Here is a 55,133-nt window from a genome sequence, read left to right as displayed (position 1 = left end):
CGCGTGGGCCTGGGCGACCTGCCGGCGCTCGCGCACGACGGGCATCGGGCCGACACCACGCGCCGCGCGGTGCAGTGGATCGCCTTCAGCGAATGGCTGTGCGGCCACACCGACGGCCAGGGCCGCTCGGCATGGAACGCGATCTACCTGATGCGCATCGCGCGCGGCCACTGCAAACCAGAGACGCAACCCACGCTCGCGCAGTTCCGCGCACAGAAGCCGCTCGACCCGGCCGCCATGTCGAAGCTCGCGGGCCCGCTCGCCGACGCCTTCGACACCGCGAACTGGCCCGCGCGCTGGGTCGACGTGGCGCAGGCGCGGCTGGCCGACCACCAGGCCGGGCGACGCCGCTACCCCGGGTTGCAGCAGGGCAGCCTGCTGTTCGAACACGCGTGGTACGCGGCGCACGCGGGCGACCTGAAGGCGGCCGAGCACTCGCTGGGCCTGTTGCGCGAGGTGCTGCCGCAGCTCGTGCCGAGCGACCGCGCGTACTTCACCGAGTCGTGGAACGATGCGCTGCCGGCCGAGCTGGTGCTGGAGGCGAAGCCGCCGAGGCGGCCGTCGGCCCCTCGGAAAAAGGCGCGCTGAGCGCCTGCTGCACGCGCTCGCGCAGCACCGGCAGCACGTCGCGCTCGAACCACGGGTGGTGCTGGAACCACGCGGTGTTGCGCGGCGACGGATGCGGCAGCGGGACGAAGCGCGGCGCGTAGTCCGCAAAGGCCTCGACGGTTTCCGTCACGCCGCCGCGCGCGGCCTTGCCAAGGAAGTGGCGCTGCGCGTACTGGCCGATGAGCAAGGTCAGCGCGATGTGCGGCATCTGCGCCAGCAGGCGGTCGTGCCACAGCGGCGCGCATTCCTTGCGCGGCGGCAGGTCGCCGCTCTTGCCGCGCCCTGGGTAGCAATAGCCCATGGGCACGATCGCGATGCGCGACGCGTCGTAGAACAGCTCGCGGTCGATGCCGAGCCAGCGGCGCAGCTGATCGCCGCTCTTGTCGTTCCACGGCACGCCGGTCTGGTGCACCGTGAGGCTGGGCGCCTGGCCGACGATCAGCAGCCGTGCGCTCGCGCTGGCCTGCACGATCGGGCGCGGCCCGAGCGGCAGGTGCGCCTCGCACGCGCGGCAGGCGCGGATGTCGGCGAGCAGCGCATCCACGGTGCTGGAAACTAGTCGGCGAACGGACGGAAGAAGGCGTTCAGCTCGGTGCCCGGCGTGGCATCGGCAAAGCCGTCGAAGCGGCCCTGCTCGGCCAGCGTGCGCGCGGCGCGGATGAAGCCGCCCCAGGCCGCGCGCGCCATGCCGCCGCCCACGCTCACGCGGCGCACGCCGAGCGCGGCGATGTCCGCCATCGTGAGCTCGCTGGTCGCGCCGACCAGCAGGTTGACCGGCTTGGGCGCGACGGCGGCCACCACGGCGGCGATCTGCTCGCGCGTCTTGATGCCGGGCGCGTAGAGGCAGTCGGCGCCGGCTTCGGCGTACGCACGCAGGCGCGCGATGGTGTCGTCCAGGTCGGGGCGGTTGGCAAAGAAGTTCTCGGCGCGGCCCACGAGCAGCGTGTCGCCGCCCGCGGCGTCGATGGCCCGGCGCGCGGCGCGCAGGCGCTCGACCGCGACGTCGATGGGGAACAGCGGGTCGTCGGGGTTGCCCGTCGAGTCCTCGATCGACAGGCCCGCCACGCCGGTCTCGACCGCGAGGCGCACGCTCTCGGCCACGCCCTGCGCGTCGGCGGCGAAGCCGTTCTCGAAGTCGGCGTTCACCGGCAGGTCGGTGGCGGCCACGAGTTCACGCAGGTGCGCGAGGATCTGGTCGCGCGACAGGGCGCCGTCGGCATGGCCCTGCGACCACGCGAAGCCCGAGCTGGTGGTGGCCAGCGCCTGGTAGCCCAGGCCTTCGAGGTAGCGCGCGCTGCCCGTATCCCAGGGGTTCGGAATGACGAAGCAGCCTTGTTCGTGGAGGGCGCGGAAGGCGGCGCGCTTGTCGGCGACGGTGCGGGTCATGGGGCCTCGGCTTTCTGTGTTCAGGACAGGGAGCCGGCCATTCTGACGCAGCGGGCTCAGCACTCCACGACGTTCACCGCAAGCCCCCCCAGCGAGGTCTCCTTGTACGTGGACTTCATGTCCTCGCCGGTCTGCTTCATGGTGCGGATCACGGCGTCGAGCGAGACGTAGTGGCTGCCGTCGCCGCGCAGCGCCATGCGCGAGGCGTTGATGGCCTTCACGGCGCCCATCGCGTTGCGCTCCACGCAGGGAATCTGCACCATGCCGCCGACCGGGTCGCAGGTCAGGCCCAGGTTGTGTTCCATGCCGATCTCGGCCGCGTTCTCGACCTGCGCGGGCGTGGCGCCGAGCACCGCGGCGAGCGCGCCGGCCGCCATCGAACAGGCCACGCCGACCTCGCCCTGGCAGCCGACCTCGGCGCCCGAGATGGAGGCGTTGGTCTTGTAGAGCATGCCGATGGCCGCGGCGGTGAGCAGGAAGTCGACGATGCCCTCGTCGCTGGCCTGCGGCACGAAGCGCTGGTAGTAGTGCATCACGGCGGGCACCACGCCGGCCGCACCGTTGGTGGGCGCGGTGACGACACGGCCGCCGGCCGCGTTCTCCTCGTTCACCGCCATCGCGAAGGCGTTGACCCAGTCCATGGCCGCGAGCGGATCGGCGGCGCCGGCCTGCGCCAGCAGCTCGCGGTGCAGCTCGGGCGCGCGGCGGCGCATGCGCAGCGGGCCGGGCAGCGCCTGCGCGGCCAGCAGGTTGTCGATGCCGAAGCCGCGCTGCACGCACTGCTGCATCACGCCCCAGATGCGCAGCAGGCCCGCGCGCACCTCGGCCTCGGGCCGCCACACGCATTCGTTGCGCAGCACCAGCGTGGCCACGGAGATGCCGTGCGCGCGGCACTGCGCCATGAGTTCGTCGCCGGTCGTGAAGGGATGCGGCACGGCCGCTGCGGCGGCTGCCGTTTGCGCCAGGGCCTGCCCGCCCTCGACGACGAAGCCGCCGCCGACCGAGAAGTAGGTGCCTTCGGCGAGCACGCCGCCGTCGGCCGCGAAGGCGGTGAAGCGCATCGCGTTGGGGTGCTCGGGCAGCGACTCTTCGCCGCGAAAGGCGATGTCGCGCACGCGGTCGAAGGCAATGGGCGTGGTGCCCAGCAGGCTCAGCTGGCCGGTGCGGCGCAGCGCGTCGAGGCGCGGCTGCACGGTCTCGGGCCGCACGGTGTCGGGCGCGTCGCCGAAGAGGCCCAGGATCACGCCCTGGTCGGTCGCGTGGCCGTGGCCGGTGGCGCCGAGCGAGCCGAACAGGTCGACGTGCAGCCGTGCCACCTGCGCGAGCAGGCCGCGCCGTTCGAGCGATTGCGCGAACAGCAGCGCGGCACGCATCGGCCCGACGGTGTGCGAGCTGGACGGCCCGATGCCGATCTTGAAGATGTCGAAGGCGGAGAGCATCAGCGCATCATGCGACCGGAAGCTGCTGTTTGACCAGCGCCACCCAGTAGGCCGCACCGAGCGGCAGGATGTTGTCGTTGAAGTCGTAGTACGGGTTGTGCACGTTCGGGTCGTTCGGGCCCTCGCCCGCGCCGATGCCGATGTAGGCGCCGGGGCGCTTCTGCAGCATGAAGGCGAAGTCTTCCGAGCCCATGGCGGGCGGGATGTCGGTGTGCACCTGCTCGAGGTCGACCAGGCTGGCCGCCGCCGCGATGGCCGCGTCGGTCTCGGCCGGCGTGTTGACCACGCCGGGGTAGCCGCGGCGGTACTCCAGCGCCACCTTGGCGCCGTGCGTGGCGGCCACGCCGTCGCAGATCTGCTGCATCGCCGCCTGGGTCTTGTCCTGGATGGCGGCGTCGAGCGTGCGCACGGTGCCGCGCAGCACCACGGTTTCAGGAATGACGTTCCAGGTGTCGCCGCCGTGGATCTGCGTGACGCTGACCACGGCCGCGTCGGTGGCGCCGGTGCGGCGGCTCACGATGGTCTGCAGCGCGTTGATGAGCTGGGCCGAGATCACCACCGAGTCGATGCCGGTTTCGGGCATGGCGCCATGGGCGCCCTTGCCGGTGATGACGATCTCGAAGGTGTCGAGAAAGGCCGTCATGGTGCCCTTGCGGATCGCGAAGCGCCCGCGCGGCAGGCTCGGGAAGTTGTGCATGCCGTAGACGGCGTCGGCCGGGAACTGCTCGAACAGGCCCTCTTCCACCATCACGCGGCCACCGCCTTCGTTTTCTTCGGCGGGCTGGAACACGAAGTGCACCGTGCCCTGGAAGGGCTTGTGGCGCGACAGGTGCTCGGCCGCACCCAGCAGCATCGCCGTGTGGCCGTCGTGGCCGCAGGCGTGCATCTTGCCGACGCATTTGGAGGCATGCGCCTGCGTGCCGAGCTCCTGCATGTTGAGCGCATCGAGGTCGGCGCGCAGCGCGATGCTGGGACCGTCGCCGTTCTTCAGCGTGCCGACCACGCCGGTGCCGGCCAGGCCGCGGTGCACGGGCAGGCCCATGAGCATCAGCGCATTGGCCACCACGTTGGCGGTGCGGTGCTCTTCGAAGGCGGTCTCGGGGTTGGCGTGGATGTCGCGGCGCCAGCTGAGCATGCGGGCACGGGTGTCTTCGGCAATCTCGGGGTCGCGGTACATGGCGTGAATCTCTCGTGGGATGAAATCAGTGGAAGAACTCGGCGATGAAGGTCGCGCCGAGGAAGGTGCCAGCCGTCGCGGTGAGCGACACCACCACGATGCGCCAGCCGAGGCGGCGGAACACGGGCAGGTCCTTCGCGACCGAGAAGCCGGCCAGCGCCAGCACCGGTGTGGTGAAGGCCAGGAAGTTGAGCTTGGCGGTGATCGCGATCAGCGCGTCGGAGAACGGGAACAGGCCCGGGATGCCGACCACGGTGGCCACCACCGAGAGCACCAGCACCATCGGCAGGCGCGGCACGAAGCGCTTGATGGCTTCGACGGCGCCGGCGATCGCCACCACGGCGAGCACGCCTTCAAGCGACACCAGCACCGGCACCTTGTAGGTCACGGCATTGCCGATGAGCACGCCGCCGCCCACCACCAGCCAGGCCAGCAGCGTGTCGCGCAACGAGGTCGGCGCGGCGTGGGCCACGTCGGCGCTCGAGACGTTCGCGCCCGCGTCCACGGCGGCGCCCTGTTGGGCGCCATGCTTCGAGAAGCGGCCCAGCACCGGCTCCAGCTTGCCGTAGAGCCACGAGCACAGCGGCAGCGACAGGAACAGCGTGAAGTAGAAGCCGGCCACGGTGGTCAGCAGGTTCGACGCGGCGGCAATCGCCGTGAGCTGCGGCAGCATCTCGGCCGGACTCTGCGCGGCGATGGCGCCCAGCGCCGCCGCCATCAGGCTGCCCGAGCCCACGCCGGCGCCCATGGCCAGCGAGCGCGGGTCGAAGATGTGCAGGCTGGCGATGAAGCCCGCCAGCACCGCGATGAAGAGCGCGCCCAGCACGGTGCCGGTGATGTACTCGGCCAGCACGCCACGGCCTTCGGGCGAGGCCATGCCGTACTTCTCGCCGATGATCACGAGATTGCCCTCGCGGCCCACCGAGAAGGTGGCGCCCACGGCCTCGCGCTTGATGCCCAGCAGCAGCGCCAGCGGCAGGCCCAGTGCCAGGGTGCCCAGCGCATGGCCGAACTCCTGGAACAGCAGCGCCCAGCCAGCCTGCTTCACCTGCGGCAGCGCGGCGCCGACCGTGAGGCCCAGCTTCACCACGAACAGCAGCAGGCCCGCGTTGAGCAGGCCGCCGGCCAGTGACTGCTGCGCCGTGGCCACGCGCACCACGCCCGGCACGCGCCGGTGCGCGATGCCCCAGGCGGCGGCCATGAGCAGCGCCCACAGCATCGGCAGCAGCACCACCTTGCCGGGGCCGACGCTGAACTGCGTCGGGCCGATGAGTTCGGCCACGGCCACGAGGACCAGGGTGACGACGAGAAGCTTGAATTTGCCGGCGGCGGTGGACGGCGCGACGGCTGCAATCGTGGAGGCGGCGGAGGTCATGGGTGGGGCGGGATGGGGCGTTTTCGAGGGGTGCCGGCGAGTTTCGGGCTGCGAGCCTCTTGCATCAATGACCGCAAATAAGGATATTCGTTGCATTGAATGCAACACTCGGAGACGACCGCCATGGACGACAAGCTCGACACCCGCCGGGTGCGCTACTTCATGCAGGTGCTCGACAGCGGCTCGGTGCGCGGTGCGGCCGACGTGCTCGACATGGACCCGTCGGCCGTGAGCCGCGCCATCGGCATCCTGGAGACCGAGTGCGGCCTGCCGCTGCTGGAGCGCCACGGACGCGGCGTGGTGCCCACCGACGCGGGCCAGCTGCTGGCCGGCTACGTGCGCCGGCAGCAGGGACAAAGGCAGCACCTGCTGGCGCAGATGGACAGCATCCGCAAGATCGAGAGCGGCCACATCGACATCGTGGCCGGCGAAGGCTATGTCGACTGGCTCATGCGGCACAGCCTGCGCATCTTCATGGCCAGCCACCCGAAGATCACGGTGAACCTGGACGTGGCCAGCACCGACGAGATCGTGCGCCGCGTGATCGAGGAACGTGCCCACATCGGCATGCTGTTCCAGCCGCCGAAGGACGAGCGGCTCACCTCGCACCAGTCGCACGCGCAGCCGATCCAGGCCATGGTGCTGGCCTCGCACCCGCTCGCGCAGCTCGGGCGCCCGCTGAAGCTGGCCGACCTGCTGCCCTACCCCGGCGCCACGCTGCACCGCAATTTCGGCGTGCGCCAGCACATCGAGGCGGCCGAGATCAGCGAGGGCGTGCGGCTGCCCGCGCTGCTGACCACCACCTCGTTCAGCGCGCTGGGCCACTTCGTGTCGGCCGGCTTGGGCTACACGCTGGGCACGCGCATCTCGCTCACGCCCAACGCCGACCACCCGGCGTTGGTCGAGCTGCCGATGAAGAACCCGCTGCTGTCGCAGGGGCGCTCGCACATCGTGTCGCGGCACGGCCGCCTGCTGCCGCCGGCCGCGGCGACGCTGCTGCGGCAGGTGGTGGCGGACATGAAGCGCTATGCCGATTCGATCGCGGGCACGGGCATCGGCAAGCCCCGCGCGGTCACGCGCGGGCGCGGCGCGACGGGTTGAAGGCCATGGGGGCTTGCGTTGCGTGCGCGCACGGTTCGGTGTTCTGATCGGACCCCATGTCCTACCTCGCTCCCCTTTTCATTCACCTGCTGTGCGCCGCCTTCTGGGTCGGCGGCATGGCCGTCATGCACTTCGCGGTGCGCCCCGCCGCCGTCGCCACGCTGGAGCCGCCGCTGCGCCTGCGCATGATGGCCGCGACGCTGCGGCGCTTCTTCATCGGGGTGGACGCGTCGGTCACGCTGCTGTTCGTGACCGGCATCGGTTTGATCCACGCGACCGGCGGCTTTCGCGCCGTGCACTGGCGCGTCGAGGCCATGATGGGCATTGCGCTCGTGATGGCGGCGGTCTACGTCTACATCCGCGCCTCGGTGTTCCGCGCCCTGCGCCGCGCGGTGGACGACAGCGCCTGGCCCGTGGCGGCCGCGCGGCTGAACACCGTGCGCCAACTGGTGACGCTGAACCTCGCGCTGGGCGTGGTGGTGTTCGCGGTGGCGGTGATGGGGCGCGGCGGCTGAGCGCCACGCACCCGACGCGTCTTCAGCGTTCGCCCAGCACCGCGCCGTCGACCGGCTTCTGCAGCCACTGCGCGATGTCCTCGCCCAGCTTGTAGGTGACGACGCCGACCATGCTGCAGGTGCTGCGCGGCATGCCGAAGTAGATGAACATCTGACGCTGCGCCGTGAACCTGGCGGGCGCCGCGCCGTCGCGCTCCAGCGTGCCGCGCAGCTGGACGATCTTGGGGCCGCCGTAGAGGCCGCCCGCGTTCGCGAGCAGGTCGGTGATCTCCAGCTTCAGCACGGGCGCGCCCTGCGCGTTGGCGGGCAGCGGCGGTGCGAGCAGGAACTCGTAGGGCGCGAGCAGCTGGTCCTGCACGGCCTGGCGCAGCGAGGCGGGCACGTCGCACGAGTCGTCCGCCTTCGACAACGCGACGCCCTTGGCGGTGGTGCCGTAGGCCACGGGCGCCATGAGCACGCTGTTGCGCGCCGTGGCCTCGGGCGGCGGGGGTTCGGGGGCCGCAGGCTGGCGCGTGCCGCAGGCGGCCAGCAGCGAGGCGGCGCCCGCGAGTGCAAGAAGCCGCGCGACAACGCGCGCGGCGAACGGATGTTCGGTCATGTGGAATCCCCCTGAGTGATTTGTTCCGCGCCGGGTGGCGCGCGCCGATTCTGCGTCAGCCGCGGCGTGCGCAAGGCGCCGCAGAGTCTAGGCCGCGGGGCCCTTCAGCTCGACGCCGTTGCCATCGGGATCCTCGATGTAGAGCGAAGGACCACTGCCCTCGGCGCCGAAGTTGTTCTGCACCTCGCCCTGCACCGGCACGCCATGCCGCGCCACGCGCGCGCGGATCGCAGCCTCGTCGAAAGGCTCGATGCGCAGGCACAGGTGATCGACGTTGCGGCCCTCGCGCCCGGCCAGCGCGCCGCCCTGGCGGCCCAGCTTGCCGTCGTGCGTGACAAGGTCGATGAGGCTGCTGCCGGCGCGCAGGTGCACGAGGCCGAGGTCGTCGCGGCGCTTCTCGAGCGTGCAGCCGAGCACGTCGCAATAGAAGGCCATGGACCGCGCGGCGTCGCGCACGCGCAGCACGACGTGGTCGATGCGCAGCACCGCGAATGGCGGCGCATCGGCCACGGAAGAGGCAGGAGACGGAGCAGGCGGGCGCGTCATGCCCGCCAGTGTGTCAGACCACCCCGGCCGCGCGCAATGCCTCGAAGCGCGTGGCGTCGACGCCCATCTCGGCCAGCACCTCTTGCGTGTGCTGCCCGAGCGCGGGCGGTGCGCGGCGCAGCACGGGCGGCGTGGCCGTGAGGCGCAACGGGCTCGCCACGCCGGTGATGCTGGCGATGCCGTCGCCCGCATCGCGCGGCAGCGTGACGGCCAGGCCGCGCGCCTTGACCTGCGCGTCGTCGAAGGCCTGCGCGATGTCGTTGATGGGGCCGCAGGGCACGGCCTTGTCTTCGAGCAGCGCGACCCAGTCGGCGGTGGTGCGGGTGCGCGTGAGTTCTTCCATCATCGGGATCAGCACGCCGCGGTGTTTCACGCGCAGCGTGTTGGTCGCAAAGCGCTCGTCGGCGGCCCATTCGGCATGGCCGGCGGCTTCGCAGAAGCGCGCGAACTGGCCGTTGTTGCCGATGGCCAGCAGCATCGAACCGTCTTGCGTCGGAAAGTCTTGATAAGGCGCGAGGCTCGGGTGCGTGTTGCCCTGGCGGCCCGGCGCCTTGCCGGTGTTGAGAAAAGCGCTCGCCTGGTTGGCAAGGATGGCCATGCCCACGTCGAGCAGCGCCATGTCGATGTGCTGGCCTTCGCCGGTGCGGTCACGCACCTGCAGCGCCGCGAGGATGGCGGTGCTGGCGTACACGCCGGTGAAGAGGTCGGTGAGCGCCACGCCCACGCGCAGCGGACCGCCGCCGGGCTCGCCGTCGGGGCGGCCGGTGATGCTCATCATGCCGGTCATGGCCTGGATCATCAGGTCGTAGCCCGCGCGCTCGGCGTACGGGCCGTCGTGGCCGAAGCCGGTCACGCTGCAGTAGATGAGGCGCGGGTTGGCCGCGCGCAGGCTTTCCTGGTCGAGGCCGTACTGCTTGAGGCCGCCGGTCTTGAAGTTCTCGACCACGATGTCGGCCTGCGCCGCCATCTGCTGCAGCAGCGCCTGCCCCTCGGGCGTGGCCATGTCGATGGTGACCGAACGCTTGTTGCGGTTGCAGGACGTGAAGTAGCTGGCCTGGTCGGTGTCGTGGCCGTTCGCGTCCTTCACGAAGGGCGGCCCCCAGGTGCGCGTGTCGTCACCGACACCGGGGCGTTCGATCTTGACGACGTCGGCGCCCAGGTCCGCGAGGATCTGCGTGCACCACGGGCCCGCGAGCACGCGGGACAGATCGAGGACCTTGATGCCGTCGAGTGCTGCGGGCTTGGTGCTCATGCGTTCGTTCAGTTGGCGAAAGCTGCGATGCCGGTGATGGCGCGACCCAGGATGAGCGCGTGAATGTCGTGCGTGCCTTCGTAGGTGTTCACCACTTCCAGGTTCACCAGGTGGCGGGCCACGCCGAACTCGTCGCTGATGCCGTTGCCGCCCATCATGTCGCGCGCCATGCGGGCGATGTCCAGCGACTTGCCGCAGTTGTTGCGCTTCATGATCGAGGTGATCTCGACCGCGGCGATGCCTTCGTCCTTCATGCGGCCCAGGCGCAGGCTGCCTTGCAGGCCCAGCGTGATCTCGGTCTGCATGTCGGCCAGCTTCTTTTGAATGAGCTGGTTGGCGGCGAGCGGGCGGCCGAACTGCTTGCGGTCCAGCGTGTACTGGCGGGCGCGGTGCCAGCAGTCTTCGGCGGCACCGATGGCGCCCCACGAGATGCCGTAGCGGGCGCTGTTCAGGCAGGTGAACGGGCCCTTGAGGCCTTGCACTTCGGGGAACGCGTTCTCTTCGGGGCAGAACACGCCGTCCATCACGATTTCGCCGGTGATGCTGGCGCGCAGGCCGACCTTGCCGTGGATGGCGGGAGCGGTCAGGCCCTTCATGCCCTTCTCGAGCACGAAGCCGCGGATCGGGCCGACGGTGCCGCTTTCGCTGACTTCCTTGGCCCACACGACGAACACGTCGGCGATGGGCGAGTTGCTGATCCACATCTTCGAGCCGCTCAGCGAGTAGCCGCCCGGCACCTTCTTGGCGCGCGTGGCCATGCTGCCGGGGTCGGAGCCGTGGTCGGGCTCGGTCAGGCCGAAGCAGCCGATCCATTCGCCGGTGGCGAGCTTGGGCAGGAACTTCTGCTTTTGCGCTTCGGTGCCGAATTCGAAGATCGGCACCATCACCAGCGAGCTCTGCACGCTGGCCATCGAGCGGTAGCCCGAATCGACGCGCTCGACTTCGCGGGCGATCAGGCCGTAGGCCACGTAGTTCAGGCCGGGGCCGCCGTACTGCTCGGGGATCGTCGGGCCGAGCAGGCCGAGCGCGCCCATTTCGCGAAAGATGGCGGGGTCGGTTTCGCCGGTGCGGAAGCCCTCGATGACGCGGGGCGCCAGGCGCTCCTGGCAGTACGCGTTGGCCGCGTCGCGGATCATGCGTTCTTCGTCGGTCAGCTGCTGGTCGAGAAGAAGGGGGTCGTCCCAGTGGAATTGCGCTTTGGCGGCCATGTGGATGTCTCCGGAAAAGGAAGAAGAAACAAAAGAAGGGGGAATGCGGTCGATCGTAGCCACGCAGGAGGCCCGGCGCAAACGATGAATCCTCACCCAGATATGCGTCTGACGCACATCTCGAGAGATACATCCTGTTGATTTACTGGTGGAACCAATCCGCCAGTCATACACTCCCGGCATACATGCGCCGCAAGATCCCGCCCCTGCAGACCCTCGTGTGCTTCGACGCCGCCGCGCGCCACGAGAGCTACACGCGCGCCGCGCAGGAACTGGCGCTCACGCAGAGCGCGGTGTCGCGCCAGGTCGGCGCGCTCGAGGCCTTCCTGGGCGTGGCGCTGTTTCGCCGCACGCGGCATGGCGTGGCGCTCACGGCCAGCGGCGCCGCCTACGCACGCCAGATCGCCCGCCGCCTGGAGGCCATGGAGCGCGACACGCTCGACGCCATGGCACACCAGGGCGAAGGCGGGTCGCTGTCGCTGGCCGCGGTGCCCACCTTCGCCACGCGCTGGCTGGTGCCGCGCCTGCGCGGCTTTGCGGCGCTGCAGCCCGACGTGGTGGTGCACATCGAGACGCGCACCCGCCCCTTCCTCTTTGCCGACGCGGAGTTCGACGCCGCGCTGTACGCCGGCACGCCCGCGCAGGTCGAGAACTGGGCCGGCACGCGCGCGCTGCTGCTCATGCATGAAGACGTGGTGCCCGTGTGCAGCCCTTCATTGCTGCCCCACGGCCAAGCCGTGTCGCCCGCGGCCATCGCGCGGATGCCGTTGCTGCAGCAGAGCACGCGCCCCGACGGCTGGCGCCAGTGGTTCGACGCGCAGCAGGTCGACGCGCCCACCGCCCGCGGCGGCCCGCGCTACGAGCTGTTCTCGATCCTCGCCGCCGCCGCCTCGCACGGCCTGGGCGTGGCGCTGATGCCGACCATGCTGGTGGCGGACGAGCTGGTGCGCGGCGAGCTGGTGGTGGCCTGCCCGCGGGCGCTGTCGGCTGAGCGCAGCTATTACCTGGTGACGCCGGAGCGGGCGGACCAGCGGCCGTTGCTGAAGTTGTTCAGTGACTGGCTGCTGGGGCAGGCGCGCGAAGGTTGAAGTGGCCACAGATGTACCTCATGTTGGACATTTTTTTGAAATTGCCTAATATGAGATACACATATGCCATCCACCGCCCCGCCGACCTTGGACAGAGCCAGCCGACGCCTTGAAGCGTTCGGCCGGCATATCCATGCCCGTCGGAAGTCGCTCAGGATCAGCGCCACCACGGCCGCCGAGGCAGCGGGCATGTCGCGCATGACGCTGCATCGCATCGAACGCGGCGAGCCCTCCGTCACGATGGGGGCCTACATGAACGCCCTGGCGGCATTGGGTCTGGATGTCGAAGTGACGGCGCCGATCGCAGGTACCGCCAAGGAGATGGCGACGCCGGCGTCTTCGCGCACGCCGATGAAGACCATCCGGGTGGGCGACTTCGCGCAGCTGCGCCGCCTCGCATGGCAATTGCCCGCGGACGCGGAACTCACACCCGAAGAGGCCTGGGGCACCTACGAACGCAACTGGCGCCACGCCGATCCGTCCGCGCTCGAGGACAACGAACGCCAGCTGCTGGCCGAACTGGCCCGCCTGCTGGGCCGCAGGCCGCTCGATGTTTGAGCGCGCCCACCATCGCCAGGTGGCCGAGGTGCTCGCGGCGCTGGACGCGGCCCGCAACCCCGGCTCCTGAGCCGAGACGGGAATCGAGGCAGGTCCGCTCAGGCCTTCGCAGCCGGCCGTGCGCCCTCTTGCGCGTACGCCTGAATCATCGCTGGGAAGGCGTCCATCGCAGGCAAGGTGCCGAAGCTGTGCTTCGCAGGCGTCGTGGCCCACGGCAGCTTCTCGTCGGTCCAGGTTTCCGCGAAAGGCACGACCCATTCGTGCCGGTCGAGCATGGTGGCGCGCAGGTTGACGAAATAGTCCATGCCCTCGGTGCGCGTGAACATCCAGCTCATGCAATGCGGGCAGAAGAAGTGGTGCGACTCGTCGCCGTGCAGCCCGCCGATGACGGGCTCGCCCGACACCACTTCGAAGCCCGGCGTGGGGATGGCCAACGACAGCGAGAACGCACTGGCGCTCATGCGCTGGCAGCCGGTGCAGTGGCAGGCCATGGCCAGCAGCGGCGGTGCGGTGATCCGCAAGCGCACCTGGCCGCAGCGGCAGCCGCCGGTCCAGGGGAGTTGCCAGTCGCTGGCGGTGTCTTGGGGGGTGGGGTTCTGGGTGCTCATGGAATGCTTTCGGGCTGGGTCTTCAGGATGATCGCTCAAGCCGGCACTGCCCCACCGAAACCCGCGTCCGAAAACGGCGAGCCCCCATCCCGCCGCCGCGCGACACTGCCCGCATGAGTTCTTCCGCCGCCGCCCGCATCCACGCCCTCGACTGGCCCCGCATCGATGCCGACCTCGCCGCGCGCGGCTGTGCCGTCATCGGGGCGTTGTTCACGCCCGCGGAATGCGCCGCGCTCACGGCCATGTACGACGAGGGCGCGCGCTTTCGCAGCCGCGTGGTCATGCAGCGCCACGGCTTCGGCCAGGGCGAGTACCAGTACTTCGCGAACCCGCTGCCCTCCAAACTCGTGGCGTTTCGCAGCGCGCTGTACGAACGCCTCGCGCCGCTGGCCAATGCCTGGGCCACTGCGATGGGCCAGCCGGCCGACTACCCGGCGGACCATGCGGCCTACCTCGCGCGCTGCCACGCGGCGGGCCAGCTGCGCCCCACCCCGCTGCTGCTGCGCTACGGCGAGGGCGACTACAACTGCCTTCACCAGGACCTGTACGGCGACCTGCAATTTCCGCTGCAGCTCACGGTGCTGCTGAGCCGGCCCGGCGAAGACTTCACGGGCGGCGAGTTCGTGCTGACCGAGCAACGCCCGCGCATGCAGTCGCGCGCCGAGGTGGTGTCGCTCGCGCAGGGCGAGGCGGTGGTCTTCGCGGTCAACCAGCGGCCCGTGGCGGGCACGCGCGGCAGCTACCGCGTGACGATGCGCCACGGCGTGAGCCGCGTGCGCAGCGGACAGCGCCACACGCTGGGCCTGATCTTTCACGACGCGCGCTGAATAGAACGAACGTCCGTTCGCAATCAAGCCCTCGGGCGCAGCAACATCGCACCAAGCGTGCAAAGTTGCACATATGTATCAAATACAGGCGAAAATCCCGCGCGCATCCGGGGGATTGCCAGGATGGCCGGCGCACACGATCGGCCCCGCAACACCCTCCGGACGCCGGACCACGACCTCGTGAGGAGGAGCCGGGGTCCGTTCCGAGTTGTCGTCAGGGAGCTGTATGTACAAGGAATCGTCCGGGCCTCCGGATGCGGCGGGTCGCCCGTCTTTCGCGCACGTCACCACGCCGGTGCCACCATCCCCGTCCCCTTCCACCGCCGAGAGTCCGCCGCCCCGACGCCCGCGTCGCTTCCGGGTCGATGTCGGCTCCATCGTCAGTGCCGTGGCGCTCGCGCAGTCGCTGCTGCTGGTCACGCTGGGCTACTGGGGTTCGCAGCGGCTGGTGACGACGATCGGCACCTCGGCGCACAAGTCGAACCACGACCGCATCGAAGACAAGGTGCTGGCCTTCCTGGCCAAGGCCGAGTCGGCGGTCGGCGCGATCGGCAGCTCGCCCAGCCTCACGCCCGCAGGCGAGAACGTCGAGCGCACGGCCGAGCTCCTGTGGACGCTGCTGCAGCAATCGCCCGAACTCGACAGCGTCTACGTGGCGAACGTCGAGGGCAAGATGCTGATGGCCCTGCGTTACCCGGTGCCGGCCATCCGCCACATCGCGCGCAGCGCCGACTTCACCACCGAGACCTGGCAGTACAAGCTGCCGCTGGGTTCCGAGGCCGACGTGCAGCAGCGCTTTGCCACGCAGCGCGTGGAGGCCTACCGCAGCAACTACAACCCGACGCAACGCAGCTGGTTCATGCAGGCGCGCAAGACGCAAGGGCCGGTGTGGACCAGCCCCTATGTGTTCGCCGCCGCACAGGAACTGGGCGTGACCTACGCCCTGCCGAGCCAGCGCCGCCAGTCCGAGGGCAGCCCGCAGGCGATGGTGGTGGCGGGCGACGTGTCGCTGGGCCGGCTGTCGGAGTTCGTGCGCCTGTTCAGCCGCAACGGCAATGGCAACAGCGCGCTGCTGAGTGCCGACCACAAGGTGCTCGCGCGCAGCGACATGCCCGGCGTGCTGCACACGCTGGAAGCGCCCACGGGCGCACTCGGCGCGCTGGACGCACAGATGACGGCCGACGGCATCGCCGGCAGCGGCAGCGACAAGGCCTTCGCCTTCAGCCACGAGGGGCGGCGCTACCTGGTGCAGGCCTCGCGCATCCCCGCCACCGGTTGGCAGCTCGTCAGCTGGGTGCCCGAAGACGTGCTGCTGGGTGGCCTGCGCCGCGCGGTGGCGTGGTCGCTGCTGCTGGCGCTGGTGTTCCTGGGGCTGGCGCTGTACATGTCGCTCAAGCTGTCGAAGCTGGTGACGGCGCCGGTCGAGAATCTCTCGCGCATCGCGCACCGCATCGGTCGCCTCGAGCTCGACAACCTGCCGCGCGAGCCCAGCCGCGTGCTCGAGATCCAGCACCTGGACCAGGCGCTCGACGACTCGGCGCGCAGCCTCAAGGCCTTCAGCAAGTTCGTGCCGGTGGACGTGATCAATCAGCTGGTGGCGCAGGGCCACGCGCTCGCGCCCAACGGCTCACCACGCCAGGTGACGGTGATGTTCACCGACGTGGAAGGTTTCACGTCGATCTCCGAATCGATCGCGGCCGACGTGCTGGTGCGCCAGCTGACCGAGTACTTCAACCTCGCAGCCGACGTGTTCGCGCGCCACGGCGGTGTGATCGACAAGTTCATCGGCGACGGCATCATGGTGCTGTGGGGCGCGCCGGCCGACCTGGAAGACGCCGAGTACAAGGCCTGCCGCGCCGCGCTCGAGTTGCACGCCGAGATGCACCAGCTCAACCGGCAGTGGGCCGAACAGGGCCTGCCCGAGTTCCGCACGCACATCGGCATTCACACGGGCGTGGTGGTGGCGGGGGTGCTGGGCTCGAACGACCGGCTGTCGTACACGGCGTTCGGCGACGTGGTGAACGTGGCGAGCCGCATCGAAGGCGCGAACCGCCAGCTGGGCACGCGCATGCTGATTTCGGAAGTCACCTTCGCCGCCCTGAAGGGGCGGCTGGCCACGCGGCGCATCGAAGAGCTGGTGGAGCTGCGCGGCCGGCAGACGCGCATGGTGCTGCACGAACTGCTGACCTGATCCGCGCGAGCCTGTCGCGCGGGTTGGGGTCGATCAGCGCGAGGGGCGCGGCGGCGGCGGTGGCGTGGCCACGCGCACCAGCATCAGGTTGGCGGTCGTGCCGTTGCCCTGCGTGAGCACCGAATACTGCGTGTCGTTGATGAACAGCAGCTGCTCGCCACGCGTGATGCGCGCCGCCACGGCGTAGCGCATGCGCGGGTCGATGCGCGCGGCATCGACGCTGAGTTCGAAGGCAAAGGGCGGCTGCTTGCCGTTGGCGGGAATGCGCTGCTCGGCGAGCACGACCGAGGGCGCGTCCATGCGCGACACGTCGAGCAGTTGCACGCGCACTTCGGCTGCGGGGTCGAGTGCGATGCGCTCGCGGTAGGCCACGGTGCCCGTCACGCGCAGCGGCGCGGCGGCGGGTTGGGCAGGCGTGCCCGGCGAGCCGCCCGCGCAAGCGCTCAGGACGGAAGCGCCGGCAACGGCGGAGAGCATGAGGAGGCTGGTGCGTCTTTTCATCGCCCCATTATGCGGAGGCCCGCTGCGCGGCGAAAGCCACATACCAATCCAGGCTGCCGGGGTTTGCCATCGCCTCGCGGTTCACGACCTTCTCGATGGGCTGGCCCAGCAGCAACTTCTTGATCGGCAGCTCCTGCTTCTTGCCCGAGAGCGTGCGCGGAATCTCGGCCACCTGGAAGATGTCGTTGGGCACGAAGCGCGGCGACAGCGAGGTCTTGATCGCATTGTGGATGCGCGCGCGCATGGCCTCGTCGAGCGCCACGCCGGGGCGCAGCACCACGAACAGCGGCATGTAGCTGTCGCGGCCCAGGTACTCGAGGTCGACCACCATCGAGTCGAGCACCTCGGGCAGGCCTTCGACCGCGCTGTAGATTTCGCTGGTGCCCATGCGCAGGCCCTGGCGGTTTATCGTGGCGTCGCTGCGGCCGTAGATGATGCAGCCGCCGTCGCTGCCGATCTTGATCCAGTCGCCGTGGCGCCACACGCCGGGGTAGGTGTCGAAGTAGCTCGACACATAACGTGCGTTGCCTTCGTCGCCCCAGAAGTACAGCGGCATCGACGGAATGGGCTGCGTGCACACCAGCTCGCCGACCTCGCCGATGACCGGCTGGCCCTGCTCGTTCCAGGCCTCGACCGCGTGGCCGAGTTCGCGGCACTGCATCTGGCCTGGCACTTCGGGCAGCTCGCGGTTGCCGCCGACGAAGGCGCCGCAGAAGTCGGTGCCGCCCGAGATGTTGCACCACCACACCTCTTTCGAGCCCGCGTCGAGGATCTGCTGCGAGCCCCAGCGCTGCACCTCGTCGGGCAACGGCGAGCCGGTGCTGCCGAGCGCCCGCACGCGCGACAGGTCGCCGCAGTCTTTCGCGACGAGCCCCGCCTTCATGCAGTTGGTGAAGTAGGCCGCGCCCGCGCCGAAGAAGGTGACGCGGTGCTTCGCCACGAAGCGCCACAGCACGCCCCAGTCGGGCTTGTCCTTGCTGCCCGCCGGGTTGCCGTCGTAGATGCAGATGGTGGCGCCGAAGGCCAGGCCCGAGAGCTGCGAGTTCCACATCACCCAGCCCGTGGAGCTGTACCAGTGGTAGCGCTCGCCGAAGTTGTTGGTGCCGTAGCTCGCGCCCACGTCGTTGTGCAGGCCGCAGGCGTGCATGGTCAGCAGGATGCCGCCCTGCCCGTGCACGATGGGCTTGGGCAGGCCGGTGGTTCCGCTCGAATAGACGATCCAGATCGGGTGGTCGAAGGGCAGCCACTCGGGTTCGAACGCTGCGACTTCGGCATCGTCGCGCGCGATGGCCTGCTGCCATTCGACGTCGTGCGCCACCGCGTTCGCGGCGAAGGGCGACTGCACGAGCAACAGCTTCTGCACGCTCGGCAGCTGGCCGCGCAGCTCCTGCAGCACGGTGCTGCGGTCCAGCGGCTTGCCGCCGTAGTGCACGCCGTCGACCGCGATCAGCAGCGTGGGTTCGATCTGGCGGAAGCGGTCGGCCACGGCGGCCGTGCCCATGTCGGGCGCGCACACGCTCCACACCGCGCCGATGCTGGAGCACGCGAGAAACGCCACCATGGTCTCGGGCACGTTCGGCATGTAGGCGGCCACGCGGTCGCCGCGGCGCACGCCGAGCGACTTCAGCGTGAGCGCCACCGCGGCCACCTGCCGGCGCAGCTCGGGCCACGACAGCTCGCGCACCTCGCCGCGCTCGTTGTCGCTCACGATGGCGGGCAGGCCGGCCGCATGGGCCGCGTCGGCATGGCGCAGCACCTCGCGCGTGTAGTTGACTTGCGCACCGGGAAACCAGCGCGCGCCGGGCATGCGGCGTTCGGCGAGCACCGCGGTGTGCGGCGTGGGCGAGCGCAGGCCGGCGTAGTCCCAGATGCTCTGCCAGAAGGCATCGAGGTCGGTGACGGACCAGCGCCACAGCGCGTCGTAGCTGTCGAAGGCCAGGCCGCGCGTGTCGCGCAGCCAGTTCTGATAAAGGCGGATCTGGGGGATGTTGGGAGCGGGCATGCCACGAGCGTAGCGCCGCGAACGGCCGTGCTCAATGAGGGTTGACCTCAGGGTTTGTACGTGTGTTCAACATTTTTGTACAGCCGTTCAATACGCCCCCATGAACGCTCGCACACCGACGGCCCGCAAACGCAGCGCCTCTCGAGGCCCAGGCCCCTCAGGCGCCCCGACCGTCGCGCCCGAGCCCGCGCGGCCCGACCGCCGCCAGGCGATCCTGCTGGCGGCCGAGAAGCTCTTCGCGCAGCACGGCTACCACGCCGTGACGATCCGCCAGATCGCCGAGGAAGCCGGCGTGCCGCTCGCGCTCGTGGGCTACTACTTCGGCCCGAAGCACGAGCTGTTCCACGCGATCTTCGAACACTGGAGCCACACCATCGAGGAGCGGCTCGCGCGCCTGGCGGCCGTGACCATCGACCCCGACGACGCGCGCACGCTGCCGCGCATCATCGAAGCCTTCACTGCGCCCGTGCTGGCGCTGCGCGCGAGCACCGAGGGCGAGTACTACGCACTGCTGGTGGCGCGCGAGCTGTACCACGCCACCGAGGAAGCCGACCGCGTGCTGCGCGGCTACTTCGATCCGCTGGCCGAGGCCTACATCGACGCGCTGCACGTGGCGCTGCCGCACGTTTCGCGCAGCCAGGTCGCGTGGGGCTACCAGTTCGCGCTGGGCGCGCTGCTGCACCACCTGAACGACAGCCGCATCGAACGGCTCTCGCGCGGCGAGAACACGCGCGCCGACCCGGCCGTGGCGCCGATGCTCGTGAACTTCATCGTCGGCGGGCTGCGCGCCGCGCTGCCGAAACCGAAAGCGGCCGCCAAGGCCCCCGCCGCCAAGTCCTCACGCACGAAAAAGACCATCCCCAGGAGACCCCAGCCATGATGAAAAGACGCACCCTGCTGTCGGCGCTCGCGGCCGCATCGGCCACCGCCTCGTTGCCTTCGCGCGCACAACAGGCGCACCCGAAGATCGTGTTCGGCTACACGGCGGTGACCGACTTCGCCTCGGTCTTCGTGGCGGCCGAAGAGGGCTACTTCAAGAAGCGCAGCCTCGACGTGGAGCTGAAGTTCATTCCGCTGAACTCCACCATCCCGGCCGCGCTGCAGTCCGACTCGCTGCAGATCGGCGGGCCCACGCCCTCGGTGTTCCTGCAGGCGGTGGACGGCGGGCTCGACCTCGTGCTGGTGGCCGGCGGCGGCCTCACCTCGAAGACGATCACGGGCTTCGGCCTCGTGGCGCGCGCGGGCTCGGGCATCAAGAGCGCGCAAGACTGCGTGGGCAAGAAGATCGGCGTGCCGGGGCTCGGTGCCTTCCTGCACGTGACCTTTCGCGCGTGGCTGAAGGACAGCGGCGTCGACTACCGCAAGGTCAACTTCATCGAGGCCGCGTTCCCGCAGCATGCCGACCTGCTGCGCGGCGGCTCGGTCGACGCGGTGGTGTCCGCCGACCCGTTCATGAGCCGCATCACCGAGAGCGGCGCGGGCTACGTGGCCTCGTACTACTCGACCTTCCTGCCCGAGAACAACCAGACCATCGTGCACGCGGCCAAGCGCGAGTGGGTGGCGAAGAACCCCGCCACCGCGCGCGCCTTCCGCGAGGCGCTGGTCGAGGCCGGCGCCTTCATCCAGCAGCCGAAGAACGACGCCAAGGTGCGCACGGCCATCGGCAAGTACATCAAGCTGCCGCCCGAGGTGCTGGCCAAGGTGCAGGTCTCGCCGCCCGGCCCCGTGGTCACCGACAAGCAGCTGGGCTACTGGACCGGGCTCATGAAGGAGCAGGACATGCTCAAGACGAACATCGACGTTGCGAAGCTGATCGCCAAGTGAGCGCGGCCGCCGATTCCTTTTTGCGCTTCGACAGTGTCACCATCCGCCTCGGCGGGCGCGAGATCCTGTCGCCCACGTCCTTCGACGTGGCGCGCGGCGAGTTCGTGTGCATCGTCGGCCCGAGCGGCTGCGGCAAGACCACGCTGCTGCGCGCGGCCAGCGGCCTTGTCACGGCCAGTGCCGGCGAGGTGCGGCGCAAGGGCGTGCCGATGACGGCGCCCTCGCGCGAAGTGGCCTTCGTGTTCCAGGACTACGGCCGCGCGCTGCTGCCGTGGCGCACGGTCGAGGGCAATGTGAGCCTGGCGCTCGAAGCGGCCGGCGTGCCCGCCGCCGAGCGCGCGCCGCGCATTGCCGACGTGCTCGGCAAGGTCGGGCTTGCGAAGCACGCGCACAAGTTTCCGGTGCAGTTGTCGGGCGGCATGCAGCAGCGCGCGCAGATTGCGCGCTGCCTCGCGCAGAAGCCCGAGCTGATGATGATGGACGAGCCCTTCGGCGCGCTCGACGCGCTCACGCGCCAGAGCCTGCAGGACGAGCTCGCGCGGCTGGTGCGCGACGACGGGCTCACGGTGCTGTTCGTCACGCACGACCTGGAAGAAGCCATCTACCTCGGCGACCGCGTGATCGCGCTGCAGGCCAACCCCGGACCGGGGCGGCCGAGCCTGGCGCGGATGATCGACGTGAAGATTCCGCGCCCGCGCGACCAGCTCACAACGAAGGAGCATCCGGACTACCTGCAGTTGCGGCGTGAGCTGTTCGCTTTCATCGAGCAGGGCCATGACTGAAGGCCGCCTCTTTCGCTGGTTGCGGCCGTGGGTGTTTCCCGCGGTGCTGGTCGGCGCCTTCGAGTGGTACGCGCGACGTGCGGCGGCGTTGGGCAGCGATGCGCTCGCACCGCCGAGCGCGGCGGCCAAGGCCTTCGTCGGCGCGGCCATGGACGGCTCGCTCTGGCAGGCCACGGGCTTCACGCTCGGCACGGCCGCGCTCGGCCTGCTGCTGGGTGCGGTGCTCGGCATTGCATTCGGGCTGGTGCTCGGGCTCTCGCGCCGCGCGGCGCAGCTGGGCGCCGTGTCCATCGAGGTGCTGCGCCCCGTGCCTTCGGTCGCGCTGATCCCGCTCGCGATGCTGGGCTTCGGTTTCGGCGTGCGCATGGAAGTGGCCATCGTCGCCTTCGCCACCTTCTGGCCGCTGCTGGTGCTGGTGCAGTCGGCGGTGCAGCAGATCGAGCCCCGGCTGCTCGAGGTGAGCCGCGTGCTCGGGCTGTCGGCGCGCGAACGCGCCTTCAAGATCGTGCTGCCGGCCATCGTGCCTCGCCTGTTCGTCGCGCTGCGCCTCGGTGTGGCAGTGGCGCTGGTGGTGGCCGTGACGGTCGAGATCGCCGCCAATCCGCACGGCATGGGCTACGCGATGATGATCGCGCAGCAGAGCTTCGACCCCGCGCTGATGCTCGCGTGGCTGGGCTGGATCGGCGTGGTGGGCTTCGCGGTCAACGCGGGCATGGTGCGCCTGCAGGCCTGGGTCGCACGCCGCATGGGGGTGCAGCCATGAACCACCGCAACGGCCGACTGGGTCTGGGGTGGCTCGGCTCGGTGGGCGTGCTGCTCGCACTGGTCGCGCTGTGGTGGGTGGCGAGCAACGCGGGCTGGGTCAGCCGCGTGTTCCTGCCAACGCCGCAAGCCACCTTCGCGAGCCTGCTCGAAGGGCTCAATCTCTCTGCGGGTAACGATGGCAACGGCGAACTGCTCGCCTTCACGCAAGCCACGGTCGGCCGCATGGTCGAAGGCTGGCTGCTCGCATCGCTGTTCGGCGTGCTGCTGGGCGCGGCCATCGGCGTGTCGCCCGCCGTGCGCGCATGGGTGCAGCCGACGCTGGAGTTCATCCGCCCGCTGCCCGCCTCGGCGCTGCTGCCGCTGGCCATTTCGATCTTCGGGCTGAACCCCGGGATGGTGCTGTTCGTGGTCGCCTTCGGCGCGATGTGGCCGGTGCTGCTGGCCACGGTGCACGGCTTCGCGGCGGTGGAGCCGCGCCTGTCGGAGGTGGCACGCTGCCTGCAGATGTCGCGCGCGGCGTACATCTGGAAGATGGGCCTGCCCAATGCCATGCCCGACATCCTGGCCGGCATGCGGCTGGCGCTGACCATCGCGCTGATCGTCGCGGTGGTGGGCGAAATGATCGCCTCGCAAAGCGGCCTGGGCCAGGCCATCCTGCTGGCGGCGCGCGCCTTCCGCGCCAGCGATCTGTTCGCCGGCATCGTGCTGCTCGGGCTCATCGGCTTCGTGAGCAACGCGCTGCTGGCCTTTGCCGAAAAGCGCCTGCTGCTTTGGCAGCAGCCCTGACCGATTCGATCGATTCCTTCAAAACCTACACCCCACAAGGAGCCTCGCCATGCCACGCAAGTTCGTCGACCTGTCGATCTTTCTCGAAAACGACGTGCTGTCCGATCCGCCGGCCTTCGCGCCGAAGATCCAGTACTTCACGCACGACAACACCTTCGAGCAGATCGAGCCCTTCTTTCCCGGCCTGAAGAAGGAAGACCTGCCCGACGGCGAAGGCTGGGCCGTGGAGTTGGTGCAGCTGTCCACGCACAACGGCACGCACCTCGACGCGCCCTATCACTTCCACTCGACCATGGACAAGGCGCTGGGCGAGAAGAAGCCCGCCATCGCCATCCACGACGTGCCGCTCGAGTGGTGCTTCCAGCCTGGCGTGAAGCTCGACTTTCGCCACTTCGCCGACGGCTACGTGGTCACAGCCGCCGACGTCGAGGCCGAGCTCAAACGCATCAACCACACGCTGAGCCCGCTGGAGATCGTGGTGGTCAACACGCGCGCCGGCTCGCGCTACGGCAACCCCGACTACGTGTCGGCCGGCGCGGGCATGGGCTACGAAGCCACCATGTATCTGCTGGAGCGCGGCGTGCGTCTCACGGGCACCGACGCGTGGAGCTGGGACGCGCCCTTCGTGCACACCGCCAAGAAGTACGGCGAGACACACGACGCTTCGCTGATCTGGGAAGGCCACAAGGCCGGGCGCGACATCGGCTACTGCCACATCGAAAAGCTGCACAACCTCGAGGTGCTGCCGCCCACGGGCTTCTTCATCAGCTGCTTCCCGCACAAGATCCGCGGCGCCTCGGCGGGCTGGACGCGCGCGGTGGCGATCTTCGACGACGCGCTGATGGCGTCGGTGTGAACATGATCGAACTCAACCACACACACGACGTTGGCGCCCGCAGCTGGGTCGCATCCGCCAACGTCGCGGGCAGCGACTTTCCGATCCAGAACCTGCCGTATGCGATGTTCCGCCGCACCGGCAGCCCCGAGCCGTTTCGCGGCGGCGTGGCCATCGGCGACCAGGTGCTCGACCTCGCGGCGCTGGCCGCGGGCTCGCACGTCGACGGCCTGGCGCTCGATGCGGCGCGCGCGGCCGCCCTGCCCGCGCTGAACGATTTCTTCGCGCTCGGCCCGCCCGCTTGGCAGGCGCTGCGCCATGCGGTCTTCGCGCTGCTGCACAGCGATGCGCCCGCCGCGACAGTGAACGACCTGCGCGGCTGCCTCGTGCCGCAGGCCGAGGTCGAATACACCGTGCCCGCGCGCATCGGCGACTACACCGACTTCTACACCTCGATCGACCACGCGCTGAACATCAGCCGCCTGATGAACCCCGACGGCGACGTCACGCCCAACTTCCGCTGGGTGCCGACCGCGTACCACGGGCGCGTGTCGACCATCGGCGCGAGCGGCCAGCGCTTTCACCGGCCGATGGGCCAGGCCATGGCGCCCGGCGCGAAGGCGCCGACCTACCAGGCCTGCGCGCGGCTCGACTACGAGCTGGAGCTGGGCGTGTGGATCGGCCAGGGCAATGCGCAGGGCGAGGCGATTCCGCTCGCGCGCGCGGAAGACCACATCTTCGGACTCTGCCTGCTCAACGACTGGTCGGCGCGCGACATCCAGTTCTGGGAAATGGCGCCGCTCGGGCCCTTCCTCGCGAAGAACTTCGCCACCACGATCTCGCCGTGGATCGTGACGATGGAAGCACTCGCGCCCTACCGCCAGGCGTGGACGCGGCCCGCGAACGAGCCCCAACCGCTGGCCTACCTGGAGAGCAGCGCGAACCGCGAAGGCGGCGCGCTCGACATCCGGCTCGAGGTGTGGCTCGAAAGCGAAAAGGCGCGCGCGCAGAAGACCGGGCCATCGCGCCTGTCGGGCACGAGCTTCCGGCACCAGTACTGGAGCATTGCGCAGATGGTGGCGCACCACACGGTGGGCGGCTGCAGCCTGAACCCGGGCGACCTGTTCGGCAGCGGCACCATCTCGGGCCCCGGCGAGGGCGAGGCCGGCGCGATCATCGAGCTGACGCGCGCGGCCCAAACCCCGGTGACGCTGGCCAACGGCGAGACGCGCGGTTTCCTGGAAGACGGGGATGCGGTGTTGCTGCGCGGCTGGTGCGAGAAGCCCGGCCATGCGCGCATCGGTTTCGGCGAGAGCCGGGGGACCGTGCTGCCGGCGCGAGGTTGAAAGCGACGCACCAATGAAACAGGCCACCTGGTGAGGTGGCCTTTTCATGCGATTTGGAGCGGGAAAAGAGTCTCGAACTCTCGACCTCAACCTTGGCAAGGTTGCGCTCTACCAACTGAGCTATTCCCGCGTGAGCCTCAGATTATAGGGTGGTTTGAGGCGGTTTGCCATCCTCCCCCGAAAAAATTTGAAATCAGGCGCCGAACACCAGCGCGCGGTGCATCGACACCCCGGCGAACAGCCCGTCGGCCGAGGCCAGCGTGGCGTTGGAAAAAGCCATCGCCACATCGCCCGCCGCGTACACACCGGACACCGTGGTCGTCTTCATCGCATCGACGCGCAGCACCGGGCCCGTGGGGCCGTCGTCGAACGCGCAGCCCAGTTGCACGGCCAGCGGACTGGTCGGCCGCGTGTGCGGCGCCACGAACAGCGCCTCGATCGGCACGCGCCGCCCGTCGTCCAGGCGCACGGCCGCGAGGTCCGTCCCCTGCCCTTCGAGGCCGGCGATGCGCCCGGGCTCCACGGCCACGCCGCGTAATTGCAGCCGGGCGCGTGCCTCGGCATCCGGCCCTGCGTCGCCATTCAGGAAGAGCGTGGTCGGGCCCCACTCGGCGATCAGCAGCGCGTGGTCCGGCGGGTGCGCACTGTGAAAGAGCACGCCCAGCGGACGGTCGCCGAACTCGTAGCCGTGGCAATAAGGACAGTGCAGCACGCTTTGGCCCCAGCGCTCGCCGAGCCCCGCGATGTCCGGCAAGCCGTCCTGCACGCCGAAGGCCAGCAGCAGCTTGCGCGTCGACAACTGTTCCCCGCTGTTCAACGAGACCGTGAAGCCCTCTGCGCCATCGGCCGCTGCCGCAGTCACCGTGCCGTCGACGAAGGTGACCGACGGATAGGCGAGCAGCTTGTCGCGCGCATCGGCAATCATCTGCAGCGGCGGCATGCCGTCCTGCCCGAAGAAGCCGTGCGAGGCCGCGGCGAAGCGGTTGCGCGGCGCGCCCGCGTCGACCACGCAGACCTTCCTACGTGCACGCGCCAGTTGCATGGCAGCAGAGAGGCCGGCAAAGCTGCCGCCCACGATGAGTGCGTCATGGCGCATGTGCGATGTCCTTCGCTGTGAAGCCGCCGCCCGTCATGCGGCGATGAAAGTCTTTGGAGAGATCGGCCAGCGTGATCCCGTTGAGCCTCCGCAGCAGCAACGCCTCGGCCTCCTGGCAGGCGCCGTCGAGCGCCGCGTTCACCGCCTGCTCGACGATGCAGCCCGGGCTCTCGGTGCGGTTGCCCATGGCCAGCAGCGCAGGCGCGCCGACGGCGTTGTGGATGTCGCCCAGCGTCACCGAACTCAACGAGCACGACAGCACCCAGCCGCCCCCATGGCCCTTGGCCGAGCTGACGAAGCCGGCCTGCCGCAGCCCCGCCATGAGCCGGCGCACGACCACGGGGTTGGTCTGCATCGCCGCGGCGAGCGCTTCGGAGGTGATGGGGGCGTTCAGCTCGGCCATGTGCAGCAACACGTGGAGCACGCCGGAAAGCTTGCTGTCTCTTTTCATGCAACATTATGAGTTGCATGTTTTCGATGACACGGCGCATCGCGCCAAGAAACCCCGGATCGGGCGGGGATTTGCAAACGCCGCCCTAACGCACGAGCCCCCGATTCCGCCGACGGCCGATTCCCACAGCGTCGGGCGAACGCGCCGCACATGGCGACAACCTGCCGGCCCGTCATGGTTGCCCCCGAATCGATCGAACCCCGGTCGGTTCTGCAAACCGTGACTCAGCAACGAAAGGAACTGTCACTCATGACTACACATGCAACCAACCGCATCTTCATCGGCGCCATGCTGGCGGGCCTGCTGGCCCTCGGCGGGACGGCCCAGGCGCAAGGCGTCGGGGTCGGCGTGGGGGTCAACGCCGATGTGAAGGCCTCGGGCAGCACCGGCGCGACGCCACAAGGCGGCGCCGCAGGCGCACGCACGCAGACCGGTGCGTCGGCCGATGCCAACGCGGACACCTCCACCTCCGGCGCGACCGGCGGCGTGGGCAATGCCGTCGGTGGCGTGCTCGGCACGGCCACGGGTGCGGTCGGCGGTGCCACCGGCGCCGTGGGCGGCGCGACGCAAGCTGTCGGCGGTGTGACCAACACCGTAGGCAGCACCGTGAACAGCGCGACCGGTGCCGCTGGCGCCGTGGGCGGCGCCGTGAAACCGGCCACGGCCGGTGCCAAGGCGAGCGGCAAGGCGCAGGGCTCGGGCGCGGTCGACTTGCACAAGAAGTAAGTCGCACCCCGCATCGCTGCAGCGGCCGGACGCGGCGGCTGCAGCGCATCGCTCCGCAAGAAGAATCAAGCCCGCAGCGCCAAAGCGTTGCGGGCTTGTGTCGTTCAAAGGTCGGGGGCGGGCAGCTTGAAGAGGCTGGTGACTTCGGTGTCGAGCACCACCAGCGCGCGCTGGTTGAACAGCCGCCAGCGCCAGCGCAGGATGCCGAGCGTGGGGCGCTTTTCGGAGCGGCGCACCTCGATCACATCGGCTACGAGCCGCAGCGCATCGCCGGGGCGCACGGGGTTCGGCCAGCGCACGTGCTCGAGCCCGGGCGACGCGAACGATTCAGAACCGGCCAGCGCCGCCTCGACCACCAGCCGCATCGCGATGGAGCAGGTGTGCCAGCCGCTCGCGATGAGCCCGCCGAAGGGGCTGTCGGCGGCCGCCTCGGCGTCGGTGTGGAACCACTGCGGATCGTAGGCCCGCGCGAACTGCACGAGTTCGGCTTCGGTGAGCACATAAGGCCCGGCCTCGATGACCTGGCCTGCGTGGAAGTCGGCGAACTGCATCCGCCGCAGCTTAGTACGTTTCGAGGTGCAGACGGCCTTCGCGCTTCAGTGCAGCGCCCACCGTGTCCCAATCGAGCCCCGCTTCTTTCGCCACGTCGCGCAGCGCAAGCACCACGCCCTCTTCCATGCTCTTGAGGCCGCACACGTAGAAATGGCTGGCGCCGTCTTTCAGCAGCGCGGCCAGGTCGGCGGCGCGTTCGCGCATCAGGTCCTGCACGTAGCGCTTGGGCTGGCCCGGCGTGCGCGAGAACGCGAAGTTGATGTCGATGAAGTCTTTGGGCAGCGATTGCAGCGGGCCGAAGTACGGCAACTCCTGCTGCGTGCGCGCGCCGAAGAACAGCATGAGCTTGCCGCCTTCGAACTTGCCGCTCTTGCGCAGGCGCCGGCGCCATTCGGTCATGGCGCGCATGGGCGCGCTGCCGGTGCCGGTGCAGATCATCACGATGTGCGACTTGGGGTGGTTCGGCATCAGGAACGAGGCGCCGAAGGGCCCCACCACCTGCACCGTGTCGCCCACCTTGAGGTCGCACACGTAGTTGGAGCACACGCCGCGCACCGGGTCGCCTTCGTGGTCCTCGGTGACGCGCTTCACGGTGAGCGAGACGTTGTTGTAGCCGGGCCGCTCGCCGTTGCGCGGGCTGGCCACCGAGTACTGGCGCGCATGGTGGCGCTTGCCGATGGCATCGACGCCCGGCGGCACGATGCCGATCGACTGGCCTTCGAGCACCGGGAACGGCACCACGCCGAAGTCGAGCACGATGTGGTGGGTTTCGCTGTCGAAGCCGGCCTCGGTGCAGTTGAAGTTGCCCACCACGGTGGCGGTGGTCGGCGTCTTCGGCGGAAAGAGGTTGGTGTAGGCGTGCGCGGCCGACCAGGGCGGCACGCTGGCGCCGTACTGCGCGGAGTTGAAGGCGGGCTCGGTGCCCTGCACGGCGGCCTGGGCCTGCGTCTGTGCAGGCACTTCCGCGGCCTCGGCGGCAGCGCCGGACACGCCCGCCGCCTCGAGTTCTTCGGGCGAGAGCTCGGCGGGCAGTTCTTCCCACGTGAGCTGCTCTTCGATGGTGTACGCGCGCACCAGCGGCATGGTGCGCCAGTTGTCGATCGAGCCCGTGGGGCACGGCGAGATGCAGGCCATGCAGCCATTGCAGACGTCCGCACGAACGACGTAGTTGTTGTCGTCGTGCGTGATCGCATTCACGGGGCAGGTCGCCTCGCAGGTGTTGCAGCGGATGCAGATCTCGGGGTCGATCAGGTGCTGCTTGATGACCCCGGCTTCAACGACCATGTCCATGTTGTTCTCCATGCCCTCGCCGTGGGGACGAGGGCTTCATATCCAGACGCTCAGCCGAAACGCACGTACTCGAAATCCACCGGCTGGCGGTTGATGCCCATCACCGGCGGCGAGATCCAGCCTGCGAACTTGCCCGGCTCGATCACGCGGCCCATCAACGATGCCACGAAAGCGAAGTCTTCGGAACTCGGCAGCCATTCGTCGCGCTTGGCGGCCCATTCGATGTCGTTCACCACGCGGCCCTCGGGCGACATCTTGATGCCGGCGAGTGCGCCGATCTGGCGGTTGAAGGCCTTGTGCGGCACGACCAGGCGGGTGGGAATGCCGGCCTTCTCGAGCACCTTGTTCCAGCGGCCGACGCCGGCCACGGAGTCCTTGATGAAGTCGTCGCGCAGCACTTCGTTCAGGGCGTTGAGCATCGGCACGTCCTTCTCGACGAGCTGACCGTCCTTGACCTCGAGCACCTTGTAGGTCTGGCCCTTGAGCACGTGGTCGTCGTCGCGCTTGCCTTCTTCGTAGCGGCCCTTCAGGCCCGAGCTGTAGAAGATGGCGGCGTTGCTCGACTGGTCGGCGCCGAACAGGTCGATGGTCACCGAGTAGTGGAAGTTCAGGTAGCGCTGGATGGTGCCCAGGTCGATGCAGCCGGCCGCGCGGATCTTCTGCGCGTCGTCGGTCTTGAGCTCGTTCATCACCTGCGCGGTGCGTGCGATGACGCGCGACACGCCGCTCTCGCCCACGAACATGTGGTGCGCCTCTTCGGTCAGCATGAACTTCGTGGTGCGCGCCAGCGGGTCGAACGCGCTCTCGGCCAGCGCGGCCAGCTGGAACTTGCCGTCGCGGTCGGTGAAGTAGGTGAACATGAAGAACGCGAGCCAGTCGGGCGTCTTCTCGTTGAAGGCGCCCAGGATGCGCGGGTTGTTGGCGTCGCCCGAGGTGCGCTGCAGCAGCGCGTCGGCCTCTTCGCGGCCGTCGCGGCCGAAGTGCTTCTGCAGCAGGTAGACCATGGCCCACAGGTGGCGGCCTTCTTCGACGTTGATCTGGAACAGGTTGCGCAGGTCGTACATGCTGGGCGCCGTGAGGCCCAGGTGGCGCTGCTGCTCGACCGACGCGGGCTCGGTGTCGCCCTGCGTGACGATGATGCGGCGCAGGTTGGCGCGGTGTTCGCCGGGCACGTCCTGCCAGACCTTCTCGCCCTTGTGGTCGCCGAAGTGCACTTCGCGGTTGGCGTCGCCCGGGTTCAGGAAGATGCCCCAGCGGTAGTCGCGCATCTTCACGTGGCCGAACTGCGCCCAGCCTTGCGGGTCGACGCTCACGGCGGTACGCAGGTACACCTCGTGGTTGGTCGAGCCCTCGGGGCCCACGTCGTCCCACCAGTTGATGAAGTTGGGCTGCCAGCCTTCGAGCGCGCGCTGCAGCGTGCGGTCTTCGCCGAGGTTGACGTTGTTGGGGATCTTCTCGCTGTAGTTGATCGTGCTCATCGTTGTTCCTTGGGTTGTGCGGACTGCTCTGTGCTCAAACGCGGTTCAGGTCGAAGCCGGCTTTCTGGCCGGTGCCGTAGACCTTCAAGGCGCCCTTTTCGCCGACGGCGTTGGGGCGGTTGAAGATCCAGTTCTGCCAGGCCGTGAGGCGGCCGAAGATGCGGGTGGCCATGTTCTCCTTGCTTGCGAAGCGCAGGTTGGCTTCGAGGCCGGTGAGCGCGTCGGGCGACATGGCGGCGCGCTCTTCGATGGCGATGCGGATCTCGTCGTCCCAGTCGATGTCGTCGGGTGCGGCGGTGACGAGGCCGAGCTTCACGGCTTCGTCGGCGTCGAGCGCCTGGCCGGCGGCGGCGCGCGCGGCTTCGAGCGGTGCGGCCTCTTCATAGAAGCGGCGCTGCAGGCGGCTCTGGTCGTTCACCATCGGGAAGAAGCCGAAGTTGAATTCGTTGAGCGTGAGCTTGGGTGCGCGCGCGGCGTCGTCGGGCAGCGCGAGCATGTAGGTGCGGTCGGCCGCGAAGGCCAGCTCGGCCAGCGTGCCGGCGAAGCACGAGCCGGCCTCGACCAGCGCGAACAGGCTGCGCGACGACACATCCAGGCGCGCCAGCGTGCGGCGCAGCGCGCCGATGGTTTCGCGCACCAGCCAGTGGTCCTTGTTGGCGAACATCACGGCGTCGGAGGCGAGCACGGCGGCGGCGTCGCCTTCGGTCTTGAGCAGCCAGGTGCCGACGTCGAGTTCGTTGGTGCGCAGGTTGAGGATGGCGTCGTCGAGCTCGCGGCACACGGCCAGCGGCCACCAGGCGGCACCGGCGGCTTCGATGGCGGCGATGTCGGCCGGTTGCGCGCCGGTGGGCGCCTTCACGGTGATCGTTGCGGTGCGCTTGCTGCGGTCGATCTGCACATTGACGTTGGCATACGCGATGCCGTCGGCGCTGTCGGTGCGTTCGACGCGGGTCAGGGCGACGCCCTTGGCGCCGGCGGGGCGGTCGCTGCCGGCGGCGAGTTGGGTGGCGCGTTCCTGCACGGCGGCGGGGAACTGCGCGGGCTTGGCCACGGCATCGACCAGGCGCCAGTCGACCGCGCGCTGGCCGCGCACGCCTTCGACGCTGGTGCAGAAGATGTCGGCGAGGTCGTGGCGCACATGGCGCTTGTCGGTCACGCGGGTGAGGCCGCCGGTGCCAGGCAGCACGCCGAGCAGGGGCACTTCGGGCAGCGAGACGGAAGAAGAGCGGTCGTCGACCAGCAGGATTTCGTCGCAGGCCAGTGCCAGTTCGTAGCCGCCGCCGGCGCAGGCGCCGTTCACGGCCGCGAGGAACTTCAGGCCCGAGTGCTTCGAGGTGTCTTCCATGCCGTTGCGCGTCTCGTTGGTGAACTTGCAGAAGTTCACCTTCCAGGCGTGGCTGGAAACGCCGAGCATGAAGATGTTGGCGCCGGAGCAGAAGATGCGGTCCTTGCCGCTGGTGACGATCACGCTGCGCACTTCGGGGTGCTCGAAGCGGATGCGGTTGAGCGCGTCGTTCAGCTCGATGTCCACGCCCAGGTCGTAGCTGTTGAGCTTGAGCTTGTAGCCGGGGCGGATGCCGCCGTCTTCCGCGATGTCGAGCGTGAGGCGCGCAATGGCGCCGTCGAAGCTCAGCGACCAGTGGCGGTACTGGGCGGGTTCGATGCGGTAGTCGACGCGCTGGGGCGCCTGGAGCGTGGTGTCGGTCATGCGGAAGTCTCCTGTGGGGCTGTGTTCAGAAAACCGTGAACAGGAATAATAATGCACTTCCTTGTTCCGATGACATGCATCATGCTGCATGCAAACAGGCAAGTCAATGCCTGTTGTGCTTTTTTTCAGATTTCAGGATCGGGCAGGGCTTGTGCGGGGCGCGCGACGGATCAGGGGGTGTGCGCAGGACACCGGGTACTTCCCTCCGCGAATGTCCCCCGGGCTTCGCCCTCCTCCTTGATTTCGCTGCGGGAAGCACCCAGTGCCCTGCGCACGGGGCACGCGGTCGGGTCACGGCCGATCAACCACCGCACTGCCCAACGCTCACGCCGATGGGGTGCCTTGCGCAGCGAAATTAAGGAGGAGGCCGCAGGCCGGGGGACATTCGCGGAGCAAGGTACCCCGTCGGCGGGAGCGTCGCCCTGAACAGCGAACGCCCCAACGCCAGCAGCAAGAAACTCAGGCCAGCCCCATCGACTGCCGAGCAACCGCGCGCAAGGCCTGGAAGCTCTGCGGCAACGTCTTCCCACTGGTATCGACCGACAGATCGGCCTTCGAATAGAAAGCGGCGCGCCCGTTCAGGATGCGGCGCAGGTCTTCCATGGCCTCCTTGCTGGCGGCCATCGGGCGGGTATCGCCCTGCGCGGCCACGCGGCCCATGTGCTCCTCGGGCGCGGCCTGCAGCCACACGGTGGTGCAGTGCGCGAGCAGCTCGTTGAAGGTGGCCGGGTCGGACACGATGCCGCCGGGCGTGGCAATGACCACCTCGCTGTAGATCTGCACCGCCTCTTCCAGCGCGCGGCGCTCGTAGCGGCGGTAGGCGTTGGTGCCGTACAGGTCGTGGATTTCGCGCACGCTGCAGCCCGCGAGCTTCTCGATCTCGCGGCTCAGCTCGATGAACGGAATCTCCAGGTCCTCGGCCAGCATCTGCCCCAGCGTCGACTTGCCCGCGCCGCGCAGCCCCACGAGCGCGATGCGCCGGTGGCGCGCCGGGTCGACCGAGGCCGTGCCCAGCATCTCGCCGAGCGCCACGCGCACGCGGCGCAGGTCGGCCTCGCTGCGGTGCTCCAGCAGTTCGCGGATCAGCAGCCACTCGGGCGAGCTGGTCGTCACGTCGCCCACCAGCTCGGCCAGCGAGCAGTGCAACGCCCCGGCCACCTGTTGCAGCACCAGGATCGATGCGTTGCCGATGCCGTATTCCAGGTTCGCCAGGTGGCGTTCCGATACGTCGGCCGACAGGGCCACCGCCTTGCGCGTGAGGCCGCGCTGCGCGCGCAGGTTGCGCACGCGGTCGCCCAGTGCCACCAGCAGCGGGTTCTTGGCCTCCCCGGCCACGGCGGCGCCGTGGTTGCCGGTGCCGCCCTCGGGCGCGGTGGCCAGCACCGCGTCTACATGCTCGTTCATGCCATTCCTCGTTCTTCGCCGGGATTGTGCGCGCTCAGGGTAAACACCATAGATGCACTATATTGCTTGACACCTGTTGTCTCGCTGCTTATTGTTCGATCACACGCAAGATACTGCACACGCAGACTTCCTGCAAGAAGACGATAGTTCATCCGTTCGAGGCCCACGATGTCCGACACCCCCACGCCCGCCACCGGCAAGGCGGCATTTCACCAGCTGATCGCCGACCTGACCGCCGAGATCGCCGGCCAGCCGCTGGACGCCACGCTCGACCAGTGGCTCAACGCCACCCACGGCGCCGGCAGCGCCCGTTTTGCGCAACTGCGCCAGGCCTGCATCGGCGGCGTCGCCGAAGGCTGGCTGTGCGATCGCGAAGGCGGCGGCATCAAGTACGGCCGCGTCTTCAAGGCCGAAGACGCGCTGCACCGCTTCTCGGTCGACGTGGTCGACATGCAGGACCTCGCCGGCCCGCACCACGCGCACCCCAACGGCGAAATCGACCTGATCATGCCGCTGGACGACACCCCCGCCGCCACCTTCGACGGCCGGCCCGTGGGCTGGTGCGTCTACGGGCCCGGCACCGCACACCGCCCGACCGTGGCCCAGGGCCGCGCGCTCGTCCTGTACCTCCTGCCCGAAGGGCAGATCAAGTTCACTCCATGACCGACCTTCTCGCCAACCACGTCGCCGGCCGCTGGCAAAGCGGCACGGGCGCCGGCACGCCCCTGTTCGACCCGGTGCTCGGCACCGAACTCGCGCGCGTCGACGCCACCGGCCTCGACCTGCCCGAAGCCTTTGCCTTTGCGCGTGAGCAAGGCGGCCGCGCGCTGCGCGCCCTCACCTACCGCCAGCGCGCCGGCCTGCTCGCCGCGCTCGTGAAGGTGCTGCAGGCCAACCGCGACGCGTACTACGAGATCGCCACCGCGAACTGCGGCACGGTGAAGAACGACTCGGCCGTCGACATCGACGGCGCGATCTTCACGCTCGGCCAGTACGCCAAGTGGGGCGATGCGCTCGGCGACGTGCGCGCGCTGCGCGACGGCGAGGCCGTGAAGCTCGGCAAGGAGCCCGTGTTCCAGTCGCAGCACCTGCAGGTGCCGACGCACGGCGTGGCGCTGTTCATCAACGCCTTCAACTTCCCGTCGTGGGGCCTGTGGGAAAAGGCCGCGCCCGCGCTGCTGTCGGGCGTGCCCGTGATCGTCAAGCCCGCCACGGCCACCGCCTGGCTCACGCAGCGCATGGTGAAGGACGTCGTCGATGCGGGCGTGCTGCCGGCCGGCGCGCTGTCGGTCATCTGCGGCAGCTCGGCCGGCCTGATGGACCAGCTGCAGCCCTTCGACGTGGTCTCGTTCACCGGCTCGGCCGAGACGGCCGCCGTGATCCGTTCGCACCCGGCCGTGGCCGAGCGCTCGGTGCGCGTGAACATCGAGGCCGACAGCCTCAACAGCGCCCTGCTGCTGCCCGGCGCCGCGCCCGGCAGCGAGGCCTTCAACCTGCTCGTGCGCGAAGTGGTGCGCGAGATGACGGTCAAGTCCGGCCAGAAGTGCACCGCCATCCGCCGCATCCTGGTGCCGGCCGAGGTGTACGACGCCGCCGCCGAAGCCATCGGCGCGAAGCTCGCGGGCGTCACGGTCGGCAACCCGCGCAACGAGAGCGTGCGCATGGGCTCGCTCGTGAGCCGCGCGCAACTGAACGCGGTGCGCGACGGCCTCGACGCGCTGGCCGCGCAGACCACCGTGCTGCACGACGGCCGCAACAAGCCCCTCATCGACGCCGACCCGGCCGTGGCCGCCTGCATCGGCCCCGTGCTGCTGGGCGCGCGCGACGCCGATGCGGCGCAGCGCGTGCACGACGTGGAGGTGTTCGGCCCGGTCGCCACGCTGCTGCCCTACAACGACCTGGCGCACGGCATCGCGCTCGCGCACCGGGGCCAGGGCTCGCTCGTCACCTCGCTGTACGGCAGCGACGATGCAGCGCTCGCCCAGGCCGCGCTGTCGGTCGCGCCGAGCCACGGCCGCGTGCACGTCATCACGCCCGAGGTGGCGCAGGCCCACACCGGCCACGGCAACGTGATGCCGATGTCGCTGCACGGCGGCCCCGGCCGCGCGGGCGGCGGCGCCGAACTGGGCGGCCTGCGCGCGCTCGATTTCTATCACCGCAGGAGCGCGGTGCAGGCGAGCCCCGGCGTGCTCGCCGCGCTCGGCCTCTAGCGCCACGCACAGGCCCCAAGGAGACACACGATGAACAGCAGCCTGCCCGCACGATTCAACTTTGCCGAACACCTGTTCGCCCTCAACCGCGGCCGCGCCGAACGCACCGCCTACATCGACGACCGCGGCACGCTGGGCTACGGCCAGCTCGAAGACCGCGCGCGCCGCCTGGCCGCCGCGCTGAAGGCCGCGGGCATCCGCCGCGAAGAGCGCGTGCTGCTGCTCATGCTCGACGGCAACGACTGGCCCGTGAGCTTCCTGGGGTGCCTGTACGCGGGCATCGTGCCCGTGGCCGTGAACACGCTGCTCACGCCCGACGACTACGCCTACATGCTCGACCACAGCCGCGCGCAGGCGGTGCTGGTGTCGGGTGCGCTGCTGCCGACCTTGCAAGATGCGATGGCGCGCGGCGGCCATGAAGTGCAGACGCTGTTCGTGTCGCAACCGACGGGCGCGCTGCCCGAAGGCGCGCAAGAGTTCGAGGCCGCGCTCGCCGCCGCCGAGCCCCTGCCCGCCCCCGCGCCCACCGCGTCGGACGACCCGGGCTTCTGGCTCTATTCCTCCGGCTCCACCGGCAAGCCCAAGGGCACGGTGCACACGCACGCCAACCTGTGGTGGACCGCCGAGCTCTACGGCAAGCCCGTGCTCGGCCTCACAGAAGGCGACGTGTGCTTCTCGGCCGCCAAGATGTACTTCGCGTACGGCCTGGGCAATGCGTTGACCTTCCCGCTGTCGGTGGGCGCCACCGTCGTGCTGATGGCCGAGCGCCCCACGCCCGACGCCACCTTCCGCCGCTGGACCGAACACAAGCCCACGGTGTTCTTCGGCGCGCCCACGGGCTTCGCTGGCATGCTCGCCTCGCCCAAGCTGCCGGCGCGCGATGCGGTCGCACTGCGCATGTGCTCGTCGGCCGGCGAGGCGCTGCCCGGCGAGATCGCGCAGCGCTTCAAGGCGCACTTCGGCTGCGAGATCATCGACGGCATCGGCTCGACCGAGATGCTGCACATCTTCATCTCCAACCGCCCCGGCGACGTGCGCTACGGCACCACGGGCAAGCCGGTGGACGGCTACGAGGTCGAGCTGCGCGGCGAAGACGGCCGCCCCGTGCCCGACGGCGAGGTGGGCGACCTGTACATCCGCGGCCCGAGCTCGGCACTGATGTACTGGTGCAACCGCGAGAAATCGCGCGACACCTTCCAGGGCGGCTGGACCAAGAGCGGCGACAAGTACACGCGCGACGCCGACGGCTACTTCACCTATGCGGGCCGCAGCGACGACATGCTCAAGGTCAGCGGCATCTACGTCTCGCCCTTCGAGGTCGAGGCCACGCTGATGCAGCACCCGGCCGTGCTCGAGGCCGCCGTCATCGGCAAGGACGACGCCGACGGGCTCACGAAGACCAAGGCCTTCGTCGTGCTGAAAGATGGCGCCGCCGCCACCGAGGACGAGCTCAAGGCCTTCGTGAAGGAGCGCCTGGCGCCCTACAAGTACCCGCGCTTCCTGGAGTTCGTGAGCGAGCTGCCGAAGACGGCCACCGGCAAGATCCAGCGCTTCCGGCTGCGCGAACGCGAGAAGCAGGCATGAGCACGCCGACGGTTGCCACCGACTTCGCCACCATCGACTGGCGCGGGCGCACCGTGCGCATCGAGTGCCGGTGGATCGCCCCCGAGCGCGGCGCCGACACCCCGCTCATCGTGTTCCTGCACGAGGGCCTGGGCTCCGTCGCGATGTGGAAGGACTTCCCCGCCCAGGTCTGCGAAGCCGCCGGCGCGCGCGGCCTCGTGTTCTCGCGCCCCGGCTACGGCCGCTCCACGCCGCGCGCCGACGACGAAATCTGGGACGTCGACTTCATGCACCGCCAGGCGCACGAGGTGCTGCCCGCGCTGTTCGCCGCGCTGAAGCTCGGCGACGAAAAACCCTGGCTCTTCGGCCACAGCGACGGCGGCTCGATCTCGCTGCTGTATGCCTCGCGCTTTTCCGACAAGGTAGCGGGCCTCGTGGTGCTCGCGCCGCACATCTTCGTGGAGGACAAGACCGTCGCGAACATCGAGATCGCACGCGACGCCTACCGCACGAGCGACCTGCCCGCCAGGCTCGGCCGCTACCACGACAGCGCCGACTCGGCCTTCTGGGGCTGGAACCGCATCTGGCTGCACCCGCCCTTTCGCGACTGGAACATCGAGGCCGAGCTGGCCACGATCCGCTGCCCCGTGCTCGCGGTGCAGGGCATCGACGACGAGTACGGCACGCTCGCGCAGATCCGCGACATCGCACCGCGCGTCGGTGGGATTTGCGAGCTGCTCGAAATCCCTGAATGCGGGCATTCCCCGCATCGCGATCAGCCGGATCGTGTCATCGTCGCGACCGCTTCTTTCATCACCAACAACAGGAGACAGACACCATGACGAACCTTCGCACCGCGCGCCTGGCGCTCACGGCCATCGCCCTCGCCGCCCTGGCCTCCGCGGCCGGCGCACAGGGCACGGCAAAGCTCAAGGTCGGCCTCATGCTGCCCTACAGCGGTACCTACACCGCCCTGGGCGTGGCCATTGAAAACGGCTTCAAGCTCTACGTGGAACAGCAGGGCGGCAAGCTCGCCGGCCGCGAGATCGAATACTTCAAGGTCGACGACGAGTCCGACCCGGCCAAGGCCACCGACAACGTCAACAAGCTCATCAAGCGCGACAACGTCGACGTGATCGTCGGCACCGTGCACTCGGGCGTGGCCATGGCCATGGCCAAGGCCGCCAAGGAAAGCGGCACCGTGCTCATCGTGCCGAACGCCGGCGCCGACGCGGTGACGGGCCCGATGTGCGCGCCCAACATCTTCCGCAGCTCGTTCAGCAACTGGCAGCCGGCTTTCGCCATGGGCGAGGTGGCGGCCAAGCAGCAGGGCAAGAAGAAGGTCATGACCATCACCTGGAAGTACGCGGCCGGCGAAGAGTCGGTCAACGGCTTCAAGGAAGGCTTCGAGAAGAACGGCGGCAAGGTCGACAAGCAGCTCACCCTGCCCTTCCCCAACGTGGAGTTCCAGGCGCTGCTGACCGAGATCGCGGCGGCCAAGCCCGATGCGGTCTACGCCTTCTTCGCGGGCGGCGGCGCGGTGAAGTTCGTCAAGGACTACCAGGCCGCCGGCCTGAACAAGACCATCCCGCTGTACGGCCCCGGCTTCCTGACCGACGGCACGCTCGACGCGCAGGGCGAATCGGCGCAAGGCATGCTCACCACGCTGCACTACGCCGACGGCCTGAACACCCCGCGCGACAACGCCTTCCGCGTGGCGTACGCCAAGTCGTTCAAGCTGCAGCCCGACGTGTACGCGGTGCAGGGCTACGACGCCGCGCAGATGCTGGGCGTGGGCCTGAATGCCACCAAGGGCGACATCTCGAAGAAGGCCGAGTTCACGGGCGCGATCGAGAAGGCGAAGATCGACAGCCCTCGCGGCACCTTCACGGTGAGCAAGTCGCACAACCCGGTGCAGGACATCTACCTGCGCAAGGTCGAGGGCAAGGAAAACAAGCTGGTGAGCACGGCCATCAAGGGCCTGTCCGATCCGGCACGCGGCTGCCGGATGTAAGCAGGGCCACGGGCCTTCGGTTCTCTCTCGTTCCCTCGCGGCCCTGACCGGGTTCAGGGCCGCGAGCCGCCTTGCGGCAACCACACTCAACTGGGATCACACGGTGGATTTCGGAACCTTCTTGGTGCAGTGCCTGAACTCCGTTCAGTACGGCCTGCTGCTCTTTCTCGTGGCTTCGGGGCTGACGCTGATCTTCGGGATCATGGGCGTCATCAACCTCGCCCACGGGAGCTTCTACATGATCGGCGCCTACATGGCGTTCTCGCTGGCGCCGCTGTTCGGCGACCAGTTCCTGCTGATGCTGGTGGCCGGCGTGGTGCTGGCCGCGATCTTCGGCTACGTGCTGGAGTGGGCCTTCTTCAGCTACCTCTACCAGCGCGACCACCTGCAGCAGGTGCTCATGACCTACGGGCTCATCCTGGTGTTCGAGGAGCTGCGCTCCATCTTCGTGGGCAACGACGTGCACGGCGTGAAGGTGCCCGCCTGGCTGGACGGCAGCTTCGCGCTGGGCAATGTCATGAGCTACCCGTGGTATCGCCTGTTTGCCTCGGCCGCCTGCATCGTGCTGGCCGTGGGCCTGTACTACGTGGTGAACCGCACGCGCCTGGGCATGATGATCCGCGCCGGCGCCAGCAACCGCGACATGGTGCGCGGCCTGGGCATCGACGTGAAGCGGCTGTACCGCATCGTGTTCGCGGCCGGCGTGGCGCTGGCGGCACTGGCCGGCATGATCGCCGCGCCGATGTCCTCGGTGTACCCGAACATGGGCGCCAGCGTGCTCATCATCTGCTTCGTGCTGGTGGTGATCGGCGGCATCGGCTCGATCACCGGGGCGCTCGTCGCCTCGCTGCTGGTGGGTTTTGTCGACACCTTCGGCAAGGTGTTCTTCGCCGACCTGGCGGGCATCGGCATCTACCTGCTGATGGCCATCGTGCTGATCTGGAAGCCCGAAGGCTTGATGGGGAGGCGGCCATGAGCCCGGTGGTTGCATCCGCACCGTCGTCGCCGCGGCGCGGTGCCTTCGTCGTGCCCGTGCTGTGCGCCATCGCGCTCGCCGTGGCCGGCCCGCTGCTGGGCAACTACGCGTCGGACTTCATCGTCAAGGTGATGATCCTGTCGATCTTCGCGCTCAGCCTGGAGCTGCTGGTGGGCATGACCGGCCTCGTGAGCCTGGGCCATGCGGCCTTCTACGGCATCGGCGCGTACGTCACCGTGCTGGCCTCGGGCAACGAGGGCGGCAACTTTGCGCTGCTGCTGGTGCTGTCGATGGGCGCGGCGGCGCTGTATGCGCTGTTCGTGGGCGCGCTGAGCCTGCGCACGCGCGGCGTGTACTTCATCATGGTCACGCTGGCCTTTGCGCAGATGGCCTTCTTCGTGTTCCACGACACCAAGGTCGGCGGCGGCAGCGACGGCATCTACCTGTACGTGCGCCCGGCCCTCGGCGCGCTCGACATGGAGAACCGCACGGTGCTGTTCTACGTGGTGCTGGCGGCGCTGGTGTTCACCTACGGCCTGCTGGCGCTCATCCGCCGCTCGCGCTTCGGCGCCGCGCTCGCGGGCATCCGCGTGAACGAGCAGCGCATGCGCGCGGCGGGTTTCGCGGTGTACGGCTACAAGCTCGCGGCCTTCGTGCTCGCGGGCGCGCTGGCCGGGCTCGCGGGCTTTCTGCTGGCCTCGCGCGACGGCGTGGTCAACCCCGAGCTGATGGCCTGGCACAACTCCGGCGAGGTGCTGCTGATGGTGATCCTGGGCGGCCTCGGCCACCTGCGCGGCGCGGTGATCGGCGCCGTGGCCTTCACGCTGCTCAAGGAAATCTTCTCCACCCACGCCGTGATGGGCCCGCTGGCCGACCACTGGCAGCTCACGCTGGGCATTGCGATCATCGTGTTCGTGGCGCTGCTGCCCAAAGGCCTGATCGGCCTGGTGCAGCGCCTGTCGCCGAAGGGAGGCGCATGACCACCGCACTGCTGTCCGTCGACAAACTCACGCGCCGCTTCGGCGGCCTCACGGCCGTCAACGCCGTCACGCTCGACCTGCACATCGGCGAGGTGCATGCGGTGATCGGCACCAACGGCGCCGGCAAGTCGACGCTCATCAACATGCTCTCGGGCGAGATCGAGGCCTCCGAGGGCCGCATCGCCCTGGACGGCGTCGACATCACCGCGCGCGCGCAATCGCGCCGCGCCCGCGACGGCGTGGGCCGCAGCTACCAGCGCACCACCATCTTCCCGGAGTTCACGGTGCACGAGAACTGCCGCCTCGCCGCGCAGGCCGCCACGGCGAAGCCCTGGGCGATCTGGCAGTCGTCGCAGCGCTGCGCCACCAGCAACGCCTCGGCCGACGCCGCGCTCGAGGCCGCCGGCCTCGCGGCCGAAGCCCGGCGCGTCGCCGGCACGCTGAGCCACGGCGCGCAGCGCCAGCTCGAAGTGGCGATGTGCCTGGCCACCCACCCGCGCGTGCTGCTGCTGGACGAACCGCTCGCCGGCATGGGCGCGGAAGAGACCGACCGCATGCTCACGCTGCTCGCGCGGCTGAAGGCCACGCACGCCATCCTGCTGGTGGAGCACGACATGGACGCCGTGTTCCGCATCGCCGACCGCATCACGGTGATGGTGAACGGCACCGTCATCGCGACCGGCGACCCGACGTCGATCCGCGAGAACCCCGAAGTGCGCACGGCCTACCTCGGCGAGGAGCAACACTGATGCTGATCGTTCGCGACCTCAACACCTACTACGGCAACAGCCACATCCTGCGCGGCGTGCACGCCGGCATTCCCGCGGCGACCTCCGTCGGCCTGCTCGGGCGCAACGGCATGGGCAAGACCACGCTCATCCGCACGATCATGGGCTACGTGCGCCCGGCCTCCGGCGAGGTGCAGGTCGACGGCCGCACCGTCACCGGCCTGCCGCCCGAGAAGATGGCGCGCCTGGGCATCGGCTACGTGCCCGAGGGGCGCGGCATCTTTCCGAACCTGTCGGTGCGCGAGAACCTCGTGATGAGCGAACGCGCCGGCGTCGACGGCCAACGCGCCTGGACCTTCGACCGCGTGATGGCCACCTTCCCGCGCCTGTCGGAACGGCTCTCGCACGGCGGCCAGCAGCTGTCGGGCGGCGAGCAGCAGATGCTCTCCATCGGCCGCGCGCTCATGACCAACCCGCGCCTCTTGATCCTCGACGAAGCCACCGAAGGCCTCGCGCCACTGATCGTGGCCGAGATCTGGCGCGTGATCAGCGAGATCCGCGCCACCGGCATCGCCACGCTGATCGTCGACCGCGACTACCGCAAGGTGCTCGCGCACACGGACCTGGCGGTGGTGATGGAGAAGGGGCAGATCGTGCGGCATGGGGCGTCGGCGGATCTGCTGGCCGAGCCGACGGTGCTGGAGGAATTGCTGGGCGTGTGAGCATGCGTGGCGGGCGTCACCCGGTCCGCTGCGCCATCAGGAAATCGATGAACACCCGCATGCGCAGCGGCACGTGGCGCCCGTCCGGGTACAGCAGCGTGTAGGGCCGCGAACGGCCCGCGAAGGGCTTCAGCACCTCGACGAGCGAGCCGTCCGCCAGCTCCTTCTCCACGACGAAGCGGTAGGTCTGGAACAACCCGGCGCCGCTTTTCGCGAGCGTGACGCCGCCAAGCACGTCGTCGGAACAGCTGTAGGCGCTGTCCGCGAAGACTTCGCGGTCCTTGCCGTTCTCCTTGAAGAGCCACGAAATGCGGCGGCCACTGCTGGGCAGCTCGAACTGGATGCACTCGTGCGCGGCGAGGTCGTCCAGCGTGCGCGGCGTGCCGGCCCTCCGCAGGTATTTGCGCGTGGCGACCACGACCAGGTCCGCATCCTCGAGGTGCCGCGCAATCAGCGTGGAGTCGGGCTGGGCCCGCACGCGCACGGCCATGTCGTAGCCCTCTTCCACGAAATCGATGTTGCGGTTGCTCAGGTGCACGTGCAGCCGGATGTCGGGAAAGCGTTCGCGAAACGCCGGCAGCAAGGGCAGGATGCGGTGGTGGCCGTAGGTGGTCGGCACGCTGATGCGCAGCATGCCCGAAGGCAGCACCTGCTGGCCCATCACCTCGCGCTCGGCCTCGGCGAGCTGCGCCAGCGCCTGTCGGCACTGTGCAAAGTAGGAGCGGCCCGCGTCGGTGAGCCGCACGCTGCGCGTGGTGCGCACGAAAAGCCGCAATCCCAGCCGCTTCTCGAGCCGGGAGATCGATCGGCTCACGGCCGCCGGCGTCACACCAGCCGCGAGTGCCGCCGAGGTGAAGCCGCCGCTCTCCGCAGCGAGGCAGAACAACTCGATGCTGCCCAGAAGGATGTCGCCGAACTGCCGCTGCATGGATTGATTACCTTGTGTATCAGGTGAAGTGCGAGTCTAGTGATTTATCTATCGATGCGTCATCAATACAGTTCTCCCCACGTCATCAACTTCCTTGGAGAACCGACATGCAGGACGACACATCCCCCACCGTGGTCATCACCGGCGCCTCGAGCGGCATCGGCCTGGGCCTTGCGCAGGCGTACCTCGCGCGCGGCTTCAACGTGGTCGCGAATGCGCGCACCGAAGAGCGGCTCGCAGCCGCCGCGAAGCAGCTCGGCAATCCGGCGCGTCTTCTCGGCGTCGCGGGCGACATCGGCCGCCGCGACACGGCGCAGCAGCTCGTCGACCGCGCCGTGGCGCGCTTCGGTCAGGTCGACGTGCTCGTCAACAACGCGGGCATCTTCAACGCGAAGCCTTTCGTCGACTACACCGAAGACGACCTCGAGCAAATGGTGGCCACCAACCTCAAGGGCTTCGTCTACGCCTCGCAGGCCGCGGCAAAGCACATGGTTGCGCGCCGCCAGGGACACATCGTCAACATCACGGCGAGCATCGCGCTGCAGCCGAACCAGCAGGTGCCGGCTGTGTTGCCGGTGCTGATCAAGGGCGGCATCAATGCCGCGACGCGCGCGCTGGCGCTCGAACTCGCACCGCACAACGTCAAGGTGAATGCGGTGGCACCCGGCATCGTGGACACGCCGCTGTACACGCCCGAGCAGCACGGCTTCCTCAACGGCCTGGCGCCCGCCGGCCGCATCGCGACCGTGCAGGAGATCGCCGATGCGGTGCTCTACCTCACGAGCGCCGATTTCACGACCGGCGTGGTGCTGCCCGTGGATGGCGGCATGAGCACCGGCAAGTGGTAATCACCTCAGTCATTCACCCAAGGAGCACACCATGCCTTTCATCAACCTGAAGATCACTCGCGACGGCGTCACGCGCGAACAGAAAACCCAGGTCATTGCCGAGTTCACGGAAACGCTCGAACGGGTGCTGAAGAAGCCGCCGGAATGGACGCACATCGTGATCGAGGAGATCGACACCGACGACTGGGGCTTCGCGGGCCTGACCACCACCGAGTACCGCAAGCGGCTGGCCGACCGTGCGAAGCCGCCGCAGTGAAGGAATGGCGCCGGATCGGGCCGCATTGCCCTCGATGTGAGGGGGAGTAACACGTCCGTTCCACCGGGTTTCACCTCTGTCCTGCGACAGCGCGACAGCCGAATCATGTCCGGCTGCGCAGCCCCTCCCCGTGCCGCGCCCACCCACGCACGAGGCTGCGCATGACGTCCCTGCAATCGCGCCACATCGACAACGTCTATTCGATCGCCACCGGCACGGCGCTGCGGGCCGATCCGGCGGCGAGCCTGGTGCACAAGTCGTGGGCGCGCTGCGTGCGCGACCATGGGCTCGATCCGTCGCGGCCGACGCCCGCGCGCATCCTGCCGGCGCAGGAGGTGCGCGCGCACCAGCAGCAGCTCGAGCACTTCCTGCGCGCCGCGCGCGCGGGCATGGAGGACATCTACCGCCGCGTGGCCGAGCTGGGCTACATGGTGCTGCTGACCGATGCCGAGGGCATCACGGTCGACTACATCGGCAACCCGGCCTGGGACGACCAGCTGCGCCGCGCCGGCCTGTACCTGGGCGCCGACTGGAACGAGGCGCACGCCGGCACCTGCGGCGTGGGCACCTGCCTCGTCGAGCGCCAGCCGATGACCTGCCACCAGACCGAGCACTTCGACGCCACGCACATCGCGCTCACCTGCACGACGGCGCCGCTGTTCGACCACAGCGGCAAGCTCACGGCGATCCTCGACGTGTCGGCGCTGCGCTCGCCCGAGGCGCGCGAGAGCCAGCACCTGGTGCGGCACCTGGTGTCGATCTACGCGCGGATGATCGAGGACGCCGACTTCCTGCGGCACTTTCGCGGCCACTGGATCCTGCGGCTGGGCAGCGCCTTCGGGCTGGTCGACGTGGCGGGCGAAGTCATGCTGGCCTTCGACGAGGGCGGCACGGTGGTGGGCGCCAACGGAGGCGCGCGCGAGGTCTTCTCGGGGCCGCAGCAACAACTTCTGGGCGGCGCGGTGTCGGAGCTGCTGCACCTGCCGATGGACGCGATCTGGCGCCTGGGCAACGGCGGCGCGTCGGCCCTGCCGTTTGCGCACACGGTGCTGCTGCCCGGCGGCAGCGAGTACCACGCCTCGCTGATCGCGCCGCGCCTGCGGCGCTCGCCGGTCACTGCATCCACATCGCCGGCGCCCCAGCCTTCGGACCGTTTGCCACCGCTCGAACGCATCGCGGGCGACGACGACCCCGCGATGCAGCAGCTGATCGCGCAGGCGCGCCGCCTGGTGGACCGCGGCATCCATGTGCTGGTCGAGGGCGAGACCGGCAGCGGCAAGGAGGTGCTGGCGCGCGCGCTGCATGGCGCGAGCCGGCGCGCGGCGCTGCCCTTCGTGGCGGTGAACTGCGCGGCCATTCCCGATTCGCTGATCGAGAGCGAGCTCTTCGGCTACACGCCCGGCAGCTTCACGGGCGGCCGCGCCAAGGGCATGAAGGGACTGATCGCGCAGGCCGACCGCGGCACGCTGTTTCTCGACGAGATCGGCGACATGCCGATGGCGCTGCAGACGCGGCTGCTGCGCGTGCTGTCCGAAGGCGAGGTGCTGCCGCTGGGCGCCGAGTCGCCGCAGCGCGTGGACCTTGCGGTGGTGGCGGCCACGCACCGCGACCTGTCGGCGCTGGTCGCGGCCGGGCGCTTTCGCGAGGACCTGTACTACCGCCTGTGCGGCGCGGTGCTGAAGTTGCCGCCGCTGCGCGCGCGGCGCGACCGGCGGTACCTGATCGAGGCGATGTTCCATGAGGAAGCGGCGGCGATGGGCTCGACCGCGCGGCTGTCGGAGGCGGCGATGCTGCGGCTGATGGCGCACGACTGGCCGGGCAACCTGCGCGAGTTGCGCAATGTGCTGCGGCTGGCGCTGGCGCTCTGCACGGGCGCGAGCATCACGCCCGAGGAGCTGCGCCTGGCGCCGCATCGGCCGTCGCTCGACCGCTGTGACACATCACCCACGCCGGCAGACGACGACAGCGCCGCCGACGCCACGCGCCTGCTCGACGCGTTGCAGCGCCACCGCTGGCATGTGGCGCGGGCCGCGCAGGCGCTCGGCATCAGCCGCGCCACCGCGTACCGCCACATGAAGCGCTTCGGCATCGTGGCGCCGCAACGCGGCTAGCGCCTCAGGATTCGCTCGATCGCGCGCACGGCCGTGCCCAGGCCGTCTTCCGCGCGCATGCGTTCGCCCAGCGCCTGGGCCCGCGCGCGCACCTGCGGGTCGTGCGCGAAGGCGATCCCGCGCGCCAGATCGTCGGCGCCGAACCGGCCCCCCGCCACAGCGGGCGGCGCCACGCCCGCCTGCGCGAGGTGGTGCGCCCAGAACGCCTGGTCGCCCGCGAAGGGCACGACCACCGAGGGCACACCCGCGCGCGCGGCCGAGTGGCTGGTGCCCGAGCCGCCGTGGTGCACCACCAGCGCCATCCGCGGAAACAGCCAGTCGTGCGGGGTGTCGCCGACGACGTGGAAGTTCGGCGGAAGCTGTGCCCCATCGAGGCCGCTCCATCCGGGGTGCAGCACCGCGCGCCGGCCGGCCATGCCGTCGACGAGGGCTGCGAGCAGCCGCGCCTTGTCGAAGCCCGTCATGCTGCCGAAGCCGATGTAGACGGGTGCCTCGCCGGCCGCGAGGAAATCGTGCAGCGCCGCCGGCGGCTGCCAGTCGGGCGCGGGCGCGAGCCACTGGCCGCACACGGCGGCGTTGGCGGGCCAGTCGGCGGGGCGCGGCAGCAGGCTCGGCGAATAGCCGTAGAGCGCGGGGTGCGTGGTCCACAGGCGGCGGCGCGGCGGCAGGCCGCAGACCTCGGCGCGCGCGGCGTTCACGGCCGGCCGGAAGGCGCGCCAGAGCAGCCCGTTGACGAGGTGGTGGCTCGCGCGGTTCAAAAAGCGCGGCACGCGCGCGGGCGGCAGGAAGGGCGAGGCGAAGGCGGCCGTCGGCGTGAGCGGGAACATGCCCGCGCCGATGGCCGGCACGCCCAGCGCCTCGGCCGCCGACAGGCCCACGAAGGCCGCGAGCCCCGCGCAGACGATCGCGTCGCAGCCCTGCGCGGCCTCGATGGTCTGGCGCAGCCAGGGCGTGGCGTTGGCATTGGCGATGTCCGCCAGCGCCTTCGCGGCGGCGGCCGGCTTGTCGCCCTGCGCGATGACGCCGCCGAGCGCCTGCCGGATGTCGCCGGCCAGTGGCTGCGAGTGCACGCCGAGCCGGTCAGCCGCGCCGAGCGTGGTCGCGTCCGCCAGCAGCACCGACGCATGGCCCGCGTCGTTCAGCGCGCGGCACAGCGCGGCGAGCGGGCGCGCGTCGCCCTCGGTGCCGTAGGTGAGCACGGCGAGTTTCATGGGGCGCGCCTCCTTGCAGCGGGTGGCTTCGGGGCCGTGCGCGCGCCGCCGACGAAGAGGTCGACGACCACAGCGAACTCGTCGCGCAGCACGAGGCCGGGCAGCGTGAGCCAGCGCATCAGCGCGCCGAAATACAGGTGGTGCAGCAGGCTCGCGAGGTGCGCGGCCGAGACGTCGGTGCGCAGCGTGCCGGCCTGCTGGGCGGCGGCGATGAGCGCCTCGAACAGCCCCGACAGGTCGCGCGGCGTGCTGCGGTCGCCGCCGCCGAGTTCGCTCTCGATGTTGAGGAAGCGAAAGCGGAAGTAGTCGAGCAGGTAGGCCCGGTAGCGCTCGGACCATTCGGCCGAGGCGTCGAGCAGGCCGGTGAGCTGCGCCGTGAAGCCCGCCTTCGGGTCGATCGACGCATGCAGGCGCTGCGCATCGACCACGAGTTCGAGGTGCACCCAGTGGGCCAGGATCGCCTCCTTGGTCGGGAAGTGGTTGTAGAGCGTGCCCTTGGCCACGTCGGACTGCTGCGCGATCTGCTCCATCGTCGTCGCGTCGTAGCCCTGGGCTTCGAACAGGCGCATGGCGGTGGCGGCGACGTGGTCGAGCGTCTGGGTGCGGCGGCGTTCGCGGCGGCCGGGGGGATCGGGTTCGGTCACGGTACGGGCCCTTGAATTTGAACGTCGTCCAATTTTATACGTCGTTCAAATTCTCATGCATCGTCTCAGTCTCGGTGAGACAGCGACAGGCGCCTGAGACAAAACCCCCGCCAACCCCTTGATTCTTCGTCCCACCCCACGCGGCACGAAAGCTGCGCCACGAACCCCGCGTGCGCCTTGCCGCGCCGCAATTCGATTCGATTCGTTCAACGACACAACGGAGACATGCAATGACAGACCCGACCACCGGCCCCACCCGGGCCGCCGCCCAATGGCTGGCTGACTTCGCCGCCGCGCTCGCACGCGGCGACATCGATGCGGCCGTCTCGCTATTCGAGGCCGACAGCTACTGGCGCGACCTCGTCGCCTTCACCTGGAACATCCGCACGCAGGAAGGCGCGGGCGCCATCCGCGCGATGCTGCAGGCGCGCCTGGCCGACACGCAGCCCACGGCCTTCGCGCTCGAAGGCGAGGCGACCGAGGCCGACGGCGTGGTCGATGCGTGGTTCGGCTTCGAGACGCGCGTGGCGCGCGGGCGCGGCCACCTGCGCTTGCGCTCACATGACGGCGGTGGCAAGGCCTGGACGCTGCTCACCACCATGACCGAGCTGAAGGGCTTCGAGGAAAAGACCGGCGACCACCGCATCAAGGGCGCCGAGCACGGCGTGCACAAGGGCCGCAAGAACTGGCTCGAGAAGCGCCGCGACGAAGAGGCCGCGCTGGGCTACACCGAGCAGCCCGAGGTGGTGATCATCGGCGGCGGCCAGGGCGGCATCGCGCTGGGGGCGCGGCTGCGGCGGCTGGGCGTGCCGACGATCATCGTGGAGCGCAACGCCAAGGCCGGCGACTCCTGGCGCAAGCGCTACAAGTCGCTGTGCCTGCACGACCCGGTCTGGTACGACCACCTGCCCTACATGCCCTTCCCCGACGACTGGCCGGTGTTCGCGCCCAAGGACAAGATCGGCGACTGGCTCGAGATGTACACGAAGATCATGGAGCTCAACTACTGGAGCTCCACCAACGCGACCAAGGCGCGCTTCGACGAGGGCACGCAGCGCTGGGAGGTGCAGGTGGAGCGCGAGGGCAAGCCCGTGACGCTGCGCCCGAAGCAGCTGGTGTTCGCGCTCGGCGTGTCGGGCTACCCGAACGTGCCGAAGGTGGCGGGCGCCGAGAACTTCCTGGGCGACCAGCACCACTCCAGCCAGCACCCCGGGCCCGAGGCCTATGCGGGCAAGAAGTGCGTGGTGCTGGGCTCGAACAACTCGGCGCACGACATCTGCGCGGCGCTGTGGGAGCACGGCGCCGACGTGACGATGGTCCAGCGCTCGTCCACGCACATCGCGCCTTCGCAGTCGCTCATGGAGCTGGCGCTGGGCGGGCTGTATTCCGAGCAGGCGGTGAAGAACGGCATCGACCACCACAAGGGCGACCTGATCTTCGCCTCGGTGCCCTACAAGATCATGCACACCTTCCACATCCCGGTGTACGAGGAGATGAAGAAGCGTGACGCCGACCTGTACGCGCGGCTGGAGAAGGCCGGCTTCCTGCTCGACTTCGGCGTGGACGGCTCGGGCCTGTTCATGAAATACCTGCGGCGCGGCTCGGGCTACTACATCGACGTGGGCGCCTCGGAGCTGGTGGCCAACGGCAGCATCCACCTCAAGAGCGGCGTGAACATCGAGCGCGTGAACGAACGCTCGGTCACGCTCACCGACGGCACCGAGCTGCCGGCTGACCTGCTGGTGTACGCCACGGGCTACGGCTCGATGAACGGCTGGCTGGCCGACCTGATCTCGCCCGAGACCGCCGACAAGGTCGGCAAGTGCTGGGGCCTGGGCTCCGACACGCCGAAGGACCCGGGTCCGTGGGAAGGCGAGCTGCGCAACATGTGGAAGCCGACGCAGGTGCCCCAGCTGTGGTTCCACGGCGGCAACCTGCACCAGTCGCGCCACTACTCGCAGTTTTTGGCGCTGCAGCTGAAGGCGCGCATGGAAGGGATCGACACGCCGGTGTACGAACTGGCGGCGTCGCACCACAAGCGCTGAGCGGCTCCGGCTTCCTCTCCCCTCGGGGAGAGGGAGCCGTTCACTCCTGGATGAAGCGGCGCAAGCCTTCGAGGTCGGTCACGGTGATGCCGCCGTACTCGATGTGCAGGAACCCGGCCTCCTTCAGCCGGTTCAGCGCCGCGTTGCAGCGCTGGCGCGACACGCCCGACAGGTTGGCGATCTCTTCCTGCGAGGTCTGCAGGTGCGGCTCGCTGCCCGGGTGCAGCCAGGGGTGGAACAGGCCGGCCAGCGCGCGCGCCACCTGGCTGTCGGCGTCGAGCAGCCGGTGCGCGGCGTAGCTGCCCATGAACCAGTGCAGCCGCTCGTTGATCTGCTGCAGCAAAAAGTGATCGAAGCCGCGCTGCGTGCGATGCAGCCACTCGAAGGTCTCCAGCGGCAGCTGCGCCACGCGGCTGGGCCGCAGCGCGATGATGTCGGCCGAGCGCGGCACGGCACGCAGCAGCGTGCCCTCGCCGAACCAGCTGCCTACCGACAGCCCGCCCAGCGTGACCGAGCGGCCGTCGCTGGAGGTGATCGACCACTTGAGCAGCCCTTCGAGCGTGCCGTACCAGTGCAGCGGCGTGTCGCCGCGCCGGCACAGCGCGGCGCCGGCGGCCACCTCGACCTCGCGCATCTCGTCGAGCACGCGCTCGCCCGCGCCCACGTCGAGCAGCGGGAACCAGGCCGAGCCCTGCAGCAGCTGGGGAATGGTCAGGGAGGCCGCGGGGATCGCCGGCTTGGTCGAGGGCATGCTGTCTTTTTTGTTTACTGCGCGCCCTTGAGCTGCTGCAGCTCGGCCTGCGCTTCGTGCAGCTTCTTCTCGCGGTCCGCGATCTTGCTGGCACGGCCCTTCTCCTGCGCCGCACGCAGGTCGCGCTCGCGCTCGGCCACCTTGCGCTCCTGGGCACGGATGCGCTTCTGGTGCTCGGCCGCCAGCTTGGCGTCGGTGCAATGGCGGTTCACTTCGGCCAGTGCCGTTTCGAGCCCGCGCACGCGCTGCTTCTGGCCCTTGGACTTGGCCATCTCGATGTCGCGGCCGATGGCTTCGCGCTTGGCGTCGCAAGTGGCGGGGCCGGCGGGTTGGGCGGCGGCGCCGAGGGTGGTGAACGCGGCCGCGGCGGCCAGCACGAGGGGCAGAAATTTCATGGAGAGGTTCCTTGTGTGCGCAACGGCGCAGGGGCGACTTTAGCGGCTGGCGCCGCGTAAACCCTGCCCCGGAATGTCGTCGCGATGACTGAGTACGAACGCATCACAAAAAATAATGGCGCGCCCCCCTGACTGACTGACCGACCGACCCCAGGAGCCCCGAGCATGTCGAAGCGCAAAGTGATCGTGACCATCGCCCCCACCGGCGGCATGGCGCACAAGTCGCAGAACCCCCACCTCCCCACCCAGCCCGCCGAGATCGCCGCCGACGTGCTGCGCTGCTGGAACGCCGGCGCCAGCGTGGTGGCGATCCACGCGCGCCGCCCCGACGACGGCGCCACCTGCAACGCCGAGGTGTACCGCGACATCAACAGCCGCATCCGCGCGGCCGGCTGCGACATCGTGCTGAACAACTCGACCGGCGGCGGCGTGCACGGCGACATGGTGAAGCCGCTGGCCGGTGATCGCTGGGAGATCGCGTGGGAAGAACGCATCAAGGGCATGGACGCCGGCGCCGAGATGTGCACGCTGGACGCCACCACGCTCAACCTGAGCTTCGAAGGCAAGCAGATCCTGATGGACACGCCGATCACGCGCGGGCGCGAGCTGGCCGCCGGCATGAAGGCGCGCGGCATCAAGCCCGAGTGGGAGGTGTTCAGCCCCACGCACATCCTGCAGGACACGACCACGCTGATCGAGGAAGGCCATGACGACGAGCCCTACTTCATCAACCTGGTGATGAACGTGCACCGCAACTTCCAGAACGCGATGCCGTACTCGCCGCGCAACCTGCAGATGATGGTCGACACGCTGCCCAAGGGCGCCATCTTCGGCGTGAGCGGCATCGGCATGTCGCAGCTCGAAGCCAACGTGGCGGCGCTGCTGCTGGGCGGGCATGCGCGCGTGGGGCTGGAGGACAACCTCTACTTCCGCCACGGCGAACTCGCCACCAACGTGCAGCTCACCGAGCGCATCGTGCGCGTGATCCGCGAGCTCGACATGGAAGTGGCCACGCCGTCCGAGGCGCGCCAGATCATGGGCCTGCCGCGCGTGGGCGGCCCGCGGCCCGAGTTCGCGCTGGGCTGAAGACGCACGAGAACAACGAACGGAGACACGCACATGAACATTCCCCGCACCGCCCTGGCCCTCGCACTCGCCGCCGCATTCGCATCGGGCGCGTCGGCCCAGGTGTCCGACGACACCATCCGCATCGGCTTCATCAGCGACATGTCGGGCCTGTACCGCGACTACGACGGCCCGGCCGGTGCCGAAGCCATCCGCATGGCCATCGCCGACATGGGCGGCGCCATCGACGGCAAGAAGATCGAGCTGGTCACGGCCGACCACCAGAACAAGCCCGACATCGCCGCCGCCAAGGCGCGCGAATGGTTCGACGTGAACAAGGTCGACATGCTGATCGGCGGCGTGAACTCGGGCGCGGCCATTGCCATGGCCGGCGTGGCGGCCGACAAGAAGAAGCCGTACTTCGTGGTGGGCTCGGGCGCGTCCAGCCTCACCAACGAGTACTGTTCGCCCTACACCGTGCACTACGCCTACGACACCGTGGCCATGGCGCGCGGCACCGCGAGCGCGGTGGTCAAGGCCGGCGGCAAGAGCTGGTACTTCGTGGCGGCCGACTACGCCTTCGGCGCGGCGCTGCAAGGCGACGCCACCAAGACCGTGCAGGCCAGCGGCGGCACGGTGGCAGGCTCGGTGAAGCACCCGCTGGGCGCTAGCGACTTCTCCTCGTTCATGCTGCAGGCGCAGAGCTCGAAGGCGCAGGTGCTGGCCCTGGCCAACGCGGGCGGCGACACGGTGAACGCCATCAAGTCGGCGGCGGAGTTCGGCATCAGCAAGCACATGAAACTCGCCGGCATGATCATCACCATCAACGACGTGCACGCGCTGGGCCTGAAGGCTTCGCAGGGCATGTACCTCACCGACAGCTGGTACTGGAACCAGAGCCCCGAGTCGCGCGCCTGGGCGCGGCGTTTCTTCGACAAGCACAAGCGCATGCCCTCCTCCTTCCACGCCGGCGACTACTCCGCAGCGCTGCAGTACCTGCAGGCCGTGAAGGCCGCGGGCAGCGACGACGCCGACAAGGTGATGGCCCAGCTGCGCAAGACCAAGTTCAACGACATGTTCGTCAAGGGCGGCTGGCTGCGCGACGACGGCCTCATGGTGCACGACATGCACCTCATGCAGGTGAAGGCGCCGGCCGAGTCGAAGGAGCCGTGGGACTATTACAAGGTGATCGAGAACATCCCCGGCGAAGCCGCGTGGACCACCAAGACGGAGAGCCGCTGCGCGCGGTGGAAATCGGCATGAACCTCACCACCGACGTGAAGCGCGTCGCCGTCGTCGGCACCGGCGTGATTGGCGCGAGCTGGGCCGCGCACTTCCTCGCGCACGGGCTCGACGTGAACGCGACCGACCCCTCGCCCGGCGCCGAAGACCGGCTGCGCGCCGCCGTGGCGCAGCACTGGCCGACGCTGGAACGCTTCGGCCTGGCCGAGGGCGCCTCGGTCGACCGCCTGCGCTTTCACGACAGCCTGGAAGACGCGGTGGCCGTGGCCGATTTCGTGCAGGAGAACGGCCCCGAGCGCATGGACTTCAAGATCGACCTGTTCCGCCGCATGGACGCGGCCGCGCCGCCCGAGACCATCCTCGCGTCGAGCTCGTCGGGCCTGGCGATCAGCGGCGTGCAGTCGGGCTGCGCGCACCCGC

Annotated in this window: 55 protein-coding genes and 1 tRNA gene (2 of these 56 running past the window's edge); 31 read left to right on the top strand and 25 right to left on the bottom strand. The window is 69.4% G+C overall.

What is annotated here, in order from left to right:
* Positions 1-588: the 3' end of a hypothetical protein gene (locus AC07OH_RS30440; protein ID WP_495303175.1), read on the top strand. The gene continues 1,071 nt to the left of window position 1, outside the view; only the last 588 of its 1,659 coding nucleotides appear in the window; the start codon falls outside the window, past its left edge; it ends in the stop codon at positions 586-588.
* Here AC07OH_RS30440 and AC07OH_RS30435 read toward each other — a convergent pair.
* Genes AC07OH_RS30435 through AC07OH_RS30415 form a run of 5 tightly spaced genes read right to left on the bottom strand, consistent with a single transcriptional unit; the run spans position 494 to position 5,986 of the window.
* Positions 494-1,153: a uracil-DNA glycosylase family protein gene (locus AC07OH_RS30435; RefSeq protein ID WP_495303174.1), complete on the bottom strand. Its 660-nt coding sequence runs from the start codon at positions 1,151-1,153 to the stop codon at positions 494-496. The genes AC07OH_RS30440 and AC07OH_RS30435 overlap by 95 nt on opposite strands.
* Before the next feature lie 11 nt (positions 1,154-1,164).
* Positions 1,165-1,995 carry an isocitrate lyase/PEP mutase family protein gene (locus AC07OH_RS30430; RefSeq protein ID WP_495303173.1) on the bottom strand — a complete coding sequence of 277 codons (831 nt, stop codon included), beginning with the start codon at positions 1,993-1,995 and terminating at the stop codon, positions 1,165-1,167.
* Between the two features lie 56 nt (positions 1,996-2,051).
* Positions 2,052-3,437: an L-serine ammonia-lyase gene (locus tag AC07OH_RS30425; RefSeq protein ID WP_495303205.1), complete on the bottom strand. Its 1,386-nt coding sequence runs from the start codon at positions 3,435-3,437 to the stop codon at positions 2,052-2,054.
* A 4-nt stretch (positions 3,438-3,441) separates the two neighbouring features.
* Positions 3,442-4,611, bottom strand: coding sequence for a M20 aminoacylase family protein (locus AC07OH_RS30420; protein WP_495303172.1), 1,170 nt, complete (start codon positions 4,609-4,611; stop codon positions 3,442-3,444).
* Between the two features lie 25 nt (positions 4,612-4,636).
* The gene (locus tag AC07OH_RS30415) at positions 4,637-5,986 is read right to left on the bottom strand and encodes a DUF3100 domain-containing protein (RefSeq protein WP_495303171.1); all 1,350 of its coding nucleotides are present in this window, start codon (positions 5,984-5,986) and stop codon (positions 4,637-4,639) included.
* A 123-nt stretch (positions 5,987-6,109) separates the two neighbouring features.
* On the opposite strand from AC07OH_RS30415, the gene AC07OH_RS30410 reads away from it, so the two are divergent.
* Positions 6,110-7,087: a LysR family transcriptional regulator gene (locus AC07OH_RS30410; protein WP_495303170.1), complete on the top strand. Its 978-nt coding sequence runs from the start codon at positions 6,110-6,112 to the stop codon at positions 7,085-7,087.
* 56 nt (positions 7,088-7,143) lie between these two features.
* The gene (locus AC07OH_RS30405; RefSeq protein WP_495303169.1) at positions 7,144-7,602 is read left to right on the top strand and encodes a CopD family protein; all 459 of its coding nucleotides are present in this window, start codon (positions 7,144-7,146) and stop codon (positions 7,600-7,602) included.
* A gap of 22 nt (positions 7,603-7,624) precedes the next feature.
* Here AC07OH_RS30405 and AC07OH_RS30400 read toward each other — a convergent pair whose 3' ends face one another.
* The 4 genes from AC07OH_RS30400 to AC07OH_RS30385 form a co-directional block, all read right to left on the bottom strand.
* Complete coding sequence (locus AC07OH_RS30400) at positions 7,625-8,200, bottom strand: hypothetical protein (RefSeq protein ID WP_495303168.1); 576 nt, start codon at positions 8,198-8,200, stop codon at positions 7,625-7,627.
* 87 nt (positions 8,201-8,287) lie between these two features.
* A complete protein-coding gene (locus AC07OH_RS30395) occupies positions 8,288-8,746 on the bottom strand; it encodes a VOC family protein (protein WP_495303167.1) in 459 nt (152 codons plus the stop codon).
* A gap of 13 nt (positions 8,747-8,759) precedes the next feature.
* On the bottom strand, positions 8,760-9,998 hold the full coding sequence (locus AC07OH_RS30390) for a CaiB/BaiF CoA transferase family protein (RefSeq protein ID WP_495303166.1): 1,239 nt from the start codon (positions 9,996-9,998) through the stop codon (positions 8,760-8,762).
* Positions 9,999-10,006: 8 nt separating this feature from the next.
* Positions 10,007-11,206: an acyl-CoA dehydrogenase gene (locus AC07OH_RS30385; RefSeq protein WP_062470370.1), complete on the bottom strand. Its 1,200-nt coding sequence runs from the start codon at positions 11,204-11,206 to the stop codon at positions 10,007-10,009.
* A gap of 185 nt (positions 11,207-11,391) precedes the next feature.
* Between AC07OH_RS30385 and AC07OH_RS30380 the strand changes: the two genes are divergently transcribed.
* Complete coding sequence (locus tag AC07OH_RS30380) at positions 11,392-12,294, top strand: LysR substrate-binding domain-containing protein (RefSeq protein WP_495303165.1); 903 nt, start codon at positions 11,392-11,394, stop codon at positions 12,292-12,294.
* Positions 12,295-12,357: 63 nt separating this feature from the next.
* On the top strand, positions 12,358-12,852 hold the full coding sequence (locus tag AC07OH_RS30375; protein WP_495303164.1) for a helix-turn-helix domain-containing protein: 495 nt from the start codon (positions 12,358-12,360) through the stop codon (positions 12,850-12,852).
* A gap of 98 nt (positions 12,853-12,950) precedes the next feature.
* Here the strand turns inward: AC07OH_RS30375 and AC07OH_RS30370 are convergent, their stop codons facing one another.
* Positions 12,951-13,460 (bottom strand): GFA family protein, encoded by a 510-nt coding sequence (locus AC07OH_RS30370; protein ID WP_495303163.1) that lies wholly within the window; start codon positions 13,458-13,460, stop codon positions 12,951-12,953.
* A 113-nt stretch (positions 13,461-13,573) separates the two neighbouring features.
* Here AC07OH_RS30370 and AC07OH_RS30365 point away from each other — a divergent pair, with 113 nt between their 5' ends.
* On the top strand, positions 13,574-14,287 hold the full coding sequence (locus tag AC07OH_RS30365; protein WP_495303162.1) for a 2OG-Fe(II) oxygenase: 714 nt from the start codon (positions 13,574-13,576) through the stop codon (positions 14,285-14,287).
* 226 nt (positions 14,288-14,513) lie between these two features.
* Complete coding sequence (locus AC07OH_RS30360; protein WP_495303161.1) at positions 14,514-16,478, top strand: adenylate/guanylate cyclase domain-containing protein; 1,965 nt, start codon at positions 14,514-14,516, stop codon at positions 16,476-16,478.
* A gap of 33 nt (positions 16,479-16,511) precedes the next feature.
* On the opposite strand, the gene AC07OH_RS30355 is transcribed toward AC07OH_RS30360, so the two are convergent.
* Positions 16,512-16,979 (bottom strand): YbaY family lipoprotein, encoded by a 468-nt coding sequence (locus AC07OH_RS30355; protein WP_070061382.1) that lies wholly within the window; start codon positions 16,977-16,979, stop codon positions 16,512-16,514.
* A gap of 7 nt (positions 16,980-16,986) precedes the next feature.
* Positions 16,987-18,981: an acetoacetate--CoA ligase gene (locus AC07OH_RS30350; RefSeq protein WP_495303160.1), complete on the bottom strand. Its 1,995-nt coding sequence runs from the start codon at positions 18,979-18,981 to the stop codon at positions 16,987-16,989.
* A 100-nt stretch (positions 18,982-19,081) separates the two neighbouring features.
* On the opposite strand from AC07OH_RS30350, the gene AC07OH_RS30345 reads away from it, so the two are divergent.
* Genes AC07OH_RS30345 through fahA form a run of 7 tightly spaced genes read left to right on the top strand, consistent with a single transcriptional unit; the run spans position 19,082 to position 25,319 of the window.
* A complete protein-coding gene (locus AC07OH_RS30345; protein ID WP_495303159.1) occupies positions 19,082-19,861 on the top strand; it encodes a TetR/AcrR family transcriptional regulator in 780 nt (259 codons plus the stop codon).
* Positions 19,858-20,805 carry an ABC transporter substrate-binding protein gene (locus tag AC07OH_RS30340; protein ID WP_139703483.1) on the top strand — a complete coding sequence of 316 codons (948 nt, stop codon included), beginning with the start codon at positions 19,858-19,860 and terminating at the stop codon, positions 20,803-20,805. The genes AC07OH_RS30345 and AC07OH_RS30340 overlap by 4 nt, the downstream gene beginning before the upstream one ends.
* Positions 20,802-21,587 (top strand): ABC transporter ATP-binding protein, encoded by a 786-nt coding sequence (locus AC07OH_RS30335; RefSeq protein WP_495303158.1) that lies wholly within the window; start codon positions 20,802-20,804, stop codon positions 21,585-21,587. The genes AC07OH_RS30340 and AC07OH_RS30335 overlap by 4 nt, the downstream gene beginning before the upstream one ends.
* Complete coding sequence (locus AC07OH_RS30330; protein ID WP_495303157.1) at positions 21,580-22,350, top strand: ABC transporter permease; 771 nt, start codon at positions 21,580-21,582, stop codon at positions 22,348-22,350. Before AC07OH_RS30335 ends, AC07OH_RS30330 begins: the two co-directional genes overlap by 8 nt.
* Positions 22,347-23,138: an ABC transporter permease gene (locus AC07OH_RS30325; RefSeq protein WP_495303156.1), complete on the top strand. Its 792-nt coding sequence runs from the start codon at positions 22,347-22,349 to the stop codon at positions 23,136-23,138. Before AC07OH_RS30330 ends, AC07OH_RS30325 begins: the two co-directional genes overlap by 4 nt.
* A 49-nt stretch (positions 23,139-23,187) precedes the next feature.
* Positions 23,188-23,994, top strand: a complete 807-nt coding sequence (locus AC07OH_RS30320) for a cyclase family protein (RefSeq protein WP_062470343.1) — start codon at positions 23,188-23,190, stop codon at positions 23,992-23,994.
* A gap of 2 nt (positions 23,995-23,996) precedes the next feature.
* Entirely contained in the window at positions 23,997-25,319 is a 1,323-nt protein-coding gene (gene fahA / locus AC07OH_RS30315) for a fumarylacetoacetase (protein WP_495303155.1), read from the top strand.
* A gap of 54 nt (positions 25,320-25,373) precedes the next feature.
* Here fahA and AC07OH_RS30310 read toward each other — a convergent pair.
* The 3 genes from AC07OH_RS30310 to AC07OH_RS30300 all read right to left on the bottom strand — a co-directional run bounded on the left by AC07OH_RS30310 (position 25,374) and on the right by AC07OH_RS30300 (position 26,866).
* Positions 25,374-25,449: transfer RNA gene (locus AC07OH_RS30310), tRNA-Gly, on the bottom strand.
* Between the two features lie 63 nt (positions 25,450-25,512).
* Positions 25,513-26,415 (bottom strand): NAD(P)/FAD-dependent oxidoreductase, encoded by a 903-nt coding sequence (locus tag AC07OH_RS30305; RefSeq protein WP_495303154.1) that lies wholly within the window; start codon positions 26,413-26,415, stop codon positions 25,513-25,515.
* The gene (locus AC07OH_RS30300; RefSeq protein WP_495303153.1) at positions 26,405-26,866 is read right to left on the bottom strand and encodes an RrF2 family transcriptional regulator; all 462 of its coding nucleotides are present in this window, start codon (positions 26,864-26,866) and stop codon (positions 26,405-26,407) included. Before AC07OH_RS30300 ends, AC07OH_RS30305 begins: the two co-directional genes overlap by 11 nt.
* A gap of 249 nt (positions 26,867-27,115) precedes the next feature.
* Here AC07OH_RS30300 and AC07OH_RS30295 point away from each other — a divergent pair, with 249 nt between their 5' ends.
* Positions 27,116-27,592 carry an adhesin gene (locus AC07OH_RS30295; RefSeq protein ID WP_159279020.1) on the top strand — a complete coding sequence of 159 codons (477 nt, stop codon included), beginning with the start codon at positions 27,116-27,118 and terminating at the stop codon, positions 27,590-27,592.
* 104 nt (positions 27,593-27,696) lie between these two features.
* On the opposite strand, the gene AC07OH_RS30290 is transcribed toward AC07OH_RS30295, so the two are convergent.
* From AC07OH_RS30290 to AC07OH_RS30270, 5 genes are all read right to left on the bottom strand, one after another.
* Positions 27,697-28,143, bottom strand: a complete 447-nt coding sequence (locus AC07OH_RS30290) for a MaoC family dehydratase (protein WP_495303152.1) — start codon at positions 28,141-28,143, stop codon at positions 27,697-27,699.
* 10 nt (positions 28,144-28,153) lie between these two features.
* On the bottom strand, positions 28,154-29,434 hold the full coding sequence (gene boxA / locus AC07OH_RS30285) for a benzoyl-CoA 2,3-epoxidase subunit BoxA (RefSeq protein ID WP_070061454.1): 1,281 nt from the start codon (positions 29,432-29,434) through the stop codon (positions 28,154-28,156).
* 50 nt (positions 29,435-29,484) lie between these two features.
* Positions 29,485-30,912, bottom strand: coding sequence for a benzoyl-CoA 2,3-epoxidase subunit BoxB (boxB, locus tag AC07OH_RS30280; RefSeq protein ID WP_062470322.1), 1,428 nt, complete (start codon positions 30,910-30,912; stop codon positions 29,485-29,487).
* A 34-nt stretch (positions 30,913-30,946) separates the two neighbouring features.
* Positions 30,947-32,620 carry a 2,3-epoxybenzoyl-CoA dihydrolase gene (boxC, locus tag AC07OH_RS30275; protein WP_062470320.1) on the bottom strand — a complete coding sequence of 558 codons (1,674 nt, stop codon included), beginning with the start codon at positions 32,618-32,620 and terminating at the stop codon, positions 30,947-30,949.
* Between the two features lie 459 nt (positions 32,621-33,079).
* Positions 33,080-34,024, bottom strand: coding sequence for a helix-turn-helix transcriptional regulator (locus AC07OH_RS30270; protein WP_062470316.1), 945 nt, complete (start codon positions 34,022-34,024; stop codon positions 33,080-33,082).
* Between the two features lie 168 nt (positions 34,025-34,192).
* Between AC07OH_RS30270 and AC07OH_RS30265 the strand changes: the two genes are divergently transcribed.
* The 9 genes from AC07OH_RS30265 to AC07OH_RS30225 all read left to right on the top strand — a co-directional run bounded on the left by AC07OH_RS30265 (position 34,193) and on the right by AC07OH_RS30225 (position 43,217).
* Positions 34,193-34,687: a 4-hydroxylaminobenzoate lyase gene (locus AC07OH_RS30265; RefSeq protein ID WP_495303151.1), complete on the top strand. Its 495-nt coding sequence runs from the start codon at positions 34,193-34,195 to the stop codon at positions 34,685-34,687.
* Positions 34,684-36,234: a 3,4-dehydroadipyl-CoA semialdehyde dehydrogenase gene (locus AC07OH_RS30260; RefSeq protein WP_495303150.1), complete on the top strand. Its 1,551-nt coding sequence runs from the start codon at positions 34,684-34,686 to the stop codon at positions 36,232-36,234. Before AC07OH_RS30265 ends, AC07OH_RS30260 begins: the two co-directional genes overlap by 4 nt.
* A 30-nt stretch (positions 36,235-36,264) precedes the next feature.
* Positions 36,265-37,818 carry a benzoate-CoA ligase family protein gene (locus tag AC07OH_RS30255; RefSeq protein WP_495303149.1) on the top strand — a complete coding sequence of 518 codons (1,554 nt, stop codon included), beginning with the start codon at positions 36,265-36,267 and terminating at the stop codon, positions 37,816-37,818.
* Positions 37,815-38,639, top strand: a complete 825-nt coding sequence (locus AC07OH_RS30250) for an alpha/beta fold hydrolase (RefSeq protein ID WP_495303148.1) — start codon at positions 37,815-37,817, stop codon at positions 38,637-38,639. The genes AC07OH_RS30255 and AC07OH_RS30250 overlap by 4 nt, the downstream gene beginning before the upstream one ends.
* Positions 38,636-39,811 carry an ABC transporter substrate-binding protein gene (locus tag AC07OH_RS30245; protein WP_139703460.1) on the top strand — a complete coding sequence of 392 codons (1,176 nt, stop codon included), beginning with the start codon at positions 38,636-38,638 and terminating at the stop codon, positions 39,809-39,811. The genes AC07OH_RS30250 and AC07OH_RS30245 overlap by 4 nt, the downstream gene beginning before the upstream one ends.
* A gap of 103 nt (positions 39,812-39,914) precedes the next feature.
* Positions 39,915-40,787, top strand: coding sequence for a branched-chain amino acid ABC transporter permease (locus AC07OH_RS30240; RefSeq protein ID WP_062470301.1), 873 nt, complete (start codon positions 39,915-39,917; stop codon positions 40,785-40,787).
* Entirely contained in the window at positions 40,784-41,767 is a 984-nt protein-coding gene (locus AC07OH_RS30235) for a branched-chain amino acid ABC transporter permease (RefSeq protein WP_095948470.1), read from the top strand. The genes AC07OH_RS30240 and AC07OH_RS30235 overlap by 4 nt, the downstream gene beginning before the upstream one ends.
* The gene (locus AC07OH_RS30230) at positions 41,764-42,516 is read left to right on the top strand and encodes an ABC transporter ATP-binding protein (RefSeq protein ID WP_447739865.1); all 753 of its coding nucleotides are present in this window, start codon (positions 41,764-41,766) and stop codon (positions 42,514-42,516) included. The genes AC07OH_RS30235 and AC07OH_RS30230 overlap by 4 nt, the downstream gene beginning before the upstream one ends.
* On the top strand, positions 42,516-43,217 hold the full coding sequence (locus tag AC07OH_RS30225) for an ABC transporter ATP-binding protein (protein ID WP_495303147.1): 702 nt from the start codon (positions 42,516-42,518) through the stop codon (positions 43,215-43,217). Before AC07OH_RS30230 ends, AC07OH_RS30225 begins: the two co-directional genes overlap by 1 nt.
* Before the next feature lie 16 nt (positions 43,218-43,233).
* Here the strand turns inward: AC07OH_RS30225 and AC07OH_RS30220 are convergent, their stop codons facing one another.
* Complete coding sequence (locus tag AC07OH_RS30220) at positions 43,234-44,145, bottom strand: LysR family transcriptional regulator (protein WP_495303146.1); 912 nt, start codon at positions 44,143-44,145, stop codon at positions 43,234-43,236.
* A gap of 107 nt (positions 44,146-44,252) precedes the next feature.
* Here AC07OH_RS30220 and AC07OH_RS30215 point away from each other — a divergent pair, with 107 nt between their 5' ends.
* The 3 genes from AC07OH_RS30215 to AC07OH_RS30205 all read left to right on the top strand — a co-directional run bounded on the left by AC07OH_RS30215 (position 44,253) and on the right by AC07OH_RS30205 (position 47,360).
* Complete coding sequence (locus AC07OH_RS30215; protein ID WP_495303145.1) at positions 44,253-44,993, top strand: SDR family NAD(P)-dependent oxidoreductase; 741 nt, start codon at positions 44,253-44,255, stop codon at positions 44,991-44,993.
* 31 nt (positions 44,994-45,024) lie between these two features.
* A complete protein-coding gene (locus AC07OH_RS30210) occupies positions 45,025-45,249 on the top strand; it encodes a tautomerase family protein (RefSeq protein WP_139703453.1) in 225 nt (74 codons plus the stop codon).
* 161 nt (positions 45,250-45,410) lie between these two features.
* Positions 45,411-47,360, top strand: a complete 1,950-nt coding sequence (locus tag AC07OH_RS30205) for a sigma-54-dependent Fis family transcriptional regulator (protein WP_495303144.1) — start codon at positions 45,411-45,413, stop codon at positions 47,358-47,360.
* Here AC07OH_RS30205 and AC07OH_RS30200 read toward each other — a convergent pair.
* Positions 47,357-48,571, bottom strand: a complete 1,215-nt coding sequence (locus tag AC07OH_RS30200; protein WP_495303143.1) for a glycosyltransferase — start codon at positions 48,569-48,571, stop codon at positions 47,357-47,359. The genes AC07OH_RS30205 and AC07OH_RS30200 overlap by 4 nt on opposite strands.
* Positions 48,568-49,215, bottom strand: coding sequence for a TetR/AcrR family transcriptional regulator (locus AC07OH_RS30195; protein ID WP_495303142.1), 648 nt, complete (start codon positions 49,213-49,215; stop codon positions 48,568-48,570). Before AC07OH_RS30195 ends, AC07OH_RS30200 begins: the two co-directional genes overlap by 4 nt.
* Before the next feature lie 230 nt (positions 49,216-49,445).
* Here AC07OH_RS30195 and AC07OH_RS30190 point away from each other — a divergent pair, with 230 nt between their 5' ends.
* Positions 49,446-51,260, top strand: a complete 1,815-nt coding sequence (locus AC07OH_RS30190; RefSeq protein WP_495303141.1) for an NAD(P)-binding domain-containing protein — start codon at positions 49,446-49,448, stop codon at positions 51,258-51,260.
* Between the two features lie 40 nt (positions 51,261-51,300).
* Here the strand turns inward: AC07OH_RS30190 and AC07OH_RS30185 are convergent, their stop codons facing one another.
* Positions 51,301-52,011 carry a Crp/Fnr family transcriptional regulator gene (locus tag AC07OH_RS30185; RefSeq protein WP_062470280.1) on the bottom strand — a complete coding sequence of 237 codons (711 nt, stop codon included), beginning with the start codon at positions 52,009-52,011 and terminating at the stop codon, positions 51,301-51,303.
* 14 nt (positions 52,012-52,025) lie between these two features.
* Positions 52,026-52,406 (bottom strand): DUF1090 domain-containing protein, encoded by a 381-nt coding sequence (locus AC07OH_RS30180; RefSeq protein ID WP_307582556.1) that lies wholly within the window; start codon positions 52,404-52,406, stop codon positions 52,026-52,028.
* Between the two features lie 165 nt (positions 52,407-52,571).
* Here AC07OH_RS30180 and AC07OH_RS30175 point away from each other — a divergent pair, with 165 nt between their 5' ends.
* The 3 genes in view from AC07OH_RS30175 to AC07OH_RS30165 are tightly spaced (at most 33 nt apart) and all read left to right on the top strand, a layout consistent with a single transcriptional unit that may run on beyond the window.
* The gene (locus AC07OH_RS30175) at positions 52,572-53,492 is read left to right on the top strand and encodes a beta-keto acid cleavage family enzyme (RefSeq protein WP_495303140.1); all 921 of its coding nucleotides are present in this window, start codon (positions 52,572-52,574) and stop codon (positions 53,490-53,492) included.
* A gap of 33 nt (positions 53,493-53,525) precedes the next feature.
* Entirely contained in the window at positions 53,526-54,734 is a 1,209-nt protein-coding gene (locus AC07OH_RS30170) for an ABC transporter substrate-binding protein (RefSeq protein WP_495303139.1), read from the top strand.
* Positions 54,731-55,133: the start of a 3-hydroxyacyl-CoA dehydrogenase NAD-binding domain-containing protein gene (locus AC07OH_RS30165; protein WP_495303138.1), read on the top strand. 545 nt of this gene lie beyond the right edge of the window; the window shows 403 of its 948 coding nt (coding positions 1-403); its start codon is at positions 54,731-54,733; the stop codon falls past the right edge of the window. Before AC07OH_RS30170 ends, AC07OH_RS30165 begins: the two co-directional genes overlap by 4 nt.

This window comes from Variovorax sp. GW821-FHT10C12, assembly GCF_059415405.1.
This window is presented reverse-complemented; position numbering and strand designations above follow the sequence as displayed.

Coding starts and splice junctions, on each gene's coding strand:
- AC07OH_RS30430 (WP_495303173.1), bottom strand. CDS start 1,995: ATGACCCGCACCGTCGCCGACAAGCGCGCCGCCTTCCGCGCCCTCCAC.
- AC07OH_RS30420 (WP_495303172.1), bottom strand. CDS start 4,611: ATGTACCGCGACCCCGAGATTGCCGAAGACACCCGTGCCCGCATGCTC.
- AC07OH_RS30415 (WP_495303171.1), bottom strand. CDS start 5,986: ATGACCTCCGCCGCCTCCACGATTGCAGCCGTCGCGCCGTCCACCGCC.
- AC07OH_RS30410 (WP_495303170.1), top strand. CDS start 6,110: ATGGACGACAAGCTCGACACCCGCCGGGTGCGCTACTTCATGCAGGTG.
- AC07OH_RS30405 (WP_495303169.1), top strand. CDS start 7,144: ATGTCCTACCTCGCTCCCCTTTTCATTCACCTGCTGTGCGCCGCCTTC.
- AC07OH_RS30400 (WP_495303168.1), bottom strand. CDS start 8,200: ATGACCGAACATCCGTTCGCCGCGCGCGTTGTCGCGCGGCTTCTTGCA.
- AC07OH_RS30395 (WP_495303167.1), bottom strand. CDS start 8,746: ATGACGCGCCCGCCTGCTCCGTCTCCTGCCTCTTCCGTGGCCGATGCG.
- AC07OH_RS30390 (WP_495303166.1), bottom strand. CDS start 9,998: ATGAGCACCAAGCCCGCAGCACTCGACGGCATCAAGGTCCTCGATCTG.
- AC07OH_RS30385 (WP_062470370.1), bottom strand. CDS start 11,206: ATGGCCGCCAAAGCGCAATTCCACTGGGACGACCCCCTTCTTCTCGAC.
- AC07OH_RS30380 (WP_495303165.1), top strand. CDS start 11,392: ATGCGCCGCAAGATCCCGCCCCTGCAGACCCTCGTGTGCTTCGACGCC.
- AC07OH_RS30375 (WP_495303164.1), top strand. CDS start 12,358: ATGCCATCCACCGCCCCGCCGACCTTGGACAGAGCCAGCCGACGCCTT.
- AC07OH_RS30370 (WP_495303163.1), bottom strand. CDS start 13,460: ATGAGCACCCAGAACCCCACCCCCCAAGACACCGCCAGCGACTGGCAA.
- AC07OH_RS30365 (WP_495303162.1), top strand. CDS start 13,574: ATGAGTTCTTCCGCCGCCGCCCGCATCCACGCCCTCGACTGGCCCCGC.
- AC07OH_RS30360 (WP_495303161.1), top strand. CDS start 14,514: ATGTACAAGGAATCGTCCGGGCCTCCGGATGCGGCGGGTCGCCCGTCT.
- AC07OH_RS30355 (WP_070061382.1), bottom strand. CDS start 16,979: ATGAAAAGACGCACCAGCCTCCTCATGCTCTCCGCCGTTGCCGGCGCT.
- AC07OH_RS30350 (WP_495303160.1), bottom strand. CDS start 18,981: ATGCCCGCTCCCAACATCCCCCAGATCCGCCTTTATCAGAACTGGCTG.
- AC07OH_RS30345 (WP_495303159.1), top strand. CDS start 19,082: ATGAACGCTCGCACACCGACGGCCCGCAAACGCAGCGCCTCTCGAGGC.
- AC07OH_RS30340 (WP_139703483.1), top strand. CDS start 19,858: ATGATGAAAAGACGCACCCTGCTGTCGGCGCTCGCGGCCGCATCGGCC.
- AC07OH_RS30330 (WP_495303157.1), top strand. CDS start 21,580: ATGACTGAAGGCCGCCTCTTTCGCTGGTTGCGGCCGTGGGTGTTTCCC.
- AC07OH_RS30325 (WP_495303156.1), top strand. CDS start 22,347: ATGAACCACCGCAACGGCCGACTGGGTCTGGGGTGGCTCGGCTCGGTG.
- AC07OH_RS30320 (WP_062470343.1), top strand. CDS start 23,188: ATGCCACGCAAGTTCGTCGACCTGTCGATCTTTCTCGAAAACGACGTG.
- fahA (WP_495303155.1), top strand. CDS start 23,997: ATGATCGAACTCAACCACACACACGACGTTGGCGCCCGCAGCTGGGTC.
- AC07OH_RS30305 (WP_495303154.1), bottom strand. CDS start 26,415: ATGCGCCATGACGCACTCATCGTGGGCGGCAGCTTTGCCGGCCTCTCT.
- AC07OH_RS30300 (WP_495303153.1), bottom strand. CDS start 26,866: ATGAAAAGAGACAGCAAGCTTTCCGGCGTGCTCCACGTGTTGCTGCAC.
- AC07OH_RS30295 (WP_159279020.1), top strand. CDS start 27,116: ATGACTACACATGCAACCAACCGCATCTTCATCGGCGCCATGCTGGCG.
- AC07OH_RS30290 (WP_495303152.1), bottom strand. CDS start 28,143: ATGCAGTTCGCCGACTTCCACGCAGGCCAGGTCATCGAGGCCGGGCCT.
- boxA (WP_070061454.1), bottom strand. CDS start 29,434: ATGGACATGGTCGTTGAAGCCGGGGTCATCAAGCAGCACCTGATCGAC.
- boxB (WP_062470322.1), bottom strand. CDS start 30,912: ATGAGCACGATCAACTACAGCGAGAAGATCCCCAACAACGTCAACCTC.
- boxC (WP_062470320.1), bottom strand. CDS start 32,620: ATGACCGACACCACGCTCCAGGCGCCCCAGCGCGTCGACTACCGCATC.
- AC07OH_RS30270 (WP_062470316.1), bottom strand. CDS start 34,024: ATGAACGAGCATGTAGACGCGGTGCTGGCCACCGCGCCCGAGGGCGGC.
- AC07OH_RS30265 (WP_495303151.1), top strand. CDS start 34,193: ATGTCCGACACCCCCACGCCCGCCACCGGCAAGGCGGCATTTCACCAG.
- AC07OH_RS30260 (WP_495303150.1), top strand. CDS start 34,684: ATGACCGACCTTCTCGCCAACCACGTCGCCGGCCGCTGGCAAAGCGGC.
- AC07OH_RS30255 (WP_495303149.1), top strand. CDS start 36,265: ATGAACAGCAGCCTGCCCGCACGATTCAACTTTGCCGAACACCTGTTC.
- AC07OH_RS30250 (WP_495303148.1), top strand. CDS start 37,815: ATGAGCACGCCGACGGTTGCCACCGACTTCGCCACCATCGACTGGCGC.
- AC07OH_RS30245 (WP_139703460.1), top strand. CDS start 38,636: ATGACGAACCTTCGCACCGCGCGCCTGGCGCTCACGGCCATCGCCCTC.
- AC07OH_RS30235 (WP_095948470.1), top strand. CDS start 40,784: ATGAGCCCGGTGGTTGCATCCGCACCGTCGTCGCCGCGGCGCGGTGCC.
- AC07OH_RS30230 (WP_447739865.1), top strand. CDS start 41,764: ATGACCACCGCACTGCTGTCCGTCGACAAACTCACGCGCCGCTTCGGC.
- AC07OH_RS30225 (WP_495303147.1), top strand. CDS start 42,516: ATGCTGATCGTTCGCGACCTCAACACCTACTACGGCAACAGCCACATC.
- AC07OH_RS30220 (WP_495303146.1), bottom strand. CDS start 44,145: ATGCAGCGGCAGTTCGGCGACATCCTTCTGGGCAGCATCGAGTTGTTC.
- AC07OH_RS30215 (WP_495303145.1), top strand. CDS start 44,253: ATGCAGGACGACACATCCCCCACCGTGGTCATCACCGGCGCCTCGAGC.
- AC07OH_RS30210 (WP_139703453.1), top strand. CDS start 45,025: ATGCCTTTCATCAACCTGAAGATCACTCGCGACGGCGTCACGCGCGAA.
- AC07OH_RS30205 (WP_495303144.1), top strand. CDS start 45,411: ATGACGTCCCTGCAATCGCGCCACATCGACAACGTCTATTCGATCGCC.
- AC07OH_RS30200 (WP_495303143.1), bottom strand. CDS start 48,571: ATGAAACTCGCCGTGCTCACCTACGGCACCGAGGGCGACGCGCGCCCG.
- AC07OH_RS30190 (WP_495303141.1), top strand. CDS start 49,446: ATGACAGACCCGACCACCGGCCCCACCCGGGCCGCCGCCCAATGGCTG.
- AC07OH_RS30185 (WP_062470280.1), bottom strand. CDS start 52,011: ATGCCCTCGACCAAGCCGGCGATCCCCGCGGCCTCCCTGACCATTCCC.
- AC07OH_RS30180 (WP_307582556.1), bottom strand. CDS start 52,406: ATGAAATTTCTGCCCCTCGTGCTGGCCGCCGCGGCCGCGTTCACCACC.
- AC07OH_RS30175 (WP_495303140.1), top strand. CDS start 52,572: ATGTCGAAGCGCAAAGTGATCGTGACCATCGCCCCCACCGGCGGCATG.
- AC07OH_RS30170 (WP_495303139.1), top strand. CDS start 53,526: ATGAACATTCCCCGCACCGCCCTGGCCCTCGCACTCGCCGCCGCATTC.